At 38.1% G+C, this 53,231-nt stretch carries 48 protein-coding genes, 1 pseudogene and 1 riboswitch; of the genes and pseudogenes, 26 read left to right on the forward strand and 23 right to left on the reverse strand.

Annotated elements, in window-relative coordinates:
* The first annotated feature begins 506 nt into the window (after positions 1–506).
* Positions 507–983, forward strand: coding sequence for a sigma-70 family RNA polymerase sigma factor (locus BM350_RS23755; protein WP_090918078.1), 477 nt, complete (start codon positions 507–509; stop codon positions 981–983).
* Positions 984–1,067: 84 nt separating this feature from the next.
* On the opposite strand, the gene BM350_RS23760 is transcribed toward BM350_RS23755, so the two are convergent.
* Positions 1,068–1,574 carry a competence protein ComK gene (locus BM350_RS23760; protein ID WP_170857763.1) on the reverse strand — a complete coding sequence of 169 codons (507 nt, stop codon included), beginning with the start codon at positions 1,572–1,574 and terminating at the stop codon, positions 1,068–1,070.
* Between the two features lie 229 nt (positions 1,575–1,803).
* Here BM350_RS23760 and BM350_RS23765 point away from each other — a divergent pair, with 229 nt between their 5' ends.
* Positions 1,804–2,193 carry a DUF4359 domain-containing protein gene (locus BM350_RS23765; RefSeq protein ID WP_090918074.1) on the forward strand — a complete coding sequence of 130 codons (390 nt, stop codon included), beginning with the start codon at positions 1,804–1,806 and terminating at the stop codon, positions 2,191–2,193.
* 29 nt (positions 2,194–2,222) lie between these two features.
* Here BM350_RS23765 and BM350_RS23770 read toward each other — a convergent pair whose 3' ends face one another.
* Entirely contained in the window at positions 2,223–2,438 is a 216-nt protein-coding gene (locus BM350_RS23770) for a DUF2922 domain-containing protein (protein ID WP_090918073.1), read from the reverse strand.
* A gap of 19 nt (positions 2,439–2,457) precedes the next feature.
* Positions 2,458–2,682 carry a DUF1659 domain-containing protein gene (locus BM350_RS23775; protein WP_090918071.1) on the reverse strand — a complete coding sequence of 75 codons (225 nt, stop codon included), beginning with the start codon at positions 2,680–2,682 and terminating at the stop codon, positions 2,458–2,460.
* 111 nt (positions 2,683–2,793) lie between these two features.
* On the opposite strand from BM350_RS23775, the gene BM350_RS23780 reads away from it, so the two are divergent.
* Positions 2,794–3,279: a VanZ family protein gene (locus BM350_RS23780; RefSeq protein ID WP_090918069.1), complete on the forward strand. Its 486-nt coding sequence runs from the start codon at positions 2,794–2,796 to the stop codon at positions 3,277–3,279.
* A 183-nt stretch (positions 3,280–3,462) separates the two neighbouring features.
* Here the strand turns inward: BM350_RS23780 and BM350_RS23785 are convergent, their stop codons facing one another.
* The 4 genes from BM350_RS23785 to BM350_RS23800 all read right to left on the reverse strand — a co-directional run bounded on the left by BM350_RS23785 (position 3,463) and on the right by BM350_RS23800 (position 9,376).
* Complete coding sequence (locus tag BM350_RS23785; protein ID WP_090918067.1) at positions 3,463–6,219, reverse strand: DEAD/DEAH box helicase; 2,757 nt, start codon at positions 6,217–6,219, stop codon at positions 3,463–3,465.
* Entirely contained in the window at positions 6,203–7,822 is a 1,620-nt protein-coding gene (locus tag BM350_RS23790) for an SWIM zinc finger family protein (RefSeq protein ID WP_090918065.1), read from the reverse strand. The genes BM350_RS23785 and BM350_RS23790 overlap by 17 nt, the downstream gene beginning before the upstream one ends.
* A 301-nt stretch (positions 7,823–8,123) precedes the next feature.
* On the reverse strand, positions 8,124–8,438 hold the full coding sequence (locus BM350_RS23795; protein WP_090918063.1) for a DUF3910 family protein: 315 nt from the start codon (positions 8,436–8,438) through the stop codon (positions 8,124–8,126).
* An 89-nt stretch (positions 8,439–8,527) separates the two neighbouring features.
* Positions 8,528–9,376, reverse strand: a complete 849-nt coding sequence (locus BM350_RS23800) for a 3D domain-containing protein (protein ID WP_090918061.1) — start codon at positions 9,374–9,376, stop codon at positions 8,528–8,530.
* Between the two features lie 703 nt (positions 9,377–10,079).
* On the opposite strand from BM350_RS23800, the gene BM350_RS27925 reads away from it, so the two are divergent.
* Positions 10,080–10,214 carry a hypothetical protein gene (locus BM350_RS27925; protein ID WP_090918060.1) on the forward strand — a complete coding sequence of 45 codons (135 nt, stop codon included), beginning with the start codon at positions 10,080–10,082 and terminating at the stop codon, positions 10,212–10,214.
* Positions 10,215–10,628: 414 nt separating this feature from the next.
* Here BM350_RS27925 and BM350_RS23810 read toward each other — a convergent pair whose 3' ends face one another.
* The 4 genes from BM350_RS23810 to BM350_RS23825 form a co-directional block, all read right to left on the reverse strand.
* Complete coding sequence (locus BM350_RS23810) at positions 10,629–11,837, reverse strand: NupC/NupG family nucleoside CNT transporter (RefSeq protein ID WP_090918058.1); 1,209 nt, start codon at positions 11,835–11,837, stop codon at positions 10,629–10,631.
* 551 nt (positions 11,838–12,388) lie between these two features.
* The gene (locus BM350_RS23815; protein ID WP_090918056.1) at positions 12,389–14,116 is read right to left on the reverse strand and encodes a C40 family peptidase; all 1,728 of its coding nucleotides are present in this window, start codon (positions 14,114–14,116) and stop codon (positions 12,389–12,391) included.
* Positions 14,117–14,327: 211 nt separating this feature from the next.
* Positions 14,328–15,200 carry a D-amino-acid transaminase gene (locus tag BM350_RS23820; protein WP_090918055.1) on the reverse strand — a complete coding sequence of 291 codons (873 nt, stop codon included), beginning with the start codon at positions 15,198–15,200 and terminating at the stop codon, positions 14,328–14,330.
* 260 nt (positions 15,201–15,460) lie between these two features.
* Positions 15,461–17,383: an LTA synthase family protein gene (locus BM350_RS23825; protein ID WP_090918054.1), complete on the reverse strand. Its 1,923-nt coding sequence runs from the start codon at positions 17,381–17,383 to the stop codon at positions 15,461–15,463.
* Between the two features lie 641 nt (positions 17,384–18,024).
* Between BM350_RS23825 and BM350_RS23835 the strand changes: the two genes are divergently transcribed.
* Positions 18,025–18,387: a YkvA family protein gene (locus BM350_RS23835; protein ID WP_090918050.1), complete on the forward strand. Its 363-nt coding sequence runs from the start codon at positions 18,025–18,027 to the stop codon at positions 18,385–18,387.
* A 32-nt stretch (positions 18,388–18,419) separates the two neighbouring features.
* Positions 18,420–18,911, forward strand: a complete 492-nt coding sequence (locus BM350_RS23840; protein WP_090918048.1) for a metal-binding protein — start codon at positions 18,420–18,422, stop codon at positions 18,909–18,911.
* Positions 18,912–19,174: 263 nt separating this feature from the next.
* On the opposite strand, the gene BM350_RS27125 is transcribed toward BM350_RS23840, so the two are convergent.
* Positions 19,175–19,348, reverse strand: a complete 174-nt coding sequence (locus tag BM350_RS27125) for a hypothetical protein (protein ID WP_170857764.1) — start codon at positions 19,346–19,348, stop codon at positions 19,175–19,177.
* 422 nt (positions 19,349–19,770) lie between these two features.
* On the opposite strand from BM350_RS27125, the gene BM350_RS23845 reads away from it, so the two are divergent.
* Entirely contained in the window at positions 19,771–21,432 is a 1,662-nt protein-coding gene (locus BM350_RS23845) for a lactate permease LctP family transporter (protein WP_090918046.1), read from the forward strand.
* Positions 21,433–21,490: 58 nt separating this feature from the next.
* Here the strand turns inward: BM350_RS23845 and BM350_RS23850 are convergent, their stop codons facing one another.
* Together BM350_RS23850 and BM350_RS23855 are read right to left on the reverse strand one after the other, a co-directional pair.
* A complete protein-coding gene (locus BM350_RS23850; RefSeq protein WP_090918043.1) occupies positions 21,491–22,186 on the reverse strand; it encodes a hypothetical protein in 696 nt (231 codons plus the stop codon).
* A gap of 97 nt (positions 22,187–22,283) precedes the next feature.
* Complete coding sequence (locus tag BM350_RS23855) at positions 22,284–23,642, reverse strand: arsenic transporter (RefSeq protein ID WP_090918041.1); 1,359 nt, start codon at positions 23,640–23,642, stop codon at positions 22,284–22,286.
* 199 nt (positions 23,643–23,841) lie between these two features.
* A riboswitch (TPP riboswitch) is annotated at positions 23,842–23,957 on the forward strand.
* A 168-nt stretch (positions 23,958–24,125) separates the two neighbouring features.
* Between BM350_RS23855 and thiC the strand changes: the two genes are divergently transcribed.
* Positions 24,126–25,886 carry a phosphomethylpyrimidine synthase ThiC gene (thiC, locus tag BM350_RS23860; protein ID WP_090918084.1) on the forward strand — a complete coding sequence of 587 codons (1,761 nt, stop codon included), beginning with the start codon at positions 24,126–24,128 and terminating at the stop codon, positions 25,884–25,886.
* Between the two features lie 323 nt (positions 25,887–26,209).
* Here the strand turns inward: thiC and BM350_RS23865 are convergent, their stop codons facing one another.
* From BM350_RS23865 to BM350_RS23875, 3 genes are all read right to left on the reverse strand, one after another.
* Entirely contained in the window at positions 26,210–27,568 is a 1,359-nt protein-coding gene (locus tag BM350_RS23865; RefSeq protein WP_090918039.1) for an arsenic transporter, read from the reverse strand.
* 461 nt (positions 27,569–28,029) lie between these two features.
* Positions 28,030–29,049: a cytochrome d ubiquinol oxidase subunit II gene (locus BM350_RS23870; protein ID WP_090918038.1), complete on the reverse strand. Its 1,020-nt coding sequence runs from the start codon at positions 29,047–29,049 to the stop codon at positions 28,030–28,032.
* Positions 29,042–30,397 carry a cytochrome ubiquinol oxidase subunit I gene (locus tag BM350_RS23875; protein ID WP_090918036.1) on the reverse strand — a complete coding sequence of 452 codons (1,356 nt, stop codon included), beginning with the start codon at positions 30,395–30,397 and terminating at the stop codon, positions 29,042–29,044. The genes BM350_RS23870 and BM350_RS23875 overlap by 8 nt, the downstream gene beginning before the upstream one ends.
* Before the next feature lie 298 nt (positions 30,398–30,695).
* Here BM350_RS23875 and BM350_RS27130 point away from each other — a divergent pair, with 298 nt between their 5' ends.
* From BM350_RS27130 to chbG, 9 genes and pseudogenes are all read left to right on the forward strand, one after another.
* Positions 30,696–30,839 carry a hypothetical protein gene (locus BM350_RS27130; protein WP_090918034.1) on the forward strand — a complete coding sequence of 48 codons (144 nt, stop codon included), beginning with the start codon at positions 30,696–30,698 and terminating at the stop codon, positions 30,837–30,839.
* A gap of 340 nt (positions 30,840–31,179) precedes the next feature.
* A complete protein-coding gene (locus BM350_RS23885; protein ID WP_090918032.1) occupies positions 31,180–31,482 on the forward strand; it encodes a PTS sugar transporter subunit IIB in 303 nt (100 codons plus the stop codon).
* Positions 31,483–31,496: 14 nt separating this feature from the next.
* Entirely contained in the window at positions 31,497–32,801 is a 1,305-nt protein-coding gene (gene celB / locus BM350_RS23890) for a PTS cellobiose transporter subunit IIC (protein ID WP_090918030.1), read from the forward strand.
* Positions 32,802–32,807: 6 nt separating this feature from the next.
* Entirely contained in the window at positions 32,808–33,125 is a 318-nt protein-coding gene (locus tag BM350_RS23895; RefSeq protein WP_090918028.1) for a PTS lactose/cellobiose transporter subunit IIA, read from the forward strand.
* A gap of 130 nt (positions 33,126–33,255) precedes the next feature.
* Positions 33,256–33,702: a LytTR family DNA-binding domain-containing protein gene (locus BM350_RS23900; RefSeq protein ID WP_090918026.1), complete on the forward strand. Its 447-nt coding sequence runs from the start codon at positions 33,256–33,258 to the stop codon at positions 33,700–33,702.
* Between the two features lie 4 nt (positions 33,703–33,706).
* Positions 33,707–34,111 carry a DUF3021 domain-containing protein gene (locus BM350_RS23905; RefSeq protein ID WP_090918082.1) on the forward strand — a complete coding sequence of 135 codons (405 nt, stop codon included), beginning with the start codon at positions 33,707–33,709 and terminating at the stop codon, positions 34,109–34,111.
* A gap of 66 nt (positions 34,112–34,177) precedes the next feature.
* A pseudogene (locus tag BM350_RS23910) lies at positions 34,178–34,270 on the forward strand (PTS lactose/cellobiose transporter subunit IIA); the annotation flags it as partial.
* Between the two features lie 55 nt (positions 34,271–34,325).
* Entirely contained in the window at positions 34,326–35,651 is a 1,326-nt protein-coding gene (locus tag BM350_RS23915; RefSeq protein ID WP_090918024.1) for a 6-phospho-beta-glucosidase, read from the forward strand.
* A 219-nt stretch (positions 35,652–35,870) separates the two neighbouring features.
* A complete protein-coding gene (chbG, locus tag BM350_RS23920; protein WP_090918022.1) occupies positions 35,871–36,575 on the forward strand; it encodes a chitin disaccharide deacetylase in 705 nt (234 codons plus the stop codon).
* A 171-nt stretch (positions 36,576–36,746) separates the two neighbouring features.
* Here the strand turns inward: chbG and BM350_RS26550 are convergent, their stop codons facing one another.
* The 4 genes from BM350_RS26550 to BM350_RS23935 all read right to left on the reverse strand — a co-directional run bounded on the left by BM350_RS26550 (position 36,747) and on the right by BM350_RS23935 (position 40,995).
* Positions 36,747–36,980 carry a hypothetical protein gene (locus BM350_RS26550; RefSeq protein ID WP_090918019.1) on the reverse strand — a complete coding sequence of 78 codons (234 nt, stop codon included), beginning with the start codon at positions 36,978–36,980 and terminating at the stop codon, positions 36,747–36,749.
* A gap of 133 nt (positions 36,981–37,113) precedes the next feature.
* Entirely contained in the window at positions 37,114–38,304 is a 1,191-nt protein-coding gene (locus tag BM350_RS23925) for a chromate transporter (RefSeq protein WP_090918018.1), read from the reverse strand.
* Between the two features lie 705 nt (positions 38,305–39,009).
* Positions 39,010–39,771, reverse strand: a complete 762-nt coding sequence (locus BM350_RS23930) for a polysaccharide deacetylase family protein (protein ID WP_090918016.1) — start codon at positions 39,769–39,771, stop codon at positions 39,010–39,012.
* 153 nt (positions 39,772–39,924) lie between these two features.
* Positions 39,925–40,995 (reverse strand): glycosyltransferase family 4 protein, encoded by a 1,071-nt coding sequence (locus BM350_RS23935; protein ID WP_090918014.1) that lies wholly within the window; start codon positions 40,993–40,995, stop codon positions 39,925–39,927.
* A gap of 410 nt (positions 40,996–41,405) precedes the next feature.
* Between BM350_RS23935 and galE the strand changes: the two genes are divergently transcribed.
* The 3 genes from galE to wecB all read left to right on the forward strand — a co-directional run bounded on the left by galE (position 41,406) and on the right by wecB (position 45,044).
* The gene (galE, locus tag BM350_RS23940; RefSeq protein ID WP_090918012.1) at positions 41,406–42,392 is read left to right on the forward strand and encodes a UDP-glucose 4-epimerase GalE; all 987 of its coding nucleotides are present in this window, start codon (positions 41,406–41,408) and stop codon (positions 42,390–42,392) included.
* A gap of 114 nt (positions 42,393–42,506) precedes the next feature.
* Positions 42,507–43,832, forward strand: coding sequence for a UDP-glucose dehydrogenase family protein (locus BM350_RS23945; RefSeq protein ID WP_090918010.1), 1,326 nt, complete (start codon positions 42,507–42,509; stop codon positions 43,830–43,832).
* 96 nt (positions 43,833–43,928) lie between these two features.
* Positions 43,929–45,044 carry a non-hydrolyzing UDP-N-acetylglucosamine 2-epimerase gene (wecB, locus tag BM350_RS23950; protein WP_090918008.1) on the forward strand — a complete coding sequence of 372 codons (1,116 nt, stop codon included), beginning with the start codon at positions 43,929–43,931 and terminating at the stop codon, positions 45,042–45,044.
* Positions 45,045–45,104: 60 nt separating this feature from the next.
* On the opposite strand, the gene BM350_RS23955 is transcribed toward wecB, so the two are convergent.
* Both BM350_RS23955 and BM350_RS23960 read right to left on the reverse strand, forming a co-directional pair.
* Entirely contained in the window at positions 45,105–46,301 is a 1,197-nt protein-coding gene (locus BM350_RS23955) for an LCP family protein (protein WP_090918006.1), read from the reverse strand.
* A 23-nt stretch (positions 46,302–46,324) separates the two neighbouring features.
* Positions 46,325–46,966: a YigZ family protein gene (locus BM350_RS23960; protein WP_090918004.1), complete on the reverse strand. Its 642-nt coding sequence runs from the start codon at positions 46,964–46,966 to the stop codon at positions 46,325–46,327.
* Positions 46,967–47,306: 340 nt separating this feature from the next.
* On the opposite strand from BM350_RS23960, the gene BM350_RS23965 reads away from it, so the two are divergent.
* From BM350_RS23965 to BM350_RS27755, 6 genes are all read left to right on the forward strand, one after another.
* Positions 47,307–48,149: a DegV family protein gene (locus tag BM350_RS23965; RefSeq protein WP_090918003.1), complete on the forward strand. Its 843-nt coding sequence runs from the start codon at positions 47,307–47,309 to the stop codon at positions 48,147–48,149.
* A 111-nt stretch (positions 48,150–48,260) separates the two neighbouring features.
* Positions 48,261–48,575, forward strand: coding sequence for a winged helix-turn-helix transcriptional regulator (locus BM350_RS23970; RefSeq protein WP_020062835.1), 315 nt, complete (start codon positions 48,261–48,263; stop codon positions 48,573–48,575).
* 591 nt (positions 48,576–49,166) lie between these two features.
* Positions 49,167–50,381, forward strand: coding sequence for a C40 family peptidase (locus BM350_RS23975; protein WP_090918001.1), 1,215 nt, complete (start codon positions 49,167–49,169; stop codon positions 50,379–50,381).
* 129 nt (positions 50,382–50,510) lie between these two features.
* Positions 50,511–51,857, forward strand: a complete 1,347-nt coding sequence (locus tag BM350_RS23980; protein ID WP_090917999.1) for an ATP-dependent helicase ComFA — start codon at positions 50,511–50,513, stop codon at positions 51,855–51,857.
* Positions 51,857–52,564: a ComF family protein gene (locus tag BM350_RS23985; protein WP_090917997.1), complete on the forward strand. Its 708-nt coding sequence runs from the start codon at positions 51,857–51,859 to the stop codon at positions 52,562–52,564. Before BM350_RS23980 ends, BM350_RS23985 begins: the two co-directional genes overlap by 1 nt.
* Before the next feature lie 277 nt (positions 52,565–52,841).
* Complete coding sequence (locus tag BM350_RS27755) at positions 52,842–53,078, forward strand: hypothetical protein (RefSeq protein ID WP_170857765.1); 237 nt, start codon at positions 52,842–52,844, stop codon at positions 53,076–53,078.
* Positions 53,079–53,231 lie beyond the last annotated feature (153 nt).

Consider the following 53,231-nt stretch of genomic DNA (forward strand, 5'->3'; position numbering starts at 1 on the left):
ACATTACAGCAGGATTAAGCAAGAAACAAGCGACAATTCTTGTTGTAGTTTTCTTTATCATATCATTGGCATTTGGCGCAATTGGTGGCTTTCTTGGTGGCTTAGTCCCAAAAATGTAATATAAGATTATGTTTATCGAAACGGCTCATGTAGAGCCGTTTTTTTATCCCGCATTAACGGGCAGTAATACTCCCACCTCAAAATTCGGCGAAAGCAAAGAAGTTAGGTGGGAGATAAACTGCCCGTAAAAGCCCGATTGGTTCAACTAATAATCAGTGGGGGATGAAGAAAACCCCCACTGATTAAAGTTTCACTTTATGGCGCTGAAGGTAAATTTACTATGGAATTTTACATAATACCAGCAGAATTTTAAATACTGCATAGGTAAATTTGGAATTCTGTTAGTCTGTCATGAAATGCAGTGCAGTGAAGGGGATATCATTTTCTTATAAGGTAAAGATACCGCGGAATAACAAAGAGGTATACCTTTTAGAAGTGGGTCAAATGTGAAGCCAGTTACCTTTACGGAAACCGTAGCGCTGTATGAGAAGATGATTAAAAATCAAATGAAGAAACTGTGTATTTACCGAGATTATGAAGAGTATTATCAATGCGGGCTCATTGCACTTTGGCGGGCGTATGATAAATATGATGAGAAGAAGGGGAGTTTTCCGGCATATGCGCTTGTGACGGTGCGCGGTTATTTGTTAGCACAGTTAAAGAAGGAGCGCCGTTTTCAAGACCGTGAGACTTGTACGGAGCAGTATATTTTAGAAAGTATAAGTGGTGAAGAGAAGCGGATGGAGGTGTTTGAGTATATGAGTATGCTAGAGGAGAATGAGCGGTTTGTCTTATTTGAGCATTTCTACGGCGGAAAGAAAATGCACGAGATTGCAGATGAGTTAGGTATGACCTATCATCAAGCACGCTGGATATATAGGCAAGCACTGAAAAAAATACGGGCGCATGCAGTGGAGAAATGATAGAAAAAGGAGGCGATAGCGTATGATGCTGCCTCCCTTTTCTATATGTATGCAGAGTTTATTTTGCTTTAACAGAAAGTAACATTAAAGAGGAGGAAAAAAAAGTTCTACTGGCAGGAGTTTCATTTTATCTAGAAGATTGAGTTTCGCTAAAATATGACCAGCTTTTATCCACTGCTTCTCCATTTGATTGGGGCTAATAGGGAAAATTTGATTTTTACCGTTACGAAAGTGTATGTTTGTGTGGCGTGAATCATGACGTTCAAGTCTCTCTATGTGAGCATAAAATATCCAGGAGCATGGCCAAGATGAAGGTGACTTTGTAGGAATGGCGCAAATGTAGTGTTGGTGGTCAATAGGGATTGGGATGTTTTGTTTAAAGTGACAACATTCTTGAATGGCTAATCGTTTTCCTTCATAAGTAGAGTAGTTTCGCATAATGCAACTTTCACGAATGAGTTGTAACGGTGTTTTCACTGAAAAGATGATTCTTTGCGTTTCCAAAATTTTTGTTTGATAAACAGGATGAGCGTACGCCTCAAGTGCCATCGTTTGCGCTGAAATTTCATACCAATCAACTAAGTCAGTCAATGAAAAAGCCTCCTCATATTGTAATAGATTACATTTTCTATTATAAAAATAAAACATAAAAATAACTTAAAGAATTTGTAAATTAATGTTAAAAAATGTATTTATTTACTGTTTCCTCTCGATATTTGTGGGAGGAATACCCGGCTAGAAATTTGTAACTATTTAGGTTGTCTAATTTGCAATGCGATTCCGTATATATGAAAATAGAAAGGATAGGCGGTGAGGAAATATGAAATGGAAATATGTGCTTCTCGCTTTGGTTCTCGTGTTTTTCGTATATTTAGCAAATAGTAACCCGAGTAAAGGAGAATATACAGACTGGGCAGCAAAGCAATTTATGACACGGAATGATATTCATAAGAAGTTGACGGAAGTTGAGCAAGAAGATAAAGAAGGGCTTCTTGGTGAGTTAGCTACAATTGGAAAGAAATTAGCAAAGAACTATGTAGAGCCGCAAGTTGGTTTATTAATTGATCACTATACGGAGCGCAATGACTATATTTTCTTCTCGACATATACAACAGAGTTTAAGATAGGGAAAGAAAATTATAAATATGTTTCAGTTGGTATTTCACATATCTTTATACCAGTTGAAATGCCAAAAAAGAAAGAGGAGTAGCCCATCGGTTACTCTTCTTTCTTTTTTGCTTATATGTTAATTTTTACTTCAGAAACGCTCTTCTGGATAATGCGTGCGCCTTTTTTGCGAGCATGCTGCCCAAGTGTTAGAAAAATACCAGTCGATATAATTGTGTCCATGACGCTAGTTACTGTTTGTTCGTTTACAGGTGCAACAGGATTTTCGATTGAAAAAGTTGTTGTTTTACCATCGTCTTTTAAGAAAACGAGTTCGAGTACTTCCATTTGTTATCCCCTCCTTTTGTTATAGGTTAGATACGTCAGTTGTGCTGACAAGCTGAACTGCATCAAGCTTGTGCTGTTGTAGTGAAGCAATTGCAGCTGCAACTTCGTGTACTTTGCTTAAGTCTGCATCTGGTTTAACATTTTTAAATTGTTTGTTTTTCATGATAGCTTTTCCGTTTTTGTCTGAACCACCGTTTAGGACAAGGCGTAAGCTCATATCGGATACAATTGTTTGAATCGCCATGTTTTTCACCCCCTTTTCGTCATATATATAGGTGATAAGGTCACATTTTTGGCGTGAATTTTTTTCTTTTTTTTGATACGCTTAAAGGAAATAAAGTAAGGAGCTTTAAATATGAATCGTAAGTGGTTATTTTGGATTCCCGTTTTAGTATGGATGGGAGTCATTTTTTATTCATCTTCTCAGCCATATCAACAGCAAGATATGCGTCCTGATATTATGAAATATGTGAATGCGGAGTTTGTGAAAGAGCATTTTTCATGGGTATCCATTGATTACGGTGGGGGGACTCCTATTAGCATTGTGAACAAAGGGGTCGATGGTTTTATCGAATTTTTTATTCGTAAAGGTGCTCATTTTACTGTTTTCGGTATTCTTGGTGCGTTGTCATATTTCGCGTTATTGCGGTGCGTGTTTAATAGAAAGCAAGTTTTTTGGTTGTCTCTGCTTCTCGTCGCTATGTATGCGGGTATGGATGAGATTCATCAATCCTTCACAGGTGACCGTACACCGATGTGGCAAGATTCTGTATTAGATACGTGCGGTGGCATCACAGGTATCTTAATAAGCCGTTTCGTTTGGAAAAGAAAAAGGAGCTGAAAATAGCTCCTTTTTTATATCAACGCTTTTTGGAATATATCGGCGTTTCGATACAATATAAAGTGAAACTTCCATCAGTGAAGCTTTTCTCACTGATGGAAAGCCCACCCAATCGTGCTTTCCCAGCCTTTACTGCCCGTTAATGCGGGATAAAGACCCTCAGGCAACGTGCGACGCGACTACTTATACTCCTAATAGTTCTTTCAGCTCGTTTGTTGATAGTTCTGTAATCCAGTTTTCACTTGTAATAATCGCGTTATTGAGCGATTGTTTTCGTTCAAGCATTTCATCAATTTTTTCCTCAAGTGTTCCTGTTGTAATGAGTTTATGCACATGGACAAAGCGCTTTTGACCAATGCGATAAGCGCGGTCTGTCGCTTGGTTTTCAACGGCAGGATTCCACCAGCGGTCGTAATGAATAACATGGTTGGCTGCGGTTAAGTTAAGTCCTGTTCCGCCCGCTTTTAAAGAGAGCAGAAAAATGCCGTGTTGTCCATTTTGAAACTGTTCAATCATTTTATCGCGTTCTTTTTTCGGTACACTTCCATTTAAGAAGATGACGCGCTCTCCAAAATGTTCTTCTAGCAATGTTTGCAGCATATTTCCCATTCGAATATACTGCGTGAAAATGAGGCAGCTTTCATGCTGATCACGTATGTTTTCAACGAGTTCTAATAATGTTTCTATTTTCATGGAACGCTTAATTAAGTTTGCGGGTAGCTCTTCTTTTAAATAGAGAGCAGGATGGTTACAAATTTGTTTTAGTTTATTTAACATGAGCAAAATAAAGCCGCGGCGCTCAATACCTGTTAATCCTTCTACATTCTTTAACGTATCTTGAACGAGTTGTTCATAGAGTGATGCTTGTTCTGCCGTTAACGAGCAGTATGCTTTTTGCTCTTGTTTATCTGGTAAGTTCAAGGCAACTGACTTATCTTGCTTCGTGCGGCGCAGTAAGAACGGTGCGATTAAACGCTGCACTTGCTGAATCTTTGTTTCATCGCGATCTTTTTCAATTGGTGTCACAAAGCGGCGCTGGAACTGCAGTAAACTGCCAAGATAGCCGTGATTCAGAAAATCAAAGATAGACCATAATTCTGATAAACGGTTTTCCATCGGTGTTCCTGTTAAAGTGATTTTATGATTTGCTTGTAATTTTCGAACAGCACGCGATTGTTTTGTGTGCGGATTCTTTATATTTTGCGCTTCGTCGAGAATAATCGCATCCCAGCGCTGTGAGCTGAGCTCTTCTTCATCAAGCTGCGTGAGTGCATAGGATGTCAGAATTACATCAGCGTCTTGCACGAAATTAGACAAATCTTCTCCCTTTGTTCGGTTGCCACCGTAATGGAGTTTCACTCGTAAGCTCGGTGCAAAGCGCTCGAACTCTTTTTGCCAGTTACCGAGAACAGATGTAGGCGCCACAATAAGTGCTGGGCCTGTTTTTAGGTTGTGTTCTTTTATATATAGTAAGTAAGTAATAGTTTGGATACTTTTTCCAAGTCCCATATCATCTGCTAGTAACGCACCGAATCCTAGCTCTCGTAAATAGAGAAGCCACTCGACTCCTTGTTGTTGGTATGGTCTTAATGTTGCTTGTAAGGAAGTTGGCACTTTTATAGATGGGATCTCTCCGATGTGCAGTAATCTTTCAAACAACTTGTCATAATAATCATCGAGTTCGATTTCCATATCTGCAAATGGATTTTCTTCTTCGACTACTTCTGTTTCTGCACCACGAAGTAATCGCTGCTGTACGACATCTTTCATTTCAAGTCCGTATTTGTCTGCTTTCTTCATCAGCTTTTTCACTTCTTCGATAAATGCAGGGTCAAGTCTCATCCATTGTCCGTTTATATGAATAAGACGTCTGTTTTGTTCAATGAGCGCGAGAAATTCGGCCTCTGATAAATCGATGCCGTTTGTAGAAATACGCCAGTCAAAATCTACGAGCGTATTCATTCCAAAGAATGCCTGTCCTGCTTTTGCATTATGTTTCACTTGGACACGCAATTTTGGTTTATTTGCCTTCAAGTTTTGCCACCATGATGGCAGTAAAATATCAACACCAGCTGCTAGCAATTCATTGCTGGCTTCTGTTAAAAAGCGCCATGCTTCCGTTTCGTATAATTCACCTCGAAATATACCATCTTCCATTAACCAAGGTACGAGTTTGCCGAAACCTTCTTGCGTTTCAGTAATACGGGCTTCGTGGTTCAACCATCTTTTGGGCAGAGATCTGTCCTCTGTATATACGTATATTCGATGAGTGCCGCGCTTTGGTGTTAATATTGTTTCGAGCTGCCACGTTTCAAAATCATTCTCCGGTTCTTGGAGGCGGAGTCCAACTGTAAATGGTAGGTCATCTTCGAGATAGCCAATTTTACGCAGCCAATCGTTTTCATGAATGGCTGCTTCGATCTGTCTTTTCGTAAAGTCATAATGCTCATATAAGCGTTTTGCACTCTCCCATGCCTTTTCAGAACGAGTATGATGGCGAAGTGTTTCATTAATTGCCTCTGAAAACAGTGTTTGCATCGTTTCATCTATTACTTCTTCATGAGCAATTTTCCAAGAGGGATATTGATGCCATTGTTTTATATCTGGAAGGAAGTCTCCGGTTGTATAAGCCTCCCACATTTTTTCTGCCAATGGCGCGAGTTCGCTAATAGCTGCACTTGTTTGTAATTTTGTAAATGAATTTACTGGTTTTTTTGCGATATATTCAAATGCTTGAGTCGCGTTTAAAATGATACCGCTCCGCTGTTCATACGTTCCTTCTTGCAGAAGTGTTCCATAGAAAGAAGAGGAGTGCCATGTGAACGCATGTTGTTTCCAATTGATTAGAGGCAAACTGTTCCCTGTTTCATCTTCTGCCCAAAGAAACCAGTTTTGTTTCATTCGTTCAAGCCGAATGGTAATGTCAATTTGTGTTGTCATGGATCAACTTTCCTTTCCGCAGTTCTTCTTGTAATGCTCGTAGTCGTGAATGAGAGGTAGCAATGATCATAATGAAGGACTCCCATTCGTCTATCCGTTTGAGCTTTTTGTAAAGTGTTCTTAGTTTTTTTAAGTAGCGAACAGCTCTGCGGTAAGATTTGCGATTCTTTTCCTCAATAGCTTGCATAGCAGCATAATGATAGAGCGGAAGAGCAGCTTCCGGTGCTTCTTTTTCAACTTCTTTTAATGGTTCTTTTAACAATTCAATGGCTTCAAATCCATAAAGTAAATGAAGCTCTGTCCATGTGTGATATTGCTTTTTGGCGAGTACATATTGTTCATAGCTGGTAAAGCTATATGGTAATAATTCTTGAAGAATCATCTCATAGCCAGCTTGTTCGTTCGTATGCGTTGCATATGTTTCATACATCATCATAAATAAGCGGACAACATCTTTTACAAAGTATGAGTCGTGCTCGTCCGTTATCGTTTCTTTTACTCGCTTGTAAGTGAAGGACAGCCACCCTTTTGCCCGCTCCCACTGCATGGAACTTAATAAATCTTCAAGCCAATCAAAGTAAAGGCCAACAACTTGGGGTGGCTGTGCTCTTAGTACATTCATTGCTTCTTTATCTTTTCGCTGTAGAAAGAGAAGATGAGCAGATGCAAGTGCTTTTGATAAGGGATGCATTTTTGTTTCAATCCGCTGCTGTTCTTCCTCTATCCAAGCTGGTTCTACGAAAAGCTCTCCCCATAGATGGCGATAAATAAAAAATCGCTCCTGTGTATAAGAAGGGGCAGAGAAGAAGATCGTATGTAGCATTTCAGCAATGTTCTGCAGAAATGGCTGTAGTACATCTTGAAATGGTTCAGCTTTCAAATCTTGTACAATATTTTCTATTTTATTAACAAAGAGTTGTACGATATTGATTGGCTGATGATAAGAATAGAGCTCATCTGCTTCAAAGATTTGAATCTCCTCAAGCAGTTTTTGAAAAGAAAAGAGTGCTGCACTTAGTTTAAATAATTCATGAACTGTAACAATGCGCGGTGCTTTTCGTTCAATTTTCATATAGAACTCTGTGAAAATATTCATCAGAAAATACATTTGTTTGTATGAAAGACGTGCGTGTTCTTTAGCAAATGCATCGTACTCAGATGCAAAGTACGGAAGCCAGCTTTCATAATCTGTATCGTTAAAATTGGTCATTTGCAGCATTTGCCGTGCTGTGCGAATGGGCGGGAGCACCGGCTTCGTTTTCTTTTTAAATAAAGTTAGAATGTCTCCTACTTGTCCAAAACTTGAGGCTGCATATAGTAATACGGCGAGCATATGCTCACATTGTGTTGGTGAAAAGCAATCACAGTAACTTTCGGACACGTTTCGAATTGGAATATTTACACTATAAATATCCCCGTCATGTTCGACTGTTCCTGACAATGTATATCCATCGAAATCAACGTTATACACAAGGCCACTACGGTAAAGCTGAAGTGCATTTGATACTTGTTCTTTGTCAGTTGCTTGCTGTGGATCGAGTCCTTTTAAAAACTCATTGGCAATTTCCATAATTTCATCTTTCGTAATTGAATGTTGCAGCATAATGTTCCTCCGCGCAAAAGATTTCCTTCTTTTCTATTATAAAGTGAAACTTCCCTCAGTGGGGGTTTTGTTCTCTACCACTGAGGGTTAGTTGAACCAATCGGGCTTTTAGGGGCAGTTATTCCCCGCCTATCTTCTTCGTCTTTCCCTGAATCTTGAGGTGGGGATTACTGCCCGTTAATGCGAGTGGGGGAGTAGTTGAATTAACCAAGCTCTTATGGGCAGTTATCTCCTGATTTTCCCCTTTTCATTCCCTTAATATCTAATTGGGCAGAGAAGTAATGTAAAAAGACTATCTCTTTCATGAAGAGGTAGTCTTTTTGTGTAATATGCTTTGCACATAAGAATCTTGCAAAATCATTTCGATTAAAGGAATCGTTTTATTTTTGAAGTAATGGCCAGTGTCGATTGGAAATGGCTTTTGGCTGCCAGGCTTGATGCCGTATTGTATGATTTTGTATTCTACGTCCTCGCCACGCTGTAAAATGATGAGTCTATACCGATTATCGTCATGTTCTAATGAAAAATCAATTGCAGTCGCATCGTATGTAACGGTATCTTTATATACATACGGAGCTGGTGTACCAATCCAGTCAACGTTTGCGTTTATATTCATATGAATGCCTCCTTTCTTCTATTATAAGAAAAATAAGAGCCAGCTCTCAACTGATGAGAGCTGGCTCGTTTTTTTAGTAACAATAGCAATTAGTCTAAAATTTTCACTTTTACAGTTTTACGTCCCCATTTGTTTGCAGCGCTGTCAGAGCCTACTAGGACGTCGATACGATTTCCTTTAATTGCACCGCCAGTATCACCAGCAACTGCTTCACCGTATCCTTCTACCCAAATTTTTGATCCAAGTGGAATTACTTTCGGGTCAACAGCAACCATTTTCATACCTGGATTTGCTGTTAGGTCATGACCCATTGCAGTTAATACACGACCGCCATGTGTGCCGCCATTTTCGCTTGGATGAGCTGTGTAAGCAGTTGCCACAACTGTTAATTCACGGCCATTAGCTTTCGCAGCTTTTGTTTCTGTAGCAGTCTGCGTTTCTTGAGCTTGAGCCGGTTGAGCTTTTGCTGGAGCAGGTGCTTGTTCTTGAGCTTTTACAACAGGTGCATCACCTGTTACATAAGGAACATTTACATAAGCTGTTTTTCCGTTATATTCAAATTGTAACCAATCGTTTTGAACTTGATGTGTTGTTTCGATCACATCATCTTTTTTTAATGTCCCCAGAATTTCTGAGTTTGTGTTTGCATCAGCGCGTACATTTAATACGTTTGCTGTTACATAATAGATGTTTTTCGTAAATTCTGAGCTTACGAATCCTTCTTTACCATTTAGGTTTACTTTTAGCCAACCGTTTTCTGTATTCTTAACATCTAATTTATGACCATCTAATACTTTGCCTACAACTTTTGATTCAATATTTGGGTTTTCTCGTACGTTTAGTACGTCTGTTTTAACAACTGTTTCCGCTTGTGCAGAAGAAGTGAAAATCCCAAGACCAAAAACTGCTACTGTTGCTATACCAAGTAATTTTTTCATGAATAGCCTCCAATGCTTTTGTTTTCGTGTTCTCATTATAGCAACTGATTTTTTGCGAAAATGGGAAATCACACAATTACAAACCATTCGTAACAGTTCATTAATAATCTGTAATATAAAAAGAAACATAAAAAAAATGCTTTTTTCTTATGTTTTAAGAGATTCTATTACATGTTTAAAGATTGGAAAAGCGAAATAAGATATTGCAAAGCAGTTAATCGTATTTCACTCACATTACAAGGTTATTATGGAAGTGTTGCATAAATAGAGGATTTTATTAATTTATAAGCAATATAGTTATAAAATTATAATGAATTTGTGTTGTTTTTCACAATTTATAGCCCGATTTTAAGAAAAATCATCATTTAATTGTTACAAAAAAAGAAGGTGTCATAGAACAAATTTGGCTTGTTTCATTTCTGTAATAGTATGTAAATGAGATGATTGAAGGGCTTGGTTAGTAATATTTCTCAATATATGTGAGTAGATAAATGTCTTTGTAAAATATCATTTATGATTGCAAGCGAGAAGGCAGATAGAACGAATTGGAAGCATCGTTAGGCATGGGATGCTTAATTTTGCATGATATTGACAAAAAAGTGTCGAAAATGTGTTGTCACTTCTTTCTATATGTGCTATATTATTTCCTGTAAGCGATTTCAATTTAAGTTTCATGGCAATCAAGGGGAGGACATCAAGAATAATGAAACGTTACGAACGAAAGTGGAAACATATTTGTTTAAAGCGTGCTACACAACGAGCGGTACATGAAAACGCAGAGCAGAAAATAGAGAAAACTACAGAAGAGCGAGAAAAGCAACTTGTCTCGCAAAAGTAGCATCCACTTTTTTTCGTATATATTATAAGAAAGTATTACGTTCATTGGGGGATGGGCGTGAAGTAACTTTCAACTAAGGGGTATTAGTTCGATATATAAGTTTTACGGCTAAAAATAAGCGCAGAGCATACGGCAGCTCTGCGCTTATTTTTTAACTTTTCCTATATATAAGTTAAAAAACGACATAAAAACCCCCTTTCTTTTTAGGGGAGGATGAGAGCATCTGGCCGTGTATAGAAACTCCTGCTACATGCGAGGTTAAAACAAAGGAAGCAAGCAAGTAGCGGTTATGTTGTATTCTACATAGCAGCAATTTATATGTCGAAAAATTAAAATGGATATAGATAAGAATCAAGTGTAGATAAAAAATCCCTCTTAAGTTAAAAATGAACTTAAGAGGGACTTATTGATTTATTAAAACATCATACCTGCTACAGCAGCGTTTAAGAAGTTTGCTAATGTACCTGCAATTACCGCTTTAATTCCCAATTGCGCAATTTGTTGACGGCGTGAAGGAGCAAGTGTACCTGTCACACCTAATTGAATCGCAATAGATGAGAAGTTTGCGAATCCGCAAATTGCAAACGCTAAAATAATGTTTGTTTTATCAGAAAGCTCTGCCATATGCTTAGCTAAGTTTCCGTATGCAACGAATTCATTTACTGCAAGCTTTTGTCCGATATAGCCAGCAGCTTGAATCGCTTCATGAGGTGGAACCCCGATTAGTATAGCGAATGGAGAAAGAATGTAACCAAAAATTAAGTCAAGGCTTAATTTGATATCAAACCAAGAACCGATCCATCCTAGTAAACCGTTTAATACAGCGATTAATGCGATAAACGCCATAAGCATTGCTGCAACGTTAATAACAAGTTGCATCCCTTCAGATGCACCGCGTGCTGCTGCGTCAATAACGTTTGCATCTGTACGCTCTGTAGAAAGCTCTACGTCGTTATTTACTTCTTCTGTTTCAGGCATCATTAATTTTGCGATTAGTAAGCTTGAAGGTGCAGCCATAATAGCAGCTGCAAGTAAGTGTTCAAGTGGAATTCCCATTGCCGCATAACCAACAAGAACCGATCCGGCAACAGCTGTCATACCGCTCACCATAATAGCGAAGAATTCACTATTTGTTACGCGATCTAAGTAAGGTTTAATTAAAATCGGTGCTTCCGATTGTCCTAAGAAAACAGTTGTAACAGCATTTAAGCTTTCTGTTTTTGAAGTTCCAAGTAGTTTGCTTAACCCGCCGCCAATAATTGTAATAAACCATTGCATAATACCAAAATAATATAATACGGCTACGAGTGAACTAATAAATACAATTGGAAGTAATGCTTGAATAATAAAGACGAAGCCCCAAGGCCCTTTTGGGTTAGCTAAACCACCAACAATGAATCCAATTCCCTCATACGAGAAATTAATAAGAGTTTGTACGCCGTCAGCAGCATGCTTTAAAGCTGCTTTTCCTGCATCCCATCTTAAGACGATGAAGGAGAAAGTAATTTGAAGTGCAAGCGCAATTGAAATTGTGCGCCAATTAATAGCTTTGCGATTGGAAGACAGTAAAACTGCAATTACCAAAATTCCAAGCACGCCGCCAATTCCCCATAAAACATTCATGCTTGTAAATCTCCTCTCTGAATTATCGAAACATTACAAATAGTAGAATTGCTCCGTTTCTCTGAAAACATTATCTTATGTAACTTATCACACCAGACATCAGAGGTCAAACGTCTGCGGAAAAGTCAGAATAGGAAAACAATAATTGGAGTAAACACATATACGATGAACAATCGAGGTATAAATCCACTTTGCTTTTTCAACATATAAGTTGCTGCTATGCAGAAGTAATTTGCACTCGCTTTCCTCCTTTGTTTTAACTCGTGCCAGGAAAACCATCTAAAAGGAAAAGGGTTTTATATCAGTTTTTCCGTTTGTACTTATATATATACTGATTTTTATTTTTCATCATCTGAATCGCTGCCGCGCAGAACAAAACAGGATCTGCACTCGCTGTCTCTCTGTGTTTTAGCCCGTGCCCGTGGCAGGAAAAGGCCCTGACCGCTTCTATGCATGGCCAGATGCTCTTGTCCATCTAAAAAAGAGGGTTTTTTCCATTTGTATATAACAAAAGAGCCTTCTAGTAATCTAGAAGGCTCTGAAACTATTAATTAATAAGGCTTAGAATATCCTAAGAAATGGCTGCTCCAATATGAGTTATTTAATGATGCTACTTTAACTCCATTGTCCCCAGCTTGAATAAATCTGCCGCCGCCAAGGTAAATACCCATATGAGATGGACCAGATTTATATGTATTTTTGAAGTAAATCAAATCGCCTGGCTGTGGGTTAGATGTATGTTGGAAGCTACTCCAATATCCAGCCACGCTTTGACGACTGATTGAATAACCAAACTTTTTATATACGTGATAAATGTAACCACTGCAGTCAACACCGTTTGCAGAAGTGCCGCCCCATACATATGGAACACCTTCCATTGATTGTGCGTATGCAAGTAGTGATGAAGTATCACGAGAGTTATTGCTTGTATTGTTATTATTGTTGTTGTCAGATGGTTTATTATTTTGTGCACCATTTACAAGCGTTTTAGATAAGAAGCGAGTTCCTACATAGCCAGTGCGGCCGTTATAGTTAATTTTGCTCCAACCGTATTCGTCTGCAAGTACTTGTACTTTTTGTCCTTGCGGCAACGCGCCGATTACACTGTAGTCCATCCCAGCGCCGCCACGTACATTTAGTGCGCTTGCATTAACGTAATATTCTCCGCTTCCTTGAGATGAAGTTCCGTTGTTATTGTTGTTATCAGATGGTTTATTATTTTGTGCACCATTTACAGGTGTTTTAGATAAGAAGCGAGTTCCTACATAGCTAGTACGACCGTTATAGTTAATTTTGCTCCAACCGTATTCGTCTGCAAGTACTTGCACTTTTTGTCCTTGCGGCAATGCACCGATTACATCGTAGTTCATCCCAGCGCCGCCGCGTACATTTAGTGCACTTACATTGACGTAATATTCTCCGCTTCCTTGAGATGAAGTTCCGTTGTTATTGTTGTTGTTTGCTGGCGGATTAGATGTAGAAGTACCGCCTTTTACAAATTTCACAAATTCGCTGCTAACATAACCTGTATTTCCGTTGTGCTTTACTTTGAACCAACCATTTTCAGCGCCAATAACGTTTAATGTTTGTCCGTTTAATACGCCGCCAATGATACTATGGTATGTAGCTGGGCCTGTACGAACACGTAAAGATGTAGCGTTTACAACATAAGTACCGCCTGTTTGAACTGTAACATTGTTGTTATTTTGTACAACGTTTGTATTAGAACCGCCTTTTGTTACATAGTCTTTGCTAACATAAGCGTTTTGTCCACCGTAGTTAATTTTGAACCAATCCTGTACTTCACCAATGACTTGTACAACTTGTCCTTTATGTATAGAGCCTAATTGTGTGTGTGACGTGCTAGGGCCTGTACGAACACGAAGGGAAGATACATTTACTGTATAGTTTCCACTTGCTTCTTTAACAGTTGAATTGCCTTGTGATTGAGAGCCTGTATTTACAAATTCGCCGCTAACGTAGCCGATTTTTCCATTATAGCTAATTTTGTACCAGCCGTTTTCTTGGCCAATTACGTTTAGTGTTTGTCCTTCATATACACGAGACGCAATGTCATAAGAGGTGCTAGGACCTGTACGAACGTGTAAAACGTCTGCATTTACTGTGAATTTGGCATTACTTTTTGGAGCTGCTTTAGCTGTTTGCGTTGTAGGTTGTTGTGCATTTTGGTCAGGAGGTGCTGCTTGAGCTGTTCCCATTGCTGGGACTGCTGCACCTGCTACAGACACTGCTGCGAGACCAGCAAGATATTTTTTCATAGTTTGTCGATTCCTTTCTGTCTGTGGTTTAGGTGATGAAAAAATTACCAACTATAAAAAATTCTAAAATGGTTGTCGACTGATGTCAATGTTTATAACAAAATCCATATATGGTAAAAAAGGATATAAAAAAAGAAAGGTGCTAAATTGCACCTTATCTTGGGAATTAAATCTATATATTTACAAGAAATAGATATATCATCATTCGTTTTTAAGGTAAAAAGGCGTTGGAAGTCGAAAAGCTTTGCATAAATGTCTTTTGCAATAATTTTGTGACAGGGCCTACTTGTCCGTTTTGAATAGGGGTTCCATCTAGATGGGTAAGCGGCATTACTTCAAAGGTTGTGCCTGTAAAGAAGCATTCATCTGCTTTATATACATCATGAATACTAAATAATTCTTCTTGCAGGGAAATATGTAATGTATGGGCAAGCGATATAACATATTGCCTAACAATACCATTTAAAATGAGATGGTTTGCAGGATGGGTGTATAGTATGCCATTTTTCACAAGAAAGAAGTTAGAATGACTACCTTCTGTGACAATGCCGTTCCGGACGAGAAGAGCTTCTTTGCAGCCTTTTCGCTCTGCTTTTGTATTAGCTAGTATATTTGGTAACAAATTTAATGACTTAATATCGCAGCGAAGCCAGCGAATATCGGGTTCTGTGATCGCGCGAATTCCATATTCAATCCATAAAGCAGGTCGCTCTTTTTTTCGAATGTAAGCATAAATAGTTGGAGTTGTATCAAAAGAGAAGGCATGAACGCGAGGTTTGACACCGCGTGAAATTTGTAAATAAATGATGCCGTCTTCTTGAAATTGATTCTTTTCAAGTAGTTCGTATAAGGATGAGATAAGCTCAGCTTTTGAGAGAGTAAGGGATAGCTCAATTTCTTCCATAGAGCGGTATAATCTTGTTATATGTGGATCTAATAAGTGCAAAGTACCTTTATAAATACGAATAACTTCATATATGCCATCACCGAACTGTAGAGCGCGCTCTTCTAAATCAATATGAGGTTGTTCTTTTTCTGTATCAATCATTTTTCCATTCCATAATACAAAGCGTTCAGGCTTCATATTTTCCCCTTCCTTCTCCAAGTAGTGTTTGCACATACAAATTCGAAGGTTGAAAGACAGAATCCTGCTTTATGATACAAAAAAACAACGTTCTACTGTAGAACGTTGTATAAGGAGGGTAGCTTGTTTATTAGGGACAAAGCTTATATGTTTTATTATAGATATGTTTCGTGAATTTTATGTAAAATTTTGGTGAAGGTTGTGTAATGATTACGTAGCATTTTTCTTGAATTGATGTCACCGCATAAAAAAAACGCTGATTACTCAGCGTTTTTTTCTTTAATGGTTGTTTTGACTGTACCTGTTTTTATTTTGTTGCCTTCATAGAAACGAAGTAAGTCGCCTTCAATAATTTTATCTGACATGTGCAGTTCATTTTGTGCACGGTCGATCATTGCCTGTGCTTCAGCTTTTGGTACTTGCACAACTTCACCTGTCAGGCGGTTATAGAATGTGTTATTTGTGTACGTGTATTGATCTGTGATGAAGCTTCCATCACGTAATACGACAAATGGTTTTCGATCTAGTGCAAACAAGTCATGCCCGAAGCGAATGTCATTTGTTGTATCAACACCTAGTAAGTGAAGGATTGTTGGTTTTACATCAATTTCTCCAGCAGGTGCCGTAATTGTTTTACCTTCTTTTTGACCAGGAACGTGAATGAAGAACGGTGTACGTTGTAAGTTCATATGGTCAAATGTTGTAATTTCTTCTTTTCCTAAGAACTGTGCCATTGCACGGTTATGGTTTTCAGAAATACCATAGTGGTCACCGTAGAATACAATAACAGAGTTATCGTAAAGGCCTTCTGCTTTTAAACGCTCAATAAAGTGTTTTAACGCTTCGTCTAAATAACGAGCTGTTACTACGTAATTGTCAAATACATCGTCACCAGAGTTATAAGGTTCAATTAATTTTGTTGCCTCATTATAATCAAATGGATAATGGTTTGTTAATGTAAGGAAACGTGTATAGAATGGTTTCTTAACATTTTTTAACATATCCACTGATTGATCAAAGTACTCAATATCTTTTAAACCCCAACCTAATTTTGTTTCAGGTGTAATTTTATAATCTAATTCGTTAAAGTAACGATCGTAACCAAGTGCTGGATACACGATGTTACGGTTCCAGAACGTTGCGTTATTTGCATGGAATACAGCCGTGTAATAACCTTGCTGGCGCAAGATTTCTGGTGTTGCAATAAATTCATTGTTACCGTGTGTAAAGAATACAGCGCCGCGATCTAATGGATATAATGAGTTGTCTACCAGAAACTCTGCATCAGATGTTTTACCTTGACCTGTTTGATGAAAGAAATTTTCAAAGTAGTAACTTTCTTTCATGAACTGGTTTAAGAATGGTGTCACTTCTTGGCCATTTACTTTTGAACCAAGTAAGAATGTTTGCATTGATTCAAGAGATACAACAATTACGTTTTTCCCTTTTGCTACGCCGAACATATTTGGATCTGGCTTTTCTTGTACTGTTTTCACATAGTTTTCTGTTTCTTGCAATTTACTTCCATCTGCAAATGCTTTTTGTGAACTTGATTTTGCTTGTAAACCAAGATCATATATTTGGTGTGTATATAAACCTAAGTTTTTCACGAGCATGACGCGGTCAAATGAACGCGTTAATAATTCAGGGCGCTCTGTTTCTGCAAGTCCTAAGTTTGCAAAGAAAATTGCGATTGTTGATACAAAATATAGGGAGCGCATTGGACGTGAAACACGCTCTGTTTTTGCATAATCTTTCTTTTTCTTTAAAAGAATGAAGAAGAAGATAAGATCAGCAAACGCAACAACAATCTTGTAATTAAAGAGCGATTTTACACTAGAACCAAGACTACCAAAGTTTGACGTTTGTCCAAGTACAGGTAATGTTACGAAGTCATTATAGAAACCATAGAACATTACATTACCAACAAGAATAATGGTAAGGACAAAGTCGATTCCGAGTGCGATATAGTTTCGTTTCTTTCCTTTTGCAAATAATGCAAGACCCACTAGAAATAATGATGTTGCTAATGGGCTAATAAATAAAATAAATTCTTGCATGAAAGATTCTAATTTTAAGTCAAAGCTAGTACGTGTAATAATGTACGTTTTTAACCATAATGTAATGGCGATAAAGAACGTAAATCGCACGTTTTGAAATTGTAATTTCAAAGATTCCTTCATCCATTTTCACCCTTTCTCTATCAGGCTTGGTCAATTTTTGAGAGAACAATGCTAAAATAAAAAATACATAGTTTTCTTTGCCATGGATAGAGTTTTTTTCTTTCGTACATCCATATATGACTTGAACTATGCATACCGTTTGTTTTCCTGCTTCTATGTTGCTCCACAAGCACAACGTCATTTTTGTATTATACAACAAAATTTGGCTGTTAGGAACACACTGAAATCTTACATTTTTTTGTATTTTTTCCGTTGTAGCTGACAGTGAAAACTTTAACATTGGTTTATATGCTCGTCAACTAAAAAATATAACAAAAGTGGGAAAGAATATGTAGTGAGATTAAGTATTATAAATTGAGAAAAGTTTAAAAACACAAAACGAACACTTGTTCTTTTTGTGCTTATTTGTTATAATGAGAGCATATGATAAGTAACGTTGCCAAGCTAGAACCTACACTATATTGTATGTGTGTAAAGTTTGCTTATGTTGTAAATAAACTCGGTATATATAGAAATAATGTGAAATTTCCATTAGCAGGAAATCCTCTCCTGCTAATGAAGTGCTCTTATCAAATTTCTTTATTTTGTCACAGATTGATCGCGAATAGCGGTATAAAAGAATAACGAGGGGAGATTTCATAGTGAGAGAGAAATTTTCGGTTGAAGCGTTTTGGAATAAAGTAAAATATGCGGCGATTAAGGCAGGACATTCGGTTATTTATACTAGTTTGCTCCTGTTTTATGTATTGCAAAAACGAGATGTTCCAAAACGAGTAAAGCTTGTAATTATTGGTTCTCTTGCGTATTTTATTGCACCGCTTGATGCGATTCCTGATTTTGTAGCTGGACTTGGTTATACAGATGACTTAGGCGCATTAACAGCTGCACTCGTACAAGCTGCTATGTATGTTGATGAAGAAGTGAAGGAACAAGCGCGTACAAAACTGGGAGAATGGTTTGGTTCTGATGTGGATACGTCACTTATCGATCAAAAGTTAGATTAATGCAGTGAAACGTCTAACGGAAGGAATGGGATATGCCGTCAGGAAAAACACACACGAAGATAAACTTAGTTTCTCTTCCTATTGTATTATTTATGCTCGTTTCTTACGGGGTAACAAATTTTGATTTTTTGCTTACGTTTGCGATTGGATTTATTGTTGGAACTTATTTTTTAACACCGGATTTAGATATTCATAGTGCCGCTTATCGGAAATGGGGATTACTTCGAATCTTTTGGTATCCATATCAAATTGTGATGCCGCATCGATCACCGCTTACCCATACAATTATTATCGGTGATTTAATTCGTCTTCTCTACATGCTGCTTGTTTTCTCACCATTTTTATACATGTTAAATAAAACGGTGTTAGAGGGAAAGCTAGCAGAGATTGTAAAGGCACATGAGGTAGGAATTGTCACGTTTGTACTGGGTGTTATAGCTGCTAGCACATTACATATTATAGCGGACAGTGTGAATACAAGGCGGAAAAGGATGATGCACCGCAAACGGAGAAAGAGAAGATAGTAAAAGCACTTGCACACTGCAAGTGCTTTTATTCTTATATATAGCGGATTATATAGAAAGCAAAATAGGGAGCTGACTAAAAAAGTTCATTTTTCGGTAAGACCCAGTTCAGCGGCTCGACTACTCATATGTCGAATATTATCGAAAGGTAGATATATTCTGTCGAAGCGTCGATATATCGGTGGACACGGAAAAAAGAACTGACTTCAAAAGGCACTTATGTGCCTTTTGGGCCAGCTCCTTGTTCCTTATATGCAAATATACTATCTAGCTGTGACATCTTTCACTGCTTCAGAAATACGATCAACTGCTGCTTTTCCAGCATCTTCAACAGTATCGATAGCATTTTGCATTGCGTCACTTGTTGCTTCAATGCCGCGTTTTGTTTTATTACGCCCTTCGTCAATAGCAGATTGATTTCGGTCTTGCTTATCCATTCGCTGTCCCTCCTAAAATCAGTTTTCAACTTTAGTATGAGAAAATGTTATTTTACTATTCACGAATTAGAAAAGCTGTAAACAACACTGCTATTTGAACAGGTGCATCAGTTCCGGCTGTTATTTCCTATGTTTAGGTCATCATTTGTTGAAATTTGATAGAGGAAGATTTTCTTTATGTATTAAGTAATTAAAAAATGAACATATAATCATACCACAATTGTGAAAAAGTGAACAAAGAAATTGTGAATAAAATTCGAAAAATGGGATTGTAAATAAAGGAAAATATGATAAAGTATAAATAGCACATTGATGAAAACGTTTTCCTAAACGTTTTATTTTTAGACATAAAGGTCTGATGACCTGGTGGTCTACTTATATGGTTGTTAGATAATAGGGGATATTAGAGAGGAAGAGGGACTATGAGCACATGGACACAAATTTATGATCCGCTAGGTAACATTTGGCTTTCGGCAGCGGTTGCAATGATTCCAATTATATTTTTCTTTTTAGCGTTAGCGGTTTTTCGTATGAAAGGCTATGTTGCGGGATTTATTACAGTTGTATTAACAGTTATAATTGCACTTTTCGTTTATAAAATGCCATTTACGATGGCGATGGCAGCAACCGGTTATGGCTTTACTTATGGATTATGGCCGATTGCGTGGATTATCATTATGTCAGTGTTTTTATACAAAATCTCGGTAAAAACAGGACAGTTTGATATTATTCGTGCATCAGTTCTTTCTATTACAAGTGATCATCGTTTACTTGTCATCTTAATTGGCTTTTCATTCGGAGCGTTTTTAGAGGGGGCAGCCGGATTTGGGGCACCGGTAGCAATTACAGCAGCGCTTCTTGCGGGACTTGGTTTAAATCCGTTATACGCAGCCGGGCTTTGTTTAATCGCAAATACAGCGCCGGTAGCATTCGGAGCTATGGGGATTCCGATTTTAGTAGCTGGTCAAGTAACAGGTATTGATCCTCATAAAGTAGGGCAAATGGCTGGGCATCAATTGCCGCTTCTATCATTATTTGTTCCATTTTTCATCGTATTTTTAATGGATGGATTAAAAGGTGTGAAACAAACGTGGCCTGCATTATTTGTAGCAGGCGGCTCGTTCGGGGTTACGCAGTTTATTACAGCAACATACCTTGGGCCTGAGCTTCCAGACATTACATCGGCATTAGTAAGCTTAGTGAGTTTAGCGTTATTCTTAAAAGTATGGCAACCAAAAGAGATTTATCGTTCTGGAAAAGGACAAGCAGAAGCTGCGGCAACGGTAGCTGCTGGTTCTACAATGAATTTAACAACAGGAAAAGTTTTAAAAGCATGGTCACCGTTTATTATCTTAACGGTAATGGTTGTTATTTGGAGCCAGAAATTCTTTAAAGATTTATTTGTTCCAGGCGGCGCGCTTGAAAGCTTAGTGTTTAAATTTAAAGTTCCGGGTCTGCATAATTTAGTAATGAAGGCAGAGCCGATTGTTAATAAACCGACACCGTATGAAGCTGTATTGAAGCTTGATATTTTATCGGCAACAGGAACAGCAATTTTAATTGCATGTATCATTACAATGTTTGTTTTAAAAATGAGTCCAAAACAAGCAGTAGCTACATTTAAAGAAACGTTGCAAGAATTAAAAATGCCAATTCTATCAATTGGATTAGTACTTGGTTTTGCATTTATCGCAAATTACTCTGGACTTTCGTCAACGTTAGCATTAGCGTTAGCAGGAACGGGAAGCTTATTCCCATTCTTCTCACCATTCCTTGGATGGATTGGGGTATTCTTAACAGGATCAGATACATCTGCAAACGCATTGTTCTCAAACCTGCAAGCAATTACAGCGCAGCAAGTAGGTGTAAAGGAAGTATTACTTGTTGCGGCAAATACAACAGGTGGTGTAACAGGTAAAATGATTTCGCCGCAATCGATTGCAATTGCATGTGCGGCAGTTGGACTTGCTGGGAAAGAATCGGATTTATTCCGCTTCACATTGAAACATAGTTTATTCTTTGTAACAATCATCGGCATTATCACATATATTCAAGCTTATTATTTAACTTGGATGATACCTTAAAAGGTAAAGGAGCTGACTTAAAAGGGGGAGAATTTCCTCTTTTGAGTCAGCCCTTTTATTATTTATGATTTTGATACGGAAAATGGATTGCTTTAATATGGTGTAAATTAAAATGAAAATGCTGGTTACGTGCTGTAATAAGTTCAATTTGATTGTCGGTCACTTCAACTAGCTTTCCTATCTTATAATTTGTTGCACCTAAATCGAGTAAGATAATTTGTTGTTTTAGTTTTTTTATTTGCTCAGAAAACGTACGGGCAAGCGTAAGTTTGGAAGGTGCTGGCGATAGTTTCTCTCTTTCTAAGCCATAAGGCGTTTCTGCTTCTTTATACGGAATAAGATATTTTACGTGATGAAATGGGATGTATAACGTTTGATAGACAGGTGAGAGGAAGACAAAATAGTCATTCATAATATGAGTGACGTATCCATGTAAGAAATGTTCATATGATAATGCAAGTTCAATAAATTGTCCTTTTGCTACTTGTAATGTTTTTCGAAGCGAAATGGTGGATTCAGTTGATATCATATCTTGTGGTAATAGAGATTCTGGAATTGTCAGATTATCAAATTGTAATGAGTCAATTATCGGAGTTAAGTGTTGAATGTGTAAACTAGAGATATACATGTATTTTTCTCCATCGTACAATACAATAATATCTGATCCTTTATCAATCATAATCCCTTCAAATGGAAGGTTTCCAGACAGCGTTACTTGCACAGGTTGATTGATATATTTTTGTAAATGAAGCATAGTAATCTCCCTTCTTGTAATTACATACGTTTTTTCTTCTAACTTTTAAGCTGCGAAGATAAAGTGAAACTTCCGTCAGTGGGGGTCTTACTGCCCGTTAATGCAGGATAAATGTAACCCAATAATATAAGCAAAATAGCGTGAAAATGACAGTTGGCGGAATGACGAGGAATGTAGCTTTCATATACGTGCCCCAGCTGATATTTACTTTTCCTTTCCTTGTAATAAACATCCACATTAAAGTTGCTAATGTACCGATTGGCAGTAGTAGTGAACCCATGTCACTACCGATGATATTTGCAAGATAAATCGTTTTCAATGTAATAGGATCTAGCCCCATTTCGGTAAGAGTGATTGTACCAATCATTAAGGCAGGATGGTTATTAAAAATGTTAGAGAGGACAGAGATTAAGCCTCCCATAATAAAGTTGGCATGAAATAAACTACTGGTGATGAGTGGATGAAGTTTTGTAACGAGCAGTTCAGTTAAACCGATGTTATGAAGTCCGTATACAATTACGTACATAGAAAATGCGAAAACTAACACATACCAAGGTGTTTTTTTAATCATATCAATCGGTGGAATGCGCAGTTTGTACCATCTCCACCCGAGTAAAATAATAGAGCCAATGACTGCTGTGATGGCGATGGAAAATTGAAAGTACGATGCGATAAACAAGCTGATACGAACGCATAGAACAAATAATAGAATTCTAAACATAAATCGTGTTCGCTTCCGATTTTCAGCTACCTCGGATCGTGGTTGCAAAGGATGAAAGGATTTTTTTACGAAATTTTCATCTAAATGTATCGGTAAGAACGGGAGTGTTTTCGGTAATTGTTTCTGATAGATGAGGAATAATAGGGACGCCATAAAGAGGAGACCTAAAGTGGCAGGTACAAACATCATTGCTGTATGCATGTATAAATCCATATGAACAATTTTTAAGGCGATTAAATTTACAATATTGCTTACGCCAATCGGTACACTTGAGGCAGTAGCAATGAGCGCACCGCTTACTAAGTAAGGTATTTTTTGATTATGTGTAAGTCGTAAATGGTGTAACAAAAGCAGTAAAATGGGAGTTGTAATTAAGATGCTACCATCGTTATTGAAGAATAATGTCATGAGAAAGCATAGAAGATTTGTATACCAAAACAGGCGAATACCAGAGTTTTTTGCTTTTTTCGCAAGTTGAACGGCACACCAGTGAAAAAAGCCAAAACTCTCTAGTACGATTGCCATGACAATGGTAGCCATAATTGTTATGGCAGCGTCAATAATTTTTGAGCTAACATCACCTAAGTCGGTAAAAGAAACGGCACCGCTTAAAATGACAATCATTGCTCCAACTGTTGCTGGAATCGCTTCATTCATTCCTTTTGGTCGCCAAAAGATGATAAGCATAGTTACGAGAAAAGTGAGTATGGTTATAGTAGATTGTAGGTTTAGCAACTCTTTCACCCCCGTTCTTAAAGCGAAATGTCCGTACAAGACGTATGTCCTACACCAACTTATATTATATATGTATGAAGTGTGGATTCGGCTTGTACTAAGTGAAATAACTATTTTTTGAGTGAAAAAGAAAAAATGTAAATACCTTTGCATTTGTTAGACAATGATGTATGATAGGAGCGTAGTAAAAATTTAATCAGTGATAAACTAGGGGTGCCCAAGAGAGCTGGGCTGAGAGAGAAGCGTGTTGAAGCTTCTTAACCCTTTGGACCTGATCTGGTTCGTACCAGCGGAGGGAAGTTGTCGGCTTTACATAACAATGTCTTATGTTGCCAGGTCCTATTCTTTATTATGGGCCTGGCTTTTTTATTTGGGCATTGCTAGCCGCTAGTTCTCGTCCTTGTCGTAAGAAAGGTGGAGCCGACTGTTTAGGAGGCGAAACTGGATCTAAAGAAAAGCGAAGACACAGGGGAGGAAAAAATGATGAAACAATCTGTTTCAGCTGAGCAAATGGAGCTAAAGTCAAGTTTACCAGGAAGCAAAAAGGTATATGTAGAAGGTACGCGTGAAGATATGAAAGTACCAATGCGTGAGATTGCACAAAGCGATACAAACGGTGTACCAAACCCGGCTATTCGTGTATATGATACGAGTGGTCCTTATACGGATCCTAATTACAAAGTGGAGTTAGAAAAGGGGATTCAGGCGCCGCGCCGCTGCTGGGTTATGGAACGGGAAGATATAGAAGAGTATGAAGGCCGTGAAGTGAAACCGGAAGATGATGGAGTGAAAGCAGCAGCTAAACATACACCTATATTTCCGCAAATGGGACGGAAGCCGCTCCGTGCAAAAGACGGGTCAAATGTCACGCAAATGCATTATGCACGTAAAGGTATCATCACACCAGAGATGGAATATGTAGCAATTCGCGAAGGTGTAGAGCCAGAATTTGTGCGAAAGGAAATCGCTGAAGGTCGTGCTATTTTACCAGCAAATATTAATCACCCGGAAGCAGAACCGATGATTATTGGACGTAACTTCCATGTGAAAGTAAATGCGAATATTGGGAACTCAGCTGTTTCATCCTCTATTGCTGAAGAAGTTGAGAAGATGACGTGGGCAACGCGCTGGGGTGCTGATACAATTATGGACCTCTCTACCGGAAAAAATATCCATACAACGCGTGAATGGATTATTCGTAATGCTCCTGTACCAGTTGGAACAGTGCCGATTTACCAAGCGCTTGAAAAGGTAAACGGAATTGCGGAAGATTTAACGTGGGAAGTATACCGTGATACGCTAATTGAACAAGCGGAGCAAGGGGTAGATTACTTTACAATTCATGCTGGTGTGCTGCTTCGTTACATTCCGCTTACAGCAAAGCGTGTAACAGGAATTGTATCACGCGGTGGTTCAATTATGGCGCAGTGGTGTTTATATCATCATCAAGAAAACTTTTTATATACACACTTTGAAGAAATTTGTGAAATTATGAAGAAGTACGATGTTTCCTTCTCTTTAGGAGATGGATTACGCCCTGGTTCAATTGCGGATGCAAACGACGAAGCGCAATTTTCTGAGCTTGAAACATTAGGGGAACTTACGAAAATTGCTTGGAAGCATGATGTTCAGGTGATGATTGAAGGGCCAGGACATGTACCGATGCATTTAATTAAAGAGAATATGGATAAAGAACTCGACATTTGTCATGGTGCACCGTTTTATACGCTTGGACCGTTAACGACAGACATTGCACCTGGTTATGATCATATTACTTCGGCAATTGGTGCAGCGATGATTGGCTGGTTCGGTACAGCCATGCTTTGCTATGTAACACCGAAAGAACATCTTGGCCTGCCAAACAAAGATGATGTTCGTGAAGGTGTTATTACGTATAAAATTGCCGCGCATGCTGCTGACCTTGCAAAAGGTCATAAAACAGCACATCAGCGCGATGACGCTCTTTCAAAAGCGCGCTTTGAATTCCGTTGGCGTGATCAATTTAATTTATCATTAGACCCTGAGCGTGCAATGGAATATCATGATGAAACATTGCCAGCAGAAGGAGCAAAAACAGCGCATTTCTGCTCTATGTGTGGTCCAAAGTTTTGCAGTATGAGAATTTCGCATGATATTCGTGAGTATACGAAGGAGAATGATTTAGAAACAACAGAAGCAATTGAGAAAGGTATGAAAGAAAAAGCAGAAGAGTTTAAAGAAGCAGGTAGTCAGTTATATAGATGAGTAGAAAGACTGAAATGAAAAACCTGAAGTATATAAATGCAAATTGAAAAACCGACATAAAGACCTCTTTTTTAGGGGTGGGCGAGAGCGTCTGGCCGTGCATAGAAGCGGTCAGTGCCTTATTCTGCCCCGTGCGATGTAAAACAAAGGTAGAAGGCAAGTGGAGAGCCTGCTTTGTTTTGTGTGCTAGGGTTTTAAATAGATTTATGTAGAAAGTACCTTTCTGAACACCTTTTCAATCTATGATCACGTGTACCTAACCTAATATAGATAATCATCCCCCTGCTGAGCGAGAGCAGGGGGATTTTGTTTCGTTTAATAAGTTAACGAGCAAAGACGAGCTGTACCCAGTAGAATAAGAGGAAGAGGGTTACGATTGTGGTGAGTGGAATGACAATTAAGGAGACGTTCAAGTAATCTTTCCATTTTATTTTAATTTTATTTTGCTTTAGGATATGCATCCAAATAAGAGATGCAAGTGTACCGATTGGTAATAACAATGATCCTATGTCGCTACCAATGATGTTTGCAAGGTAGATTGTTTTGAGGGTAATAGGATCTAATCCCATTTTTGTTAAGGTAATGGTTCCAATCATTAGGGCAGGATGGTTGTTAAAAATGTTTGATAGAATTGAAACGAGTCCGCCCATGATAAAACTTGCGTACAATAAACTTTGATTCACAATCGGTTCGCATACTTGCACAAGCCAAGTTGTTAATCCAGCGTTATGGAGTCCGTAAATAATAACGTACATAGAAAAAGCAAAAACGAGAATGTGCCACGGTGTCTTTTTTAATATATCGACTGGATTTGTTCGTAAATAATACCATCTCCATAGGAGCAGAACGAGAGAGCCAATTACGGCAACAATTTCAATCGGAACTGCAAAGAATGAGGCAACGAAAAGGAGACAGCGCATAAGAAAGACAAACAGTAACACTTTTAACATAAATTTGGAGCGTTTGCTTTTTGTATCAACAGAATCTGTCCCTTTTAATGGGTGAAACTGTTTTGTGAAAAAGACTTCTTCAATGTCATAAGCGGATGTTGGTAGTTTTTTCGGTAATTTCTTTTTCACAACCATATACATGAGCCATGACATAAAGAGGAGCCCTAACGTTGCAGGTACAAACATCATCGCTGTGTGCATATAGAGTGTCATATGAACGATATTTAGTGCAATTAAATTTACAATATTACTAACGCCAATTGGAGCACTAGAAGCAGTTGCAATTAATGCGCCGCTTAATAAATATGGAATTTGTTGATGTGGTTTTAATTGGAGGTTTTTCAGAAGCAAAATTAAAATTGGTGTTGTTATTAAAATACTACCATCGTTATTAAACAACAATGTCATGAGAAAACAGAGTAATTGAATGTACCAATATAGACGACGCCCGGAGCCTTTTGCTAAGTTTGCGAGTCTGGCCGCTGCCCAGTGGAAGAAACCAAAACTTTCTAATATAACAGCCATAACAATTGTGGCCAGAATGGTAATAGAGGCGCCGCCGATTTTACCAATGATATCTGCAATGTCACTGCGTGATACGAGCCCGGTAATAATGATAATCCCCGCTCCAACTGCAGCTGGCCATGCTTCATTTAATCCTCTTGGCCGCCAGAAGATGATGAGCATGGTGAGGAGAAAAACGAAAACCGTAATCCAAATTTCAATACCCATAGCTAGCCTACCCTTCTTGATTCTTTAGTTTGAACAAGGGTATTTCAACTTGTCCGAGACTTTCTACTTAATTATATTCAAATTGTTAAAAGAAGGCTTGAGGCATTACACTAACTATTGTAAATATGGGCGTTTGATACTTTAGGGAAAAGACATAGCATATAGGGAATATTGAATGAAAATAGGCACATATCCAGTATGTGCCTATTAGGTATTTATAAGAGAAAAGTTGCTACGTGCATCTACCTAATTTTCTTTTGGTAGGTAAATGTGGAGAGAAATATGCTACTTATTTCGTGGTAGATGATGTTTGACTAAGTATTTTTATTATATAACCGACAAAAAACTCTTTTTTTAGGCGGGCGGGAGCGAGTGGAAGTTTCACTTTATATTTTGTTGGAACGCCGATATATCACAAATAACGTCGATATATCGGCAGCCTCTGTAGTGAACCGTTCGTTTCACTTTAAAAATGATCGATCTTTCAAGAATAAGTTCCAGAAGAAGATGAATCCTGGTAATAAAATTGCGATCCCGATTGCATAGAGGATGAGCAGTGCATAAAACGTTTCTGTCGTTGTAAAACTTGTGAACACGGTCACTTCTGGATAAATAATATACGGAAGATGTGCAACGCCGTAAGCATAGCTTGCAAATCCATACTGGGCAACGACAGAAAGAACAGCGATACGCGGCCAGCCTAGTATTCCTTGTTTTTTGTTCGTCCACCAAAGTGAGGAATAGCCAATGATAAAAAAGATAATTGAGATTGTAAACCATAGGAACTGTTTAATTAAACCATCCATGAGCCAATGTGTTTCCGGTTCCATTACGACAAGTGCGATGATAGCGGTGACAAGCGTGGCAGGGCCGAGTAAGATGGCATTTCTTCGATAGAGACGATATGTCTCTTGAGATCCTTGTTCGCTAGCAAAGTCAGCGAGAAAGAGTGCTGATAAAAAGAGTTCGGATGTTAAGCCAAAGAGCATGTACCAATATACGACCGGGCTTGATAATAACTTTCCATATAGTAGCGTTTCTTTCCCGTTAGCAGTCGTAATGAAAGCTCCTTCTGTTACAGGGAGAACTGTAATTAAGAGAGCTGGAATTAATAGACCTGTAATGCCTGAAATCGTGCGCAGTACACGCTCGTACTTTGGCACAGAGTAAGCGAACACCATAAAGGTACTGCGAATGGCAACGAGAATGAGAATTAAGGTAACAGGTACAAACATTGCTGTTGCAAGTGTAAATGCAGCCTTTGGAAAGAATCCGAGAAACGCGACAACGACAAAGACTAGAAATGTATTCGTAACTTCCCACGTTGGAGACAAGTAGCGATTCGCAAGTTTTCCAGCAAGTGTTGGATGCTTTGCGTATACCATCCCCCAAAAGCCAGCTCCGAAATCAATTGAGCCTAAAATACTGTATACAAAAATGACAGCCCAGAGAATGATAATAGCGATACTTGCTTCATGCATGTGAATCCCCCCTGTTCGCTTGTAAGTCGGCCTTTAATGGATGGCGTTTAAAGAATGTTCGTAATACGAAAATAGTTAAAGCACCAAGTGCAATATAAAGGATGACAAATACGATGAATAATGGTCCAACGAAATCGGCGCGCGTGGCAGCATCTGTCGTCCGCTGAAAACCGTAAATCGTCCAAGGCTGCCGGCCGCTGCAGCTGAAAATCCAGCCAAATTCAATGCCAAGAAGCATAATCGGACCGCAAGCCGCAATGGCCCAAAGCATCCATTTTGGTAATTGCCCTCCTTTTTTTCGGTAAATGAAGTACCAATATCCAAGTGCAATTGCAGCGACGGCGAATGTAAATGTAGCCGCTCCGACCATTAAGTCAAAGAATAGATGTGTGTAAAAAGGCGGCCACGTTTCTTGTGGAAATTCATTTAATCCTTTTACAACTGTATTTGGAGACAGACCGACTAACATACTGAGCAGGTTTGGAAATTCAATTGCGTATTTTAATTTGTTTGTTTCTGGATCGAGAATGCCTCCAACGGCTAGCGGTGCATGTGACTGTGTCTGAAATAATGCTTCTGCTGCTGCTAATTTCTCCGGTGAGTGCTCATGCAAGGCAATCGCAGATTCATGTCCAGAAAGCCACATAATTGCGCCTGTAATAAATGTGACGATTAAACCTAAATATAATCCTTTTTTATGATAGGTAATCTCCTGTGCACTTTTATTTCGTTTTAATAATTTAAAACCGGCAATCGAAGCGATGACAGCAGCTCCTGTTGCATAAGCTGTAATGACAACATGAATGGAGCTTGTGAAAAAGCTTGGATTAAAAAAGGCTTTCCAAGGATCAACATTATAGACTGAACCGTCTGCAGCCATTGAAAATCCCGCTGGTGTATTCATCCATGTATTTGCTGATGTAATAAGTACAGCAGATGCAGTTGCCCCGAACATCACAAAAAAGAGCGATATTAATCGCATAAATGGTGGTAATTTATCTGCAGCATACACATAAATGGACATGAACAATGCTTCTAGGAAGAAGGCGAAAATTTCAATTTGAAATGGGACGGAAATGACTTGTCCGACAATCTTCGCAAAGCCAGGCCAAAGTAAGGAAATTTGGACGCCCACAATTGTTCCTGTTGGAATGGCAACACCAAGAAGAATCGCAAATGCTTTCGTCCATCTTTTTGCCATCACAGAGTAATCGGGGTCCTTTTTCCAGTGATATAATACCTCGCTTATAAAAATCATTAAGGAAAGACCAATTCCTAGCGTTGCAAAAATAATATGGAAGGCTAACGATGATCCAAAGAAAGCGCGTGATAATGTAACAGTATCCATATGCCTACTCCTCTTCTTTTTTGCCATTATTTTCTTACCGTTATGGAAAATTTATTCAAAAAAGTGACAAAAAATATGTATGTACTTTAGGGAAGATTATGATATTATAATTTTGAAATGTTTAGGGAATAAATAAAAAGAAGAATTAACATTTTAGAATTGTACTTTGAAGAAAAATATTTTATAATTCTTATACGAACATAAGTTCTATTTGTTTGGTTTTTACAAACTATACAAGTCAGAAACGCTAATGTTTACTGGATTTAGTCTTATTCATGAAACGGAGGGGAAAGTTTTCATGTATCCAGAAATCATTAAAAAAATGGCATTTTCGAAAGAGCATAAAGATTTATTGTTAAAGCTATATAATAAAGAAATTACAAGGCGTGAATATGATCGTCTCGTACAAGTATTATATCGGCCGGCAAAAGAGAGTGTGTAAAATCCATTCATAGTGATTGGATAACTTCATTCTATAGCAATAAAGGAAAAGAGGTAATCTGAAAAGGTTACCTTTTTTATATGGTGATGGTTGGTACCTTAACGAGGCACGTTAAAAACAGCAAGTAATGGCTACTTGCTGTTTTTTAATGCTATTTGCAAAATAGTAAGTCCTTCTTGATGGAAGCTTCACTTAATGATAAAGAAAGTGAGAGAAAGCGAATGTAGCATAGAGAATTTTTTGTTCATATGCTCGTCATATGAGAATTCCCCTAGACATATATATAGGTTAGCTTAACCTTATGGGGAGCTATAAGAGCTAATGAGAAAGGGGGCGTCATATGAATATTTTGCTTTGCTGTGCTGCTGGTATGTCAACGAGTTTGCTTGTAACAAAGATGGAGAAAGCAGCAGAGGCGCAAGGGATAGAAGCTAGAATTTGGGCTGTATCTGGGTCGGAAGTGCGTAATCATATTGATGAAGCAGATGTATTATTACTCGGCCCGCAGGTGCGCTATCTATTACCGAAAATGCAAGAGCTCTGTAAAGAAAAAGGTATACCCGTGAATGTCATTCAATCTGTACACTACGGACTTTGTAATGGGGAAGCGGTGTTACAAGCAGCATTGTCAACGAAGGCATAAGGAGAGTGGAGAGGATGACGGGATTTTTAGAAAGATACGTTATGCCTGTAGCAGGAAGAATTGCAGAGCAGCGTCACTTACAAGCTGTTCGAGACGGAATTATTTTAACGATGCCTTTCTTAATTATCGGATCCTTTTTCTTAATTATTAGTGCGTTGCCGATACCTGGATATAATGATTTTATGGCCAATTTATTTGGGGCGGGCTGGCAAAAAGCATTAGGGTATCCGGTAAGTGCCACATTTAATATTATGTCTTTAATCGCCACTTTTGGAATCGCTTACAGATTGGCAGAACAGTATAAAGTAGATGCATTAGCATCAGGGGCGTTGTCACTTGTATCTTTCTTATTAGCAACACCATTTCAAGTTTCACATATTGCAGAAACGACGAAGGAAAGTATTTTAGTAGAAGGTGTGATTCCAACTGTACTTACTGGCAGCCAAGGTTTATTTGTGGCGATGATTTTAGCACTTATATCTACAGAAATATACCGCGTTATTATACAGAAAAATATTGTGATTAAAATGCCAGAAACAGTACCGCCAGCAGTGTCGCGTTCGTTTGTTGCACTGATTCCTGGTTTTGTTGTGATTACTGTAGTGTGGATTATACGGTTAATTCTAGAACACACTTCATTTGGAAGTATTCATAATATTGTGGGACAATTGCTACAAGCGCCGCTTAGCACACTGGGTGCTAGTATATTTGGAGCTGTGATTGCGATTATTCTTATTCAATTATTGTGGGCATGCGGGATTCACGGAGCGGCAATTGTTGGCGGAGTGATGGATCCAATTTGGCTCTCATTAATGGATCAAAACCGCGTCGCTTTTCAAGCTGGGCAGGAAGTACCAAATACAATTACAAAGCAATTCTTTGATTTATGGATTTATATGGGTGGTTCTGGTGCAACGCTCGCACTTGTCATAGCGATGTTACTATTTGCAAGAAGTCAGCAATTAAAAAGTTTGGGTAGGCTATCCATTGGACCAGGTATTTTTAATATTAATGAGATGGTGACATTTGGAATGCCAATTGTGTTAAATCCCCTTCTTCTGATTCCATTTATCTTTGTTCCCCTTGTTCTAACGATTGTGACTTATTTTGCGATGGAATGGGGATTTGTGGCGCGGCCAAGCGGCGCAGCTGTGCCGTGGACAACACCGATTCTGTTTAGCGGCTATTTAGCAACGGGCGGTAAGATTTCAGGTGTTGTGATGCAGTTAGTAAACTTCTGCTTAGCTTTTTTCATCTATTTCCCATTCTTAAAAATGTGGGATAAGCAAAAGTTGGCAGAAGAAAAGGGGGAGCAATAGAGGGAAATGGATACGATAGAGACAACGGCTTTTCATTTAATTTTACATGGGGGAAATGCGAGAAGCTCAGCGATGGAGGCAATTCAATTTGCGAAACAAGGAAAGCTTTCCGAAGCGGACGGAAAATTGCAAGAAGCAGACAGCGAGTTAAAGGAAGCGCATCGCTTACAAACAACATTGATTCAACAAGAGGCAGGCGGCGAACGGGTCGAACTTACGTTACTGTTCGTTCATGCGCAGGATCACCTTATGAATGCTATAACAATGAAGGAATTAGCGAGTGAGTTTGTTAATTTATATAGGAAGATGTTAGATAGAAAATAGGCCTTGCGGGTGCAAGGTCTTTTTTATGTATTGAAAATGACAAGTTAAACAAATAACTGGACCACTTATGTACATATCCATTTATTTTTTCCACATTTATGTAAAAATGAAGTAGTAAAGGGGGGGCGATATGAAGGTTCATATTGATTTAGACCCAGCACATGAAGAACTAGAAATCGTGATAAGGACGAAAGAAATGACTGAAGATGTTCAGCACATTTTGAAAATATTAGAAGGGGGGACGATCAAGCAAATTGTTGGGATAGAAGATCAGCAGTTTTATTTATTGGAGTTTAAGGAAATATATTGGTTCTATTCGGAAGGCAGAAAGGTATTTGCCCAAACGACAAAAGGAAACCTTGAAGTAAAACACCGGCTGTATGAATTAGAGAGTGCCTTACAGCGAGAAGGATTTGTTAGGTTCTCAAAATCGACAATTGCAAATATAAAGCATGTGAAAAGTTTTGAAATGTCGTTTAGTGGCAGCATGTGTGCTCATTTTTCAAATGGGATGAAAGAGTACGTTTCGCGAAAATATGTTCCGCTTATTAAAGAAGTTTTGAATATAGGAGGTTAGTATGATGATGGATAGAATAGGTGCAAAGTTGGCAGCTGGTATGGGGATGGCGATGTTTTATAGCTTATTATTTTTGGGGATCGGTTATGCGAATGGGATGGAGACAATAGAGATAAGGACATTGTTAATTCAACTTGTTGCAGCAAATATAATTGGGATGATCTTCTCCGTTGCTTCTTTTGTTTTTGAGAGGGAAGAATGGAGCCTGTTAAAACAAACAATCATTCATTTCATTATATTACTAGGAACATTTCTTCCAGCGGCAGTATGGATGGGATGGGTTCCTAATCATGCAAGTGCCATTCTCATTTGCGTAGGAAGCTTTATTATCATTTACTTCATGATATGGTTTGCAATGACAATGTATTGGAAGAAAAAGATTGAGAGTTTAAATAATCAGCTTAAATAGAAAAGAGAAGAAAAGTACGCCAGGTGTGAAAAGCACTTGGCGTACTTTTTAATTGCTTTAGCTGAAGAAGCACGGGAAACGATGAATGAAGCGCATCATTTCCAATATGAGCTCATACAATCAGAAGCAAGAGGAGAAAAAATAGAAATTACAGTACTACATTGAATAAACTTTCCAGTTATAAAAAAATCAATGCGAAAGGGGAACGTGTAGTATGTGTGGAATAAAAATTACAACAATTGGCGGTGGCTCTAGTTATACGCCGGAGTTAATTGAAGGTTTTATTAAGCGCTATCATGAACTTCCTGTTCGTGAAATTTGGTTAGTTGATGTGGAAAAAGGAAAAGAAAAGTTAGAGATTGTTGGTAACTTAGCGAAGCGTATGGTGAAAAAAGCAGGAGTTCCAATTGATATTCATCTTACACTAGATCGCCGCGAAGCGTTAAAAGATGCGGACTTTGTTACAACACAATTTCGCGTTGGGTTATTAGCAGCGCGCGGAAAAGATGAAGCCATCCCGTTAAAATATGATGTGATCGGCCAGGAGACAAATGGTCCTGGCGGTTTATTTAAGGGCTTAAGAACGATTCCTGTTATTTTAGATATTTGTAAAGACATAGAGGAGCTTTGTCCAAACGCATGGTTAATTAATTTTACAAATCCAGCGGGTATGGTAACAGAAGCCGTTCTTCGCTATACAAACATTCAAAAGGTTGTCGGGTTATGCAACGTTCCGATCGGGATTCATATGGGATTAGCAAAGATTCTCGATGTAGATCCAAGCCGTGTACATGTTGATTTTGCGGGTTTAAACCATATGGTGTATGGATTGGATGTCTATTTAGATGGTGTGAGCGTCATGGACCGTGTGCTAGAATTAGTAACAGATCCGGAGAAACAAATTACGATGCAAAATATTGCAATGCTTGATTGGGAACCCGATTTCATTCGCGCGCTTCGTGTAATTCCATGCCCATACCACCGTTATTACTACAAAACACGTGAAATGTTAGAAGAAGAAAAGCAAGCGTCACTGGAAAATGGTACACGTGCAGAAGTGGTGAAGAAGCTAGAGAATGATCTGTTTGAACTGTATAAAGATCCGAATTTAGATAGTAAACCACCGCAACTAGAAAAACGCGGCGGAGCATATTATAGTGATGCTGCATGCAGCTTAATTACGTCTATTTACAACAATAAAGGCGATATTCAGCCTGTAAATACAAGAAATAATGGTACAATCGCAAGTTTACCAGCTGATTCTGCTGTTGAAGTAAACTGCGTCATTACAAAGGATGGTCCAAAGCCGATTGCGGTTGGGGACTTACCAGTGTCAATTCGCGGTTTAGTACAACAAATTAAATCGTTTGAACGTGTAACAATTGAAGCAGCTATAACAGGTGATTATCATAAAGCGCTGCTGGCGATGACGATTAATCCGCTTGTCCCATCTGATAAAGTAGCAAAACAAATGTTAGATGAAATGCTGGAAGCTCATAAAGAGTATCTTCCGCAATTTTTCAAGAAAGTGGAGAACTAAAAGCGGCGCAGTTCAGCCCGCTTTTTTTTCAGTTTGAATTCAAATTGAAAAAACCCCTTTCTTTTTTAGGTGGTCGAGAGGGGATGGCCGCGTGTAGAAGCGGTCAGGGCCTTTTTCTGCCACGTGTCATGTGAAAACAAATGTAGGTGACTTTTTATGTTGTGTACCAGGAAAGTATCTATTGAAGAATTAAAATAGATGTATATAGGAGGGGACGTAATGATTCAATTAATTGTAAACGCAGATGACTTCGGATTAACACGAGGGGTAAACTACGGTATTATTGACGCGCATGTGAATGGGTTTGTTAATTCCGCAACGATGATGATGAATATGCCGGGTTTAGAACATGCCGTGCAATTAGCGAAGCAATATAAGACGCTCGGAGTTGGAGTACATCTTGTATTAACAGCAGGAAAACCGCTTCTTTCTGATGTACTCTCTCTTGTGAAAAAAGATGGTTCGTTTCATTCGCAAAGTACGGTGTGGGAAGGAAGGGTAGATCCATATGACGCCGAGCGAGAGTGGGCCGCGCAAATTGAAAAGTTTTTATCATATGGCTTAACACCGACGCACCTTGATAGTCATCATCACATTCACGCACTGCCAATTTTGCATGACGTCTTAGAGCGATTAGCAGAGAAATATCATCTTCCGGTGCGCCGCTGTGAACAAGAGTGTGCAGTACGCCCATTTTCTGATGTGTTTTTTCACGATTTTTACGGAGATGGTGTAACGAGCGATTACTTTACAAAACTAAATGGGCGTGTACAGGACGGGACAACCGTTGAAGTTATGGTGCATCCAGCTTATATAGATGCAGAGCTGGTGAAACGTTCGTCTTATGTCATGAAGCGTGTTGAAGAGTTACGTATTTTAACAGAGAGTAAGCTTCCAAGTGGGATGGAGCTTGTGAAGTTTTAGGAGTAGTAAAGAAATGAAGTTGACCAAAAAAGTCCACTTTTTGGTGTGATCCAGTTCTAGTGAATGGGCGATTCGCATGTTGAACGTTGTCGAAAGGTCTTTATACCTTGTCGAATCGCCGATAAATGTATCATTTCCGCCGATATATTACAGATAACGCCGATAAATGTATCATTTCCGCCGATATATTACAGATAACGCCGATAAATGCATTATTTCCGCCGATATATCTGGTGCTGGTAGTTGTGGTGCCCGATCTACTTCATAGTCAGTGTATTGTCCCCAGCCTATGAATTTTCTAAACTCCTGTTGTGTAAATAAAGAAAATGTAGATAGTCCCCATGAAATGATTACAAACATCACAACAATCATCATTCGAGAGAACCAGAGCCGATTTTTAGGCATGCGCAATGCAACTGCTATTTCTAGACTTGTTTATTCTATAAATCGTAACATAATTTGCAAGGATAATAAATTGAATATTTAGAAAATTAATGGTAAAATCCTCCAAAATGTGAGGAGGATGTAAGCTTAGCTTTTACAATACCGACAAAATCATTCCACTTATCGCACCAATTATAACAATAACCCACGGCGGCATTTTCCAAAAGGCAAGCATTGTAAATAAGAGTAATGCGACAACGAAATCAGCGGGCTGTATAACCGAGCTTGTCCAAATTGGATGATAAAAAGCGGCGAGTAAAATGCCGACAACCGCTGCATTTATACCAAACATAGCTCCTTGTACGTACGGTTTGCGGCGCAGTGCATCCCAAAAAGGCAATACGCCGACAACGAGTAAGAAGGCGGGAAGAAAAATAGCAATTGTCGCAATTGTTGCCCCGGCGGCTTCGTTCATAATTGCTCCGATATAAGCGGCAAATGTAAATAATGGTCCAGGAACGGCTTGCGTCATTCCATAACCAGCGAGAAATTGTTCTTTCGTTATATAGCCATTTGACACAAATTCATTTTCTAGGAGCGGAAGAACGACATGACCGCCGCCAAAGACGAGAGAACCTGAGCGATAGAAACTATCAAACATAGCAATCCAGTGCGAGAAAGGGCGTAATATCGGTAATAGTATTAATAAGAGAAAGAACAAAGATAGGCATAGCGCTGCGACTTTTCGTGAGATGGGAATAGATATTTCTGTTTCAGTTGTTATTGTGTGCTCCCTGTATAAGAGCCATCCCACGATGCTCGCGAATAGAATAACGATGATTTGTATCCAAGCTGTTTGGAATAATAGAACGGTAGCCGCTGCGATAACTGCAATCGCTATGCGGCTCCGGTCTGGTGTTAGCTTTTGCGCCATTCCCCATAATGCATGAGCGACAATCGCTACGGCCACTAGTTTTAAGCCGTGAATCCATCCCGCGTGTGCAATATCAATCTGCTGCAGTAACGAAGCAAACAGGACGAGCGCAAGAACGGAAGGGAGCGTAAATCCAAGCCAAGAAACAATAGCTCCAAGTATACCACCCCGTGATAATCCAATTCCGATTCCAACTTGACTACTAGCAGGGCCGGGAAGGAATTGACAAAGTGCTACAAAATCGGCATAGCTTCTTTCGTCCATCCATTTTCGCTTCTGAACGTATTCGTTATGAAAATAGCCAAGATGTGCAACAGGTCCTCCGAAGGAAGTGAGTCCAAGTTTTGTGGAAATGAGAAAGATTTCTGTTAATATTTGTAAGTGTTTTACGATACTTTGTTTAGAATTCATAGTGATAGGAGTCACCTTTTTCTTGAATAAATTTTCCTATAAATCTAGCGACTGCTTCTATACCCAGTCAGACACTCTCGCCCACTAAAAAAAGGGGCAGTTTTCCAATTTGTACTTATATATCATATCGAATCTATGTAAATAGGAAAATGACAAGAATGTAATAAATATGTAAAATTGCATATTTGAGAAGTAACTTTTTATGTTACAGTGAAAATGTAAGAAGATAGCCTCCTAACTATCTTTGAGCCAACGGATAATAGTTCTGCAAAATGACTTGTCATTGAGAAAGAACGAAAGAAACCTCTTCATTGAGGTTTTTTTGTTTCTTTCTTCTTTCTGAACGAATTGATTTTTAATAAAGGAATTCATTATAAAAACCACTTCAATCAATTTCAAGTGCTTTTCAATTGGTTGAAGTGGTTTTTATTTTCACATGTTTTAGGGTATTTTTTGTGGTTATATCAAAATATATAAATATACTTTAATGTTTCGACATATAAGTCGCTGCTATGCAGAATAATCATGACCTGCACTTGCTTACTCCCTTTGTTTTAAAACATTGCATGTGGCAGGAAAAGGCCCTGACCGCTTCTATGCACGGCCAGATGCTCTTGTCCTCCCGTAAAAAGAAAGGGGTTTTATGTCGGTTTTTTAATTTATATACATATAAAAGTTGAACAGCTTTAGTAGAGGCTAAAGCTGTTACAATCTCGCATCCTTCCAAAAATTAACTTCTAAATGAGAAGAAGGATTGTAAGGGAGAAGTGTATATCCTTGTGAATGAAGATAGTCAATGACTTTTGGTAAGATTTGTACAGTGACATTTGAATCATGCATTAAAATGACTTCGACTGGATTATCACTTTGATTTATTACTCGTTCCAATACGGCAGATGGATTATGAGCGCTTTTCCAATCGTATGTATCGATTGTCCAGTCCCACATTTTATAGCGAGATGCAACGAGAGCGTCGCGATAATTTTTCTTTAAATAGGGCATGCTGCCATAAGGAACACGAACGAGGTGTGTGTCAATTCCAGTGATGACCCGAACAATCTCCCGAGCTTGTTCCATTTCAGAAACTAAAATAGAGGGATCACCATTATAGAGGTACTTTGCATTATGAGACATACTATGTAATCCGAGATAATGACCTTCTTCAATGATTCGCTTTGTTGTTCGAGGGTAACGAGAGACGCGTCCACCGATAACAAAGAAAGTTGCTTTTCCATTTTTTTGCTTTAAGATATTTAAAATTTGTGCTGTATATTTGTTTGGTCCATCATCAAATGTCAAATAAGCCACTTTTGTTTGCGGAGTAGCATATTGATGAGGCAGTTGTGTTTCAAAATGAGAGATAGGGCGATTCTCATGTGAAGATACAACAGCAGCCTGCATAGGTGATAGAAAACATAAGATGATAGTAGAAAACAAACAAATAAGTAAAAGTGTTCGCTTAATCATGATGCTCACCCTAATTTGAAGATTGTACTGTTATCTTGCTCCAAGGCGGCCATTCTCAAACGAACTATATTTTGGAAAACAAAAAAACAGGAGAATTTCTTTAAAGAGATTGTCCTGTTTGTATATTTTTATTTTGTATTGGTTATATTACTTTTATTCTTCACGTCTTTTTACTTTTTTATAGACTGAAATAATTGGTTTATAGCGATCATGGACAAGACCGATAATCTCTGCCACAATTTCAGTAATTAAAATAAGAAGAAATAGAAGAACAATGGAGAGCCATAATGTTGCTTTTGAAAAAATAATGGCATTCACACTAAAGAAAATACCAAATGCATAAATAATTAGCACCGTTGTTCGATGAGAGAACCCTATTGCAAGTAAACGGTGATGCAAATGCGATTTATCTGGTGCTGAAATTGGTTTCTTATTTACAACGCGGCGAATAATCGCAAATGTTGTATCAAAGATTGGTACCCCTAAAATAATGATTGGAACGATAAAGCTAAACAATGTTACGCTTTTGTATAGTCCAAGTAATGATAGTACCGCAATACAATATCCTAAAAACAGAGCCCCTGTATCTCCCATAAAGATTTTCGCTGGATGAAAGTTATAGAATAAAAATCCGATTGTACTTGCTAATACGATGAGTGCAAGCGGTAAAATGATTGCACTACCGGCACCAGTTACACTAGTAGCAGCCATGTAAGCTAACGTTGCAAGAACAATGGAAGAAATACCAGCTGATAATCCGTCAAGTCCGTCAATTAAATTAATAGCATTTGTAATACCAACAATCCAAAACACTGTAATTGGATAAGATAGCCACCCAAGTTCAGTTTCTCCTAAAATTGGAATGTAAAGCACTGGTATTTGTAAGTTTTTCACGATTAACAATGCGACTGCAAGTTGTCCGCCGAATTTTACTTTTGCAGATAATTCATACATATCATCTAATATCCCAATGATAATGATGATGACAGCACCTATACTAATCGATACGATCCGCTGTTCATACAAGCCGCTAACGAAGCATCCTATAACAACTCCGATAAAGATTGCCAGTCCGCCAAGACGAGGCATAACGCTTTGATGTACTTTACGAGCATTTGGCTTGTCTGTTGCCCCAATCTTAAAGGCTAATTTAATTACGAAAGGGGTAGCAATCAGTACGGTAATGAACGATGCCAAAACTGCATAAATAATTCGTGAGTCCATTAATACCCCACCTTTTATATTTTAACGTATTGAAATCTCTCTTTTACTTCAAAATTCAATATATGTTTTTGGCTCATAACATATGGTATCATAAAAAGAGTGGATTTCAATCTTTTTTTCGCGTGACTTTAAATTGTAATAACTGAAATATATGACATTTTCAAAGCGAATTATAGATGAAAAATTAGTCTTAATATGGATGTTTTACAGAAAAATATGTATGTTCCTTATTTAATTATATGAAGGTTATGATAGGATTGTGTAAATATATGCGTTGAGGAAATAGCAGAATAAAGGTGGATGCTTTTCGTGTTACGTGCTATTAGAAGAAGGTTGATTTTACAGGTAGGAATTGCTGTGTAATTAATATAGAGCTATATAATGATATATTTTTTATAGGGGGAGAAACCATGATTTTAGTTGTTGGTGGGGCAGGATATATTGGAAGTCATACAGTAAAACAATTGTTAGATCAAAAATTTGAAGTGGTTGTATTAGATAATTTATCAACTGGTCATCGTGAAAGTGTTGATGAGAGAGCGATCTTAGAAGTAGGAGATTTAAGTAACGCGGCAGATTTAGATCGTGTATTTAGTAACTATTCTATTGATGCTGTTATGCATTTTGCGGCAAATAGTCTTGTTGGTGAATCTGTTTCCAATCCATTGAAATATTATAAAAATAACGTGACAGCAACGATTACGTTGCTAGAGAAAATGATGGAGCATGGGGTAACATCATTTATCTTCTCTTCAACAGCGGCAACGTACGGAATTCCGGAGACAGATATGATTACAGAAAAAACTGTAACAAATCCAATTAATACATATGGACGCTCTAAATTAATGGTTGAGCATATTTTACAAGATTTTCATGCCGCTTATGGCATGAAATATGTTGTACTTCGCTACTTTAATGCAGCGGGAGCTCATGTGTCAGGAACAATTGGAGAAGATCATACGCCAGAGACACATTTAATTCCGCTTGTGCTGCAGCACTTATTAGGAAAACGTGAATCGATTTCTGTCTTTGGTACAGATTATGATACACATGATGGTACTTGTATTCGCGATTATATTCATGTGACAGACTTAGCGGAGGCGCACATTTTAGCGCTGCAAAGTTTACAAAATGAACAAAAAACAAATGAAGTATACAACTTAGGAAACGGAAAAGGATTTTCTGTAAAAGAAGTGATTGAAACGTGTGAACGTGTAACTGAGAAGAAAGCAAATGTGACTCACGCAGAGCGCCGCGCTGGAGATCCAGCAAGGCTTATCGCTTCATCAGAGAAGATTTATAACGAATTAGGTTGGAAGGCAAAGTATTCGCTTGAAGAAATGATTCAAACAGCTTGGGAATGGCATACATCCCATCCGAATGGATATAGTAAGTAAAAACAAGTCAGCTGCTTACCTGCAGCTGACTTGTTTTTTTACAAAAGCTTAAAAATGAAACGAAGGATGTCTCATATAATAAAGGGAAACGAACCATAAGGAGGAGGTGTGTGTATGAAAATTACGGTGGTAGGTACTGGATATGTCGGGTTAGTGACAGGGATTGGATTAGCGACACTTGGGCACTCTGTGACTTGTTTTGATATTGATGAACAGAAAATACGGTTGTTAGAGGAAAATGAACTGCCGATATATGAACCGGGGTTACAAAAATTATTGGAAGATGCTGTTTTAAAGCAGAAGCTATCGTTTACTTCAAAGAGAGAAGAAGCTTACGAGGCAGTTGAGTATATTTTTGTGGCGGTTGGTACACCTTCCTACTCAGATGGATCTGCAAATTTAACACATATTGTAAATATGTGCCGTGATATTGGGATGTATGCTAAACAAGATGTGATCGTTGTGACAAAAAGTACGGTTCCTGTTGGAACAAATGATGCTATGAAAGAATGGATTCAGGCGGCATTGCAAACAGATATAAGTGTCCATCTTGTATCAAATCCGGAGTTTTTACGAGAAGGCTGCGGCGTGCACGATTTCTTTCATGGTGATCGCATTGTAATTGGAGCGGAAAAACCAGAGATTGCGAAGCGGGTTGCGAATCTTTATAAGTCGTTGTCAATTGAAGTGTTTACAACGGATATACGTAGTGCGGAGATGATTAAGTACGCATCGAATGCTTTTTTAGCGACGAAAATTAGCTTTATCAATGAAATTTCAAGTATATGTGAAAAAGTACAAGCTGATGTGACAGAAGTGGCAGCTGGGATGGGGATTGATAAACGAATTGGTCCTCATTTTCTGAAAGCGGGTATTGGGTATGGCGGTTCTTGTTTTCCAAAAGATACAAATGCACTTGTGCAAATTGCGGGGAATGTGGCTCATGATTTTAGGTTGCTAAAAGCGGTTATTGAAGTGAATAATAAGCAGCAAGCTTCACTTGTGGAAAAAGCAGAAAAGGTCATGAATTTACAAGGGAAACGAGTTGCTGTTCTCGGTCTTTCGTTTAAACCAAATACAGATGATATACGAGAAGCTCCGTCTCTTCTAATTATTGAGCAGTTATTGGCACGAGGAGCTCATGTTATTGTGTATGATCCGAAGGCGATTTTACATGCAAAGCGCATCTTTATGAACCGAGTACAATATAGTATGGATATAAGCGAAGCAATTATAAAAGCGGACGCAGCATTTATTGTAACGGAGTGGGAAAGTATTCGAACGTATCCGATTGCAAAATATGTACAGCTTATGAATGAGCCAATTGTATTTGACGGAAGAAATTGTTATGTATTAGAAGAAGTGGAGCAATATGCTGTTGATTACTATTCCATTGGTAGAAGGGTAATTCGAAAGCGAGATGTTTCACATATCTTTTAGGAAATATTTCCTTTTGTCATTTCAGATTCTCATATATAATAACAATTGTTATCGTACATGATGAATTGAGACATTGAAAGAAGAGAGGAATTGAATATGACAGAGCGCATTAAAGTAATGACGATTTTTGGAACGCGTCCGGAAGCTATCAAAATGGCTCCTCTCGTGTTAGAATTGCAAAAACATTCACAGCAAATTGAGTCTATTGTGACAGTAACAGCGCAACATCGTCAAATGCTGGATCAAGTGTTAGATATTTTTGATATTAAGCCGAATTATGATTTAAATATTATGAAAGACCGTCAAACGTTAATTGATATTACAACTCGTGGTTTAGAGGGTTTAGATAAGATTATGAAAGAAGCGAAACCAGACATCGTTCTTGTACATGGTGATACAACGACGACATTTATTGCAAGTCTTGCTGCCTATTATAATCAAATTCCAATTGGTCATGTGGAAGCTGGTCTTCGTACGTGGGATAAATATTCTCCATATCCAGAAGAAATGAACCGTCAATTAACAGGGGTAATGGCAGATCTTCATTTTGCACCAACAGCGAAGTCTGCAACAAACTTACAACAAGAGAATAAAAAAGAGACAAACATTTTTATTACAGGAAATACAGCAATTGATGCGTTAAAAACGACAGTAAAAGAATCATATACACATCCGGTGTTAGAGAAGGTTGGAGATGATCGCCTTGTTCTCATGACAGCACATCGCCGTGAAAATTTAGGAGAGCCGATGCGTAATATGTTCCGTGCCATTAAACGTCTTGTCGAGACACATGAAGACGTGCAAGTTGTATATCCAGTACATATGAATCCTGTTGTTCGTGAAATTGCTGGAGAAATTTTAGGGAAGCATAATCGCATTCATTTAATTGAACCGCTTGATGTCATTGATTTCCATAACTTTGCAGCACGTTCATACTTAATGTTAACAGATTCTGGCGGTGTGCAAGAAGAAGCACCATCACTTGGTGTGCCAGTTCTTGTTCTACGTGATACAACAGAGCGTCCAGAAGGTATTGAAGCAGGTACATTAAAGCTTGCAGGTACAGATGAAGAAACAATTTTCAGCTTAGCAAACGAGCTACTATTAGATAAAGAAGCGCACAGCGCAATGGCAAAGGCATCGAATCCATACGGTGATGGTCAGGCGTCAGGGCGTATTGTGAAAGCAATTGTAGAATATTTTAATAAATAATAAATTTTATTTTTGGTAAGAGGAAAAAACAGCTGCCCCTGGAGAGGAGACAGCTGTTTTTTAATGTGTGGACATTTGCCATTCTTCATCTGACTCATGATTGGATGGAGGTGTCTTTTGTGTATTTGAATTATGATTCGGTTTAGTTGGTTCTTGTTTTCCAGCCTGTGTATTTGAATTATGATCAGGTTTAGGTGGCTCTTGCTTTCCCTCGTCTGTATTTGAGCCATTAGCTGGTTTAGCTGGTTCTTTTGTTTCAGGTTGTTTTTGCGTATCCGGAGCAGGAGCTTGTGCTTCAAGTTCTAAGTTTTGCATAAAGGTCTGGCGAATTTCTTGAATGCTTAATTCGTTTGGAACGAAATAATAAATGCCATCTATTTTCGTATCTTCGCCTTCCAATTTTACGGTTTGAATGTTAGATGGATCAAAGCCAGAGAATTTCTTATAGAGTGCAAGACCATCGGATACAGGTATGTCAGTTTTGACATATTTCCCAATTGCTTTTGCAAGATCATTTATTTTAAATACAGTAGAAGCTGAATTTAACTCCTGTACGACCGCTGCAAGTACTTGACGTTGACGAGCGGCGCGTCCAAAATCACCATTTGGATCTTGCTTTCTCATCCGAACATAAGCTAATGCTTCTTCTCCGTTTAAATGCTGTTGTCCTTTTTTAAACTCAATCTTTTTGTAATAGTTCACATCAGATCGTTCCCAAAAATCAAACGGAACATCCACTGTAACGCCGCCAACAGCATCGACAATACCTTTGAACCCTTTAAAATCCAGTTTTACATAGTGATCCACAGGTACTTTTAAAAAGTTTTCGACCGTGTCTTTTGCCATTTTTTCTCCGCCGTAGGCATGAGCTGCGTTTATCTTATCTTTTTTATCACGCCCCACGATTGTCACACGTGAATCACGCGGGATGCTCATTAAAGATACTTTTTGTGAATTTGGATTAATTGTCGCAAACATTAAGGAATCAGTTCGTCCATTTTCGCCGCCTGTTGCATAATCTTCAATTCCCATAATTAAAAGACTAAATGGTTTTTTCGTAATTTCTACATCTTCTGTACGGAGTTTAGATTTATCGTGCTGCAACCCGCTGTAAATTCCCATTAAAGAAGAATAGGAATTATAAGCATAAACTCCTCCGCCTCCAATAAGGAGAGCGAAAAAGAGGAATATAAGTCCTCTGCGTCTTCTTTTCTTTTTTGTTCTTCTATTCTGGAGATGACGATAACGATCTTCCATAAATAATCTCCTTTAAGTATAAATTAGTGTTGCACTATATCTTGTTCTAGATATAGCATCTCATCTTCGTTAATTGTACATTTCCCATTTGTGATTTCAATCATCCATTCTGTAAATGATTGTTTTTGATCTTCCACCACATATGTATCGAACGTGACGTAATCTAAGTAGTGTATGTCTTTAATAGCATATATAGAGTTGCGTAGTTCATTTTCAACTTTTCCAAGCAATGTATAATCAATTTTTGTTTTCATGACGCGCATCAATTTTCGTTCAACGATGCCGACATAATTGAGACCTTCACTTGTACATTTCCCGTATGCACGAATTAAACCGCCTGCTCCTAGTTTAATGCCCCCGAAATAACGTGTGATAACGACCACAGTATCTTTTAAGTGCCGCTTCTTTAATACTTCTAGAATGGGTACACCAGCTGTGCCGCTCGGTTCTCCGTCGTCGTTTGCTTTTTGGATTTGGTCATGTTCACCAATTAAGTAAGCGGAGCAGTTATGGGTTGCATTCCAATGTTGTTTTTTTATTTTTTGGATAAATTCTTGTGCTTCTTCTTCTGTTGTTGCGCGGCTTACATAGCAAATAAAGCGAGATTTTTGAATAGCTATTTCATGTTCGCCATACCCTTTTACTGTAAAATATTGTAATAGCAATGATATACGCTCCTATCTTTGTAAATTGCAACTTTGACCCAAGCTGATCGTTAATCCTATGAAATCGGACTTTGATTCTATCTTAATTTTTTTCATTTCCTAGAAGGTGAAGGACTTACAAGATAAATAATCAGCACTTTTTATTCTAAAAGGGCTAGTTTTGAGTTTCAAATCTTTTTTGTAGAAGTTTAACTATTTCTATTATAATTTGAATTTTTGTATTGTAAATTGGTGAGATAGTATTTATAATTTTAACCTCTCGTTTTTTCGTCAGTTAATGCACCTTTTTCCATTTTCATGTACAATAAATAATAAAACTGTTTATAAGGTAGGTACGAAAATGAAAATAGCTATTGTAACTGATAGTACGGCATATATATCAAAACATGTACGTGAAGAATTAAATATATATATGATTCCTTTGAATGTTATTTTAGGAAATGAATCTTATCAAGAAGAAGTGGAAATTACAGCAGAAGATTTTTACGAGAAAGTCAGGGGCCAAGAAGAACTGCCGAAGACATCACAACCGGCTATCGGGAAGTTTGTTGAGTTATTTGAAGAACTAGGGAAAGAGTATGATGCGGTGATTAGCATACATCTTTCTAGCGGCATTAGTGGTACATATCAGACGGCAACGACAGCGGGTCAAATGGTAGAAGGAATCGATGTATATACATATGACTCAGAAATTAGCTGTGAAGTACAAGGTTTTTATGCACGTGAAGGTGCAAAAATGGCGAGTGAAGGAAAAAGTCCAGAAGAGATTATTGCTCGTTTTAATGAAATGAAGAAAACAATAGAAGCGTACTTCGTTGTTGACGATCTACATCATTTGCAGCGGGGTGGACGTTTAAATGGTGCACAAGCATTTATTGGAAGTTTATTACAAGTAAAGCCGGTATTATATTTCCGTGATAAAGTTATTATTCCATTTGAAAAAATCCGTACGCGTAAAAAAGCATTAAAACGTATTGTAGAAATCTTTGATGAACAAGCAAGTAAAGGTGTCCCGGTGGAAGCTGTTATTATTCATGCGAATCGAGAAGAAGAAGCGAAAGAATGGGAGCGGGAATTGAAAGAAATATACCCGCATGTTGAATTTCGAATCGGTTATTTCGGACCAGTAATTGGGACGCATTTAGGTGAAGGTTCACTTGGATTAGGTTGGTATACAAAATAAAATGAAGCTCTCTTTCAAGTAGAGAGCTTTTTTGGGTAAAAATATAAAAAATAAGTTTTATTACTTACTTTTTATAAGAAACTATTTTATAATAAAGGTGAGGTGAAACATATGGAACATAATCCGTGTTTATGTCCAAAGTTCGAGTCTGCTTTTACCCTTCTTAGTAAAAAGTGGACAGGTTTAATTATTAAATCATTATTAGAAGAACCGAAACGATTTCGCGAAATTGCTGATATTATTCCAAATATGAGCGATCGTATGTTATCAGAGCGCTTAAAGGAATTAGAGAGTGAAGGAATTGTTGTGCGTGCTGTTTATCCAGAAGTGCCAGTACGTATTGAATATGGTTTAACGGATAAAGGGAAAGCGCTAGAGAGTGTCATGCAAGAAGTACAAAAATGGGCAGAGAAATGGGTTCATTAATAAAGTGAAACTTCCATCAGTGGAGAGTTTTTTCATCTCCCACTGATGGTTAGCCCGCCCATCTTCCTCGTTTCTCTCTGAATCTTGAGGTGGGGGTCTTACTGCCCGTTAATGCGGGATAAAGTGAAATTGTAATGAGTGGGAGCTTCATACTAGTCGTTGAATCACTCGGAATTTTATTGCTAAAAAGTGCAAGGCGGTGCCCTTGCACTTTTTATTTTTTCTGGTGATGAAAGTATTTGGCCGTGCATAGCAGCGAATTATATGTTGAAAAATTAAAATGTTATATGAAAATAATAGAAAAAAAGGTAGACTGGTAAATTATTCTATGTAATAATAAGGGAGTTTGAGTGTGTTACATAATTGTAAAAGAACTGAAATTATACGACAAAAGAAAAAGAATTACCACTCCATTTCTTTACTTATCTACAAAAAAACACAATATTAGAATGGAAGTGTCAAAAAACTACAAGCATAATATTACATTTCTTTTACAAAAGCGTAACATTACAAAAAAACATTGGTAATTATGGTATAAATTTATTAGATAAATTCGGGAAAATAAGAAAAAAGAAAGCGGTGTAAAACACAATGAAAAAAATAAAAATCGCATCTTGTGCATTAGCTGCAGGATTTATGATGTTTTCAGTAGTAACACCAAACGCATTTGCTGAAGATGTAAATACACAAATTCAACAACAAAAAGACACTTTACATAAACAACAACAAGAACGTGATGAAATCCAAAAACAAATGGATGAATTAAAGAAGAAAATTCAAGAGTTAGATAAGTCTGTTCAAGATAACGAATCGAAACTTGCTGAGACGGTAAAGCAAGTAGAAGAAGCACAAAAACTAATTGAACAAAAAGATAAAGAAATTGCAGAGTTACAAACGAAAATTGCACAACGTGAAGAACTGTTGAGAAAGCGCTTAGTTTCTCTTCAAGAGAAACCAAACACAAACGTTGTAACAGAAGTAGTTGTAAACTCTAAAAGTCTTGCAGATTTAGTTGATCGTTTAACTTCTGTTTCACAAATTCTTGCGTCTGACCAAGATATTATGAAAATGCAACAAGATGATCAAGCTAAAGTGAAAAAAGATGTAGCACTTATAAAAGAAAAACAAAAAGACTTAAAAGAAGCACAAGCAAAAATTGAAACTGCGAAAAAAGAGCTTGATACTGAGAAAGCGAAAAAACAAGCAGCAATAGATGAGTTAAGTGCAAAAATGCAAACGGTTGTAAATGGAATGACTAGCACAGAGAGTCAATTAAAAGACTTAGAAAAACAAGCTCTATATTTACAAAGCTTAGCTGAGAAAGCAGCACAACCAGCGCAACCAGCGCAACCAGCGCAACCGGCACAACCAGCACAACAACCAGCAAATAATGGTGACGGACAAGCTAAACCTCCTTCTAATACGAAACCAGTACCAGCACCATCTCCAGGACCAGCGCCTACTCCTGGTATACTTGGAAAAGCGCAGCAATACCTTGGTATGCCATATGTTTGGGGTAGTGCAAGCCCATCTAACGGTGGATTTGATTGCAGTGGTTTCATTTCTTACGTTTACGGTGTAGGTCGTCAAGATGTAGCTGGATATTGGAATTCTACTCAGCATATTAGCGATCCACAACCTGGGGATTTAGTATTCTTCCAAGGTACGTATAAAGCAGGTCCATCTCATATCGGTATTTATGCTGGTAATGGACAAATGATTCACGCTGGTGATAGCGGAATTGCATATTCTAGCTTGAGCAGCAGCTACAACCAAAAACATTTCTTAGGATACGGTAGATTCTAAGATTTCTAATGAAATAAATTACGTGTATAAAGTCGATAGCTTACTATTTTAAGAGTAGGTTATCGACTTTTTTGCTTTTTTACAAACTCTTTCTATGTTTTTATAGTAAAAGCAGAAAGGGGGAGCAGGATGCTAGAGGGTCGCCAATTATTGTTAGAGGAAGTATCTGTACCAAAAGAAGAACTGTATCAGTTGGAGCGAGAAGGCTATATTCGTTATGAAAAAGGTGTTGTAAAGAAAAACTCTCGTTATATGTGCCAGCGCTGTGGAAATAAAGAGCGGCGACTATTTTTTTCATTTTTATGCTATCGCTGTGATAAAGTATGTGCGTATTGCCGCAAATGTATCATGATGGGAAGGGTGAGTGAGTGTACAGAGCTCGTTCGCTGGACTGGTCCTATACAAAATAAAGTGATCACGAATTGTTTGAAGTGGAACGGTCAGTTATCAGAAGGACAGCAAAAGGCTGCAGACGGAATTGCCTGGGCGGTAGAGCGAAAAGAATCATTTTTCGTCTGGGCCGTGTGCGGTGCGGGGAAAACAGAGATGTTATTTTATGGTATACAAGAAGCGCTGCACCGGGGAGAACGGATTTGTATTGCCACGCCGCGGACAGATGTGGTCCTCGAACTTTATCCGCGTTTACAAGAAGTGTTCCCGTCTGTTTCAATTTGTGCATTATACGGGGGAAGTGACGACTTATCTAAAAATGCGCAGCTTGTTATTTCGACAACGCATCAACTTCTCCGTTATTATAGAGCGTTTGCTGTGATGATTGTGGATGAGATTGATGCTTTCCCTTATTCAATGGACGACACGCTGCAATACGCAGTTCGCTTTGCTAGTAAGGAAAACGCTTCGTTTATTTATTTGACAGCGACGCCGTCTAAAGAGTGGCAGAGAAAGCTTCGTAACGGAAAACAAAACGGCGTGATTATTCCGGCCCGCTATCATCGTTATCCTCTCCCTGTACCTATTTTTCGCTGGTGTGGTAATTGGCGAAAATCTATCGAAAAGAAAACTTTACCTCTCGTCATTTTGCGGTGGCTCCATATCTATTTAGAAAAACAATATCCTATGTTTTTATTTGTTCCTCATGTTTGTTATGTAGAAGAAATCGTTTCTATTTTAAAATGTATCGATCATCGTATAGAGGGTGTACATGCGGAAGATGCAAAGCGGAAAGAGAAAGTGGCTTCGTTTCGAAAAGGAGAGATTCCGTTATTAGTAACGACAACGATTTTAGAGCGGGGCGTTACTATTTCGAATTTACAAGTGGCAGTGTTAGGGGCAGAAGAGCATGTGTTTTCAGAAAGTGCACTCGTTCAAATAGCAGGACGAGCAGGGCGCAGTCGTCATGCTCCTTTTGGAGATGTCATTTATTTTCATTACGGCAAGACAGAGGCGATGGTTGCGGCGAAAAAACAAATTCAAATGATGAATAAACGAGCGAAGCAAGAAGGGTTAGTTGACTAATGCATTGTCTTCTTTGCGACGATGTTGTCTCTGCTTTGCCAAGCTGGTTTTCTTTTTTTGTTGAACAAGATAAGAGATATGTATGCACATACTGCGAACAAAAATTTTCTTATATTATCGGAGATATTTGTGCGGATTGCGGAAGATCGTTTCAATGTCTAGCAGATGAATATAAGAAAGGAGAGTATTGTCAGGATTGTTTGCGCTGGAGGCAAGATTCGTTTTTTCGGCATGTGTATGTAAAAAATCGTTCTGTCTATGTATATAATGATTGGATGAAAGAAGTGTTAGCTCGTTTTAAGTTTCGCGGTGATGCGGCTCTTGTGCAACTATTTGCTGCTGCTTTTGCGAATGCTTTTCGGCAGTATTTTTCGCATTATGATTGTATTGTTCCTATTCCGCTTAGCTTATCACGTCAATATGAACGAGGATTTAATCAAGCAGAATTATTAGCGGCATGTTTATCTATTCCGGTGATGAAAACATCTCTAATGAGAAGTGATGCAGAGAAGCAAAGTAAGAAAACAAGAGCAGAGCGATTGAAACGTTCTCGGCCTTTTTATTTTACGGCGGAAGAGTCTTTTCATGGAAAGAATATTGTCTTAATTGATGACGTGTATACAACTGGTATTACGGTGCGTCAAGCGGCGCAATGCTTCTACGAAAGAGGTGCAACGAACGTTTCGTCTTTGACGTTATGCCGCTGATTTTTCATTTGGTCTCCTTCTTACTCATATATTTTGGCGCAAGTGGGCTTTCAAAGTGTTTCTATATAGGGAGAACAACACATCGCCATCAAGTTAAGAAATTTATTGTTCCCAAAAACGAAAAAACGCTATCCTTATTGTAGAAATATGCAGAAAGGATGGCGTCTTTTTATTCTTGGGTGTAGTTACTATTTTTAAAACGTATTTTAATATGTAATATTGCATATTAAAATGTATTGATAAAAATGTAAGCGCTTACTATGATAAGAGTATAAAGATGAAACACATCGTAATACCACAAAAGAGGAGGAAATCAAATGGCAATCGCAATGGCAGTTTTAAAATTTATAGGTGGATTACTTCCATTCGTACAAGAGCTTTTAAAAGCATTTATGTAAGTTCATATTCAGCAATCATTTATAAAAATGATCATACAAATAATCTGTATAACAAAGATGAATTGATGTACAGACCAGAGGAGGAAATCAAATGGCAATCGCAATGGCAATTTTAAAATTTATAGGTGGATTACTTCCATTCGTACAAGAGCTTTTAAAAGCATTTATGTAAGTTCATTATTCAGCAATCATTTATAAAAATAATCTGTATAGCAAAGATGAATTGATGTACAGACCAGAGGAGGAAACATTATGGCAATCGCAATGGC

Source organism: Bacillus sp. 103mf, from assembly GCF_900116295.1.
GTDB classification, from domain to species: Bacteria; Bacillota; Bacilli; order Bacillales; family Bacillaceae_G; genus Bacillus_A; species Bacillus_A bruguierae.

Coding starts and splice junctions, on each gene's coding strand:
- BM350_RS23825 (WP_090918054.1), bottom strand. CDS start 17,383: ATGAAGGAATCTTTGAAATTACAATTTCAAAACGTGCGATTTACGTTC.
- celB (WP_090918030.1), top strand. CDS start 31,497: ATGACGGGATTTTTAGAAAGATACGTTATGCCTGTAGCAGGAAGAATT.
- BM350_RS23915 (WP_090918024.1), top strand. CDS start 34,326: ATGTGTGGAATAAAAATTACAACAATTGGCGGTGGCTCTAGTTATACG.
- BM350_RS27755 (WP_170857765.1), top strand. CDS start 52,842: ATGAAACACATCGTAATACCACAAAAGAGGAGGAAATCAAATGGCAAT.
- thiC (WP_090918084.1), top strand. CDS start 24,126: ATGAAACAATCTGTTTCAGCTGAGCAAATGGAGCTAAAGTCAAGTTTA.
- BM350_RS23765 (WP_090918074.1), top strand. CDS start 1,804: ATGAAATGGAAATATGTGCTTCTCGCTTTGGTTCTCGTGTTTTTCGTA.
- BM350_RS23770 (WP_090918073.1), bottom strand. CDS start 2,438: ATGGAAGTACTCGAACTCGTTTTCTTAAAAGACGATGGTAAAACAACA.
- BM350_RS23785 (WP_090918067.1), bottom strand. CDS start 6,219: ATGACAACACAAATTGACATTACCATTCGGCTTGAACGAATGAAACAA.
- BM350_RS23800 (WP_090918061.1), bottom strand. CDS start 9,376: ATGAAAAAATTACTTGGTATAGCAACAGTAGCAGTTTTTGGTCTTGGG.
- BM350_RS23945 (WP_090918010.1), top strand. CDS start 42,507: ATGAAAATTACGGTGGTAGGTACTGGATATGTCGGGTTAGTGACAGGG.
- BM350_RS23810 (WP_090918058.1), bottom strand. CDS start 11,837: ATGAATGTTTTATGGGGAATTGGCGGCGTGCTTGGAATTTTGGTAATT.
- BM350_RS23955 (WP_090918006.1), bottom strand. CDS start 46,301: ATGGAAGATCGTTATCGTCATCTCCAGAATAGAAGAACAAAAAAGAAA.
- BM350_RS23930 (WP_090918016.1), bottom strand. CDS start 39,771: ATGATTAAGCGAACACTTTTACTTATTTGTTTGTTTTCTACTATCATC.
- BM350_RS23900 (WP_090918026.1), top strand. CDS start 33,256: ATGAAGGTTCATATTGATTTAGACCCAGCACATGAAGAACTAGAAATC.
- BM350_RS23985 (WP_090917997.1), top strand. CDS start 51,857: ATGCATTGTCTTCTTTGCGACGATGTTGTCTCTGCTTTGCCAAGCTGG.
- BM350_RS23875 (WP_090918036.1), bottom strand. CDS start 30,397: ATGGATACTGTTACATTATCACGCGCTTTCTTTGGATCATCGTTAGCC.
- BM350_RS23865 (WP_090918039.1), bottom strand. CDS start 27,568: ATGGGTATTGAAATTTGGATTACGGTTTTCGTTTTTCTCCTCACCATG.
- BM350_RS23815 (WP_090918056.1), bottom strand. CDS start 14,116: ATGAAAAAATATCTTGCTGGTCTCGCAGCAGTGTCTGTAGCAGGTGCA.
- BM350_RS27925 (WP_090918060.1), top strand. CDS start 10,080: ATGAAACGTTACGAACGAAAGTGGAAACATATTTGTTTAAAGCGTGCT.
- BM350_RS23780 (WP_090918069.1), top strand. CDS start 2,794: ATGAATCGTAAGTGGTTATTTTGGATTCCCGTTTTAGTATGGATGGGA.
- BM350_RS23790 (WP_090918065.1), bottom strand. CDS start 7,822: ATGCTGCAACATTCAATTACGAAAGATGAAATTATGGAAATTGCCAAT.
- BM350_RS23965 (WP_090918003.1), top strand. CDS start 47,307: ATGAAAATAGCTATTGTAACTGATAGTACGGCATATATATCAAAACAT.
- BM350_RS23895 (WP_090918028.1), top strand. CDS start 32,808: ATGGATACGATAGAGACAACGGCTTTTCATTTAATTTTACATGGGGGA.
- BM350_RS23840 (WP_090918048.1), top strand. CDS start 18,420: ATGCCGTCAGGAAAAACACACACGAAGATAAACTTAGTTTCTCTTCCT.
- galE (WP_090918012.1), top strand. CDS start 41,406: ATGATTTTAGTTGTTGGTGGGGCAGGATATATTGGAAGTCATACAGTA.
- BM350_RS23905 (WP_090918082.1), top strand. CDS start 33,707: ATGATGGATAGAATAGGTGCAAAGTTGGCAGCTGGTATGGGGATGGCG.
- BM350_RS23850 (WP_090918043.1), bottom strand. CDS start 22,186: ATGCTTCATTTACAAAAATATATCAATCAACCTGTGCAAGTAACGCTG.
- wecB (WP_090918008.1), top strand. CDS start 43,929: ATGACAGAGCGCATTAAAGTAATGACGATTTTTGGAACGCGTCCGGAA.
- BM350_RS23925 (WP_090918018.1), bottom strand. CDS start 38,304: ATGAATTCTAAACAAAGTATCGTAAAACACTTACAAATATTAACAGAA.
- BM350_RS23775 (WP_090918071.1), bottom strand. CDS start 2,682: ATGGCGATTCAAACAATTGTATCCGATATGAGCTTACGCCTTGTCCTA.
- BM350_RS23885 (WP_090918032.1), top strand. CDS start 31,180: ATGAATATTTTGCTTTGCTGTGCTGCTGGTATGTCAACGAGTTTGCTT.
- BM350_RS23975 (WP_090918001.1), top strand. CDS start 49,167: ATGAAAAAAATAAAAATCGCATCTTGTGCATTAGCTGCAGGATTTATG.
- chbG (WP_090918022.1), top strand. CDS start 35,871: ATGATTCAATTAATTGTAAACGCAGATGACTTCGGATTAACACGAGGG.
- BM350_RS27125 (WP_170857764.1), bottom strand. CDS start 19,348: ATGGATAAGCAAGACCGAAATCAATCTGCTATTGACGAAGGGCGTAAT.
- BM350_RS23795 (WP_090918063.1), bottom strand. CDS start 8,438: ATGAATATAAACGCAAACGTTGACTGGATTGGTACACCAGCTCCGTAT.
- BM350_RS23845 (WP_090918046.1), top strand. CDS start 19,771: ATGAGCACATGGACACAAATTTATGATCCGCTAGGTAACATTTGGCTT.
- BM350_RS23870 (WP_090918038.1), bottom strand. CDS start 29,049: ATGCATGAAGCAAGTATCGCTATTATCATTCTCTGGGCTGTCATTTTT.
- BM350_RS23935 (WP_090918014.1), bottom strand. CDS start 40,995: ATGGACTCACGAATTATTTATGCAGTTTTGGCATCGTTCATTACCGTA.
- BM350_RS23820 (WP_090918055.1), bottom strand. CDS start 15,200: ATGAAGCCTGAACGCTTTGTATTATGGAATGGAAAAATGATTGATACA.
- BM350_RS23970 (WP_020062835.1), top strand. CDS start 48,261: ATGGAACATAATCCGTGTTTATGTCCAAAGTTCGAGTCTGCTTTTACC.
- BM350_RS27130 (WP_090918034.1), top strand. CDS start 30,696: ATGTATCCAGAAATCATTAAAAAAATGGCATTTTCGAAAGAGCATAAA.
- BM350_RS26550 (WP_090918019.1), bottom strand. CDS start 36,980: ATGCCTAAAAATCGGCTCTGGTTCTCTCGAATGATGATTGTTGTGATG.
- BM350_RS23980 (WP_090917999.1), top strand. CDS start 50,511: ATGCTAGAGGGTCGCCAATTATTGTTAGAGGAAGTATCTGTACCAAAA.